The 57,671-nt window shown below is 74.7% G+C and carries 50 protein-coding genes (2 of these 50 cut by a window edge); 31 read left to right on the top strand and 19 right to left on the bottom strand.

Translation table 11 applies throughout. The annotated features are described in order from the left end of the window. From AB3388_RS12950 to AB3388_RS12935, 4 genes are all read left to right on the top strand, one after another. On the top strand, positions 1-154 hold the 3' end of the coding sequence (locus AB3388_RS12950; protein ID WP_495411179.1) for an ATP-binding protein. It extends 266 nt beyond the left edge of the window; 154 of the gene's 420 nt are visible here — the last part of the coding sequence; the start codon falls outside the window, past its left edge; the stop codon is at positions 152-154. A gap of 407 nt (positions 155-561) precedes the next feature. Next, the gene (locus AB3388_RS12945) at positions 562-1,242 is read left to right on the top strand and encodes a histidine phosphatase family protein (RefSeq protein ID WP_495411178.1); all 681 of its coding nucleotides are present in this window, start codon (positions 562-564) and stop codon (positions 1,240-1,242) included. Positions 1,243-1,687: 445 nt separating this feature from the next. After that, entirely contained in the window at positions 1,688-2,251 is a 564-nt protein-coding gene (locus AB3388_RS12940) for a dihydrofolate reductase family protein (RefSeq protein ID WP_495411177.1), read from the top strand. Positions 2,252-2,396: 145 nt separating this feature from the next. Beyond that, the gene (locus tag AB3388_RS12935) at positions 2,397-3,182 is read left to right on the top strand and encodes an SDR family NAD(P)-dependent oxidoreductase (protein WP_495411176.1); all 786 of its coding nucleotides are present in this window, start codon (positions 2,397-2,399) and stop codon (positions 3,180-3,182) included. 4 nt (positions 3,183-3,186) lie between these two features. Here AB3388_RS12935 and AB3388_RS12930 read toward each other — a convergent pair whose 3' ends face one another. Continuing rightward, the gene (locus AB3388_RS12930) at positions 3,187-5,832 is read right to left on the bottom strand and encodes a CHAT domain-containing protein (protein ID WP_495411175.1); all 2,646 of its coding nucleotides are present in this window, start codon (positions 5,830-5,832) and stop codon (positions 3,187-3,189) included. Positions 5,833-5,951: 119 nt separating this feature from the next. Here AB3388_RS12930 and AB3388_RS12925 point away from each other — a divergent pair, with 119 nt between their 5' ends. The 4 genes from AB3388_RS12925 to AB3388_RS12910 all read left to right on the top strand — a co-directional run bounded on the left by AB3388_RS12925 (position 5,952) and on the right by AB3388_RS12910 (position 9,125). Continuing rightward, a complete protein-coding gene (locus tag AB3388_RS12925; RefSeq protein WP_495411174.1) occupies positions 5,952-7,175 on the top strand; it encodes a S8 family peptidase in 1,224 nt (407 codons plus the stop codon). Continuing rightward, complete coding sequence (locus AB3388_RS12920; protein ID WP_495411173.1) at positions 7,172-7,816, top strand: RNA polymerase sigma factor; 645 nt, start codon at positions 7,172-7,174, stop codon at positions 7,814-7,816. The genes AB3388_RS12925 and AB3388_RS12920 overlap by 4 nt, the downstream gene beginning before the upstream one ends. Continuing rightward, positions 7,813-8,268 (top strand): hypothetical protein, encoded by a 456-nt coding sequence (locus AB3388_RS12915; RefSeq protein ID WP_495411172.1) that lies wholly within the window; start codon positions 7,813-7,815, stop codon positions 8,266-8,268. The genes AB3388_RS12920 and AB3388_RS12915 overlap by 4 nt, the downstream gene beginning before the upstream one ends. A 170-nt stretch (positions 8,269-8,438) precedes the next feature. Then, entirely contained in the window at positions 8,439-9,125 is a 687-nt protein-coding gene (locus AB3388_RS12910) for a GNAT family N-acetyltransferase (protein ID WP_495411171.1), read from the top strand. Here the strand turns inward: AB3388_RS12910 and AB3388_RS12905 are convergent. Genes AB3388_RS12905 through yidD form a run of 3 tightly spaced genes read right to left on the bottom strand, consistent with a single transcriptional unit; the run spans position 9,093 to position 10,510 of the window. Beyond that, on the bottom strand, positions 9,093-9,470 hold the full coding sequence (locus AB3388_RS12905) for a ClpX C4-type zinc finger protein (RefSeq protein ID WP_495411170.1): 378 nt from the start codon (positions 9,468-9,470) through the stop codon (positions 9,093-9,095). The two genes, AB3388_RS12910 and AB3388_RS12905, sit on opposite strands and share 33 nt — an antisense overlap. A gap of 58 nt (positions 9,471-9,528) precedes the next feature. Further along, positions 9,529-9,969: an alternative ribosome rescue aminoacyl-tRNA hydrolase ArfB gene (gene arfB, locus AB3388_RS12900; RefSeq protein WP_495411169.1), complete on the bottom strand. Its 441-nt coding sequence runs from the start codon at positions 9,967-9,969 to the stop codon at positions 9,529-9,531. Positions 9,970-10,006: 37 nt separating this feature from the next. Then, positions 10,007-10,510 (bottom strand): membrane protein insertion efficiency factor YidD, encoded by a 504-nt coding sequence (gene yidD, locus AB3388_RS12895; RefSeq protein WP_495411168.1) that lies wholly within the window; start codon positions 10,508-10,510, stop codon positions 10,007-10,009. Positions 10,511-10,563: 53 nt separating this feature from the next. Here yidD and mmuM point away from each other — a divergent pair, with 53 nt between their 5' ends. After that, complete coding sequence (gene mmuM / locus AB3388_RS12890; protein WP_495411167.1) at positions 10,564-11,496, top strand: homocysteine S-methyltransferase; 933 nt, start codon at positions 10,564-10,566, stop codon at positions 11,494-11,496. A gap of 29 nt (positions 11,497-11,525) precedes the next feature. Here mmuM and AB3388_RS12885 read toward each other — a convergent pair whose 3' ends face one another. Continuing rightward, entirely contained in the window at positions 11,526-12,317 is a 792-nt protein-coding gene (locus tag AB3388_RS12885) for an SDR family oxidoreductase (protein WP_495411166.1), read from the bottom strand. Positions 12,318-12,816: 499 nt separating this feature from the next. On the opposite strand from AB3388_RS12885, the gene AB3388_RS12880 reads away from it, so the two are divergent. Then, positions 12,817-15,363: a DEAD/DEAH box helicase gene (locus tag AB3388_RS12880; protein ID WP_495411165.1), complete on the top strand. Its 2,547-nt coding sequence runs from the start codon at positions 12,817-12,819 to the stop codon at positions 15,361-15,363. A gap of 9 nt (positions 15,364-15,372) precedes the next feature. Here AB3388_RS12880 and AB3388_RS12875 read toward each other — a convergent pair whose 3' ends face one another. Further along, complete coding sequence (locus AB3388_RS12875) at positions 15,373-16,419, bottom strand: cation diffusion facilitator family transporter (RefSeq protein ID WP_495411164.1); 1,047 nt, start codon at positions 16,417-16,419, stop codon at positions 15,373-15,375. Then, positions 16,412-16,801, bottom strand: a complete 390-nt coding sequence (locus AB3388_RS12870; protein ID WP_495411163.1) for an ArsR/SmtB family transcription factor — start codon at positions 16,799-16,801, stop codon at positions 16,412-16,414. Before AB3388_RS12870 ends, AB3388_RS12875 begins: the two co-directional genes overlap by 8 nt. A 154-nt stretch (positions 16,802-16,955) precedes the next feature. Here AB3388_RS12870 and AB3388_RS12865 point away from each other — a divergent pair, with 154 nt between their 5' ends. The 4 genes from AB3388_RS12865 (at position 16,956) to AB3388_RS12850 (ending at position 20,319) form a co-directional block, all read left to right on the top strand. Continuing rightward, on the top strand, positions 16,956-18,386 hold the full coding sequence (locus AB3388_RS12865) for a gluzincin family metallopeptidase (protein WP_495411162.1): 1,431 nt from the start codon (positions 16,956-16,958) through the stop codon (positions 18,384-18,386). Positions 18,387-18,507: 121 nt separating this feature from the next. Beyond that, positions 18,508-18,726: a hypothetical protein gene (locus AB3388_RS12860; protein WP_495411161.1), complete on the top strand. Its 219-nt coding sequence runs from the start codon at positions 18,508-18,510 to the stop codon at positions 18,724-18,726. An 8-nt stretch (positions 18,727-18,734) separates the two neighbouring features. After that, positions 18,735-19,484, top strand: a complete 750-nt coding sequence (locus tag AB3388_RS12855; RefSeq protein WP_495411160.1) for a CbtA family protein — start codon at positions 18,735-18,737, stop codon at positions 19,482-19,484. A 67-nt stretch (positions 19,485-19,551) separates the two neighbouring features. Next, entirely contained in the window at positions 19,552-20,319 is a 768-nt protein-coding gene (locus AB3388_RS12850) for a sulfite exporter TauE/SafE family protein (protein WP_495411159.1), read from the top strand. A gap of 6 nt (positions 20,320-20,325) precedes the next feature. Here AB3388_RS12850 and AB3388_RS12845 read toward each other — a convergent pair whose 3' ends face one another. Then, complete coding sequence (locus AB3388_RS12845; RefSeq protein ID WP_495411158.1) at positions 20,326-20,862, bottom strand: hypothetical protein; 537 nt, start codon at positions 20,860-20,862, stop codon at positions 20,326-20,328. A 683-nt stretch (positions 20,863-21,545) separates the two neighbouring features. Between AB3388_RS12845 and sbnA the strand changes: the two genes are divergently transcribed. From sbnA to AB3388_RS12815, 6 genes are read left to right on the top strand one after another with little or no spacing between them, the layout of a single operon-like run. Next, positions 21,546-22,562 (top strand): 2,3-diaminopropionate biosynthesis protein SbnA, encoded by a 1,017-nt coding sequence (sbnA, locus tag AB3388_RS12840; protein ID WP_495411157.1) that lies wholly within the window; start codon positions 21,546-21,548, stop codon positions 22,560-22,562. Further along, a complete protein-coding gene (locus AB3388_RS12835) occupies positions 22,559-25,732 on the top strand; it encodes a Pls/PosA family non-ribosomal peptide synthetase (RefSeq protein WP_495411156.1) in 3,174 nt (1,057 codons plus the stop codon). The genes sbnA and AB3388_RS12835 overlap by 4 nt, the downstream gene beginning before the upstream one ends. A gap of 13 nt (positions 25,733-25,745) precedes the next feature. Beyond that, positions 25,746-28,214 (top strand): non-ribosomal peptide synthetase, encoded by a 2,469-nt coding sequence (locus AB3388_RS12830; RefSeq protein WP_495411155.1) that lies wholly within the window; start codon positions 25,746-25,748, stop codon positions 28,212-28,214. Between the two features lie 3 nt (positions 28,215-28,217). After that, complete coding sequence (locus AB3388_RS12825) at positions 28,218-29,189, top strand: TauD/TfdA family dioxygenase (RefSeq protein ID WP_495411154.1); 972 nt, start codon at positions 28,218-28,220, stop codon at positions 29,187-29,189. Further along, on the top strand, positions 29,186-30,211 hold the full coding sequence (gene sbnB / locus AB3388_RS12820; protein ID WP_495411153.1) for a 2,3-diaminopropionate biosynthesis protein SbnB: 1,026 nt from the start codon (positions 29,186-29,188) through the stop codon (positions 30,209-30,211). Before AB3388_RS12825 ends, sbnB begins: the two co-directional genes overlap by 4 nt. Then, complete coding sequence (locus tag AB3388_RS12815) at positions 30,208-30,993, top strand: 4'-phosphopantetheinyl transferase family protein (protein WP_495411152.1); 786 nt, start codon at positions 30,208-30,210, stop codon at positions 30,991-30,993. The genes sbnB and AB3388_RS12815 overlap by 4 nt, the downstream gene beginning before the upstream one ends. On the opposite strand, the gene AB3388_RS12810 is transcribed toward AB3388_RS12815, so the two are convergent. From AB3388_RS12810 to AB3388_RS12800, 3 genes are all read right to left on the bottom strand, one after another. After that, the gene (locus tag AB3388_RS12810; RefSeq protein ID WP_495411151.1) at positions 30,945-32,615 is read right to left on the bottom strand and encodes an alpha-amylase family protein; all 1,671 of its coding nucleotides are present in this window, start codon (positions 32,613-32,615) and stop codon (positions 30,945-30,947) included. The two genes, AB3388_RS12815 and AB3388_RS12810, sit on opposite strands and share 49 nt — an antisense overlap. Beyond that, positions 32,612-33,601 carry a TIGR03885 family FMN-dependent LLM class oxidoreductase gene (locus AB3388_RS12805; protein WP_495411150.1) on the bottom strand — a complete coding sequence of 330 codons (990 nt, stop codon included), beginning with the start codon at positions 33,599-33,601 and terminating at the stop codon, positions 32,612-32,614. Before AB3388_RS12805 ends, AB3388_RS12810 begins: the two co-directional genes overlap by 4 nt. 102 nt (positions 33,602-33,703) lie before the next feature. Continuing rightward, positions 33,704-35,239, bottom strand: a complete 1,536-nt coding sequence (locus AB3388_RS12800) for a putative bifunctional diguanylate cyclase/phosphodiesterase (protein WP_495411149.1) — start codon at positions 35,237-35,239, stop codon at positions 33,704-33,706. A 429-nt stretch (positions 35,240-35,668) separates the two neighbouring features. Here AB3388_RS12800 and malQ point away from each other — a divergent pair, with 429 nt between their 5' ends. Genes malQ through AB3388_RS12785 form a run of 3 tightly spaced genes read left to right on the top strand, consistent with a single transcriptional unit; the run spans position 35,669 to position 38,062 of the window. Continuing rightward, a complete protein-coding gene (gene malQ, locus AB3388_RS12795) occupies positions 35,669-37,492 on the top strand; it encodes a 4-alpha-glucanotransferase (RefSeq protein ID WP_495411148.1) in 1,824 nt (607 codons plus the stop codon). A 41-nt stretch (positions 37,493-37,533) separates the two neighbouring features. After that, complete coding sequence (locus tag AB3388_RS12790) at positions 37,534-37,830, top strand: hypothetical protein (protein WP_495411147.1); 297 nt, start codon at positions 37,534-37,536, stop codon at positions 37,828-37,830. Between the two features lie 31 nt (positions 37,831-37,861). Then, a complete protein-coding gene (locus tag AB3388_RS12785) occupies positions 37,862-38,062 on the top strand; it encodes a hypothetical protein (RefSeq protein WP_495411146.1) in 201 nt (66 codons plus the stop codon). Positions 38,063-38,093: 31 nt separating this feature from the next. Here the strand turns inward: AB3388_RS12785 and AB3388_RS12780 are convergent, their stop codons facing one another. Next, complete coding sequence (locus AB3388_RS12780; RefSeq protein WP_495411145.1) at positions 38,094-39,332, bottom strand: MFS transporter; 1,239 nt, start codon at positions 39,330-39,332, stop codon at positions 38,094-38,096. An 88-nt stretch (positions 39,333-39,420) separates the two neighbouring features. Here AB3388_RS12780 and AB3388_RS12775 point away from each other — a divergent pair, with 88 nt between their 5' ends. Beyond that, positions 39,421-40,173 carry a DUF998 domain-containing protein gene (locus AB3388_RS12775; protein ID WP_495411144.1) on the top strand — a complete coding sequence of 251 codons (753 nt, stop codon included), beginning with the start codon at positions 39,421-39,423 and terminating at the stop codon, positions 40,171-40,173. Here the strand turns inward: AB3388_RS12775 and AB3388_RS12770 are convergent, their stop codons facing one another. After that, positions 40,174-41,184: an Acg family FMN-binding oxidoreductase gene (locus AB3388_RS12770; protein ID WP_495411143.1), complete on the bottom strand. Its 1,011-nt coding sequence runs from the start codon at positions 41,182-41,184 to the stop codon at positions 40,174-40,176. A 60-nt stretch (positions 41,185-41,244) separates the two neighbouring features. Here AB3388_RS12770 and AB3388_RS12765 point away from each other — a divergent pair, with 60 nt between their 5' ends. Continuing rightward, on the top strand, positions 41,245-41,697 hold the full coding sequence (locus AB3388_RS12765) for a pyridoxamine 5'-phosphate oxidase family protein (protein WP_495411142.1): 453 nt from the start codon (positions 41,245-41,247) through the stop codon (positions 41,695-41,697). Here the strand turns inward: AB3388_RS12765 and AB3388_RS12760 are convergent. The 3 genes from AB3388_RS12760 to AB3388_RS12750 form a co-directional block, all read right to left on the bottom strand. Further along, positions 41,692-42,882: an amidohydrolase family protein gene (locus tag AB3388_RS12760; RefSeq protein WP_495411141.1), complete on the bottom strand. Its 1,191-nt coding sequence runs from the start codon at positions 42,880-42,882 to the stop codon at positions 41,692-41,694. The genes AB3388_RS12765 and AB3388_RS12760 overlap by 6 nt on opposite strands. 17 nt (positions 42,883-42,899) lie before the next feature. Then, complete coding sequence (locus tag AB3388_RS12755; RefSeq protein ID WP_495411140.1) at positions 42,900-43,817, bottom strand: DMT family transporter; 918 nt, start codon at positions 43,815-43,817, stop codon at positions 42,900-42,902. A gap of 102 nt (positions 43,818-43,919) precedes the next feature. After that, entirely contained in the window at positions 43,920-44,666 is a 747-nt protein-coding gene (locus AB3388_RS12750; protein WP_495411139.1) for an SDR family oxidoreductase, read from the bottom strand. Between the two features lie 422 nt (positions 44,667-45,088). On the opposite strand from AB3388_RS12750, the gene AB3388_RS12745 reads away from it, so the two are divergent. The 5 genes from AB3388_RS12745 (at position 45,089) to AB3388_RS12725 (ending at position 51,840) form a co-directional block, all read left to right on the top strand. Continuing rightward, positions 45,089-46,015: a YhjD/YihY/BrkB family envelope integrity protein gene (locus tag AB3388_RS12745; protein ID WP_495411138.1), complete on the top strand. Its 927-nt coding sequence runs from the start codon at positions 45,089-45,091 to the stop codon at positions 46,013-46,015. 89 nt (positions 46,016-46,104) lie between these two features. Next, positions 46,105-46,575, top strand: coding sequence for a VOC family protein (locus tag AB3388_RS12740; RefSeq protein WP_495411137.1), 471 nt, complete (start codon positions 46,105-46,107; stop codon positions 46,573-46,575). A 128-nt stretch (positions 46,576-46,703) separates the two neighbouring features. After that, on the top strand, positions 46,704-46,910 hold the full coding sequence (locus tag AB3388_RS12735; protein WP_495411136.1) for a hypothetical protein: 207 nt from the start codon (positions 46,704-46,706) through the stop codon (positions 46,908-46,910). Between the two features lie 137 nt (positions 46,911-47,047). Beyond that, entirely contained in the window at positions 47,048-48,568 is a 1,521-nt protein-coding gene (locus AB3388_RS12730) for a helix-turn-helix domain-containing protein (protein ID WP_495411135.1), read from the top strand. Positions 48,569-48,591: 23 nt separating this feature from the next. After that, complete coding sequence (locus AB3388_RS12725) at positions 48,592-51,840, top strand: ATP-binding protein (protein WP_495411134.1); 3,249 nt, start codon at positions 48,592-48,594, stop codon at positions 51,838-51,840. Positions 51,841-51,847: 7 nt separating this feature from the next. Here AB3388_RS12725 and AB3388_RS12720 read toward each other — a convergent pair whose 3' ends face one another. The 3 genes from AB3388_RS12720 to AB3388_RS12710 are packed head-to-tail and all read right to left on the bottom strand — an operon-like array spanning position 51,848 to position 57,436. Then, positions 51,848-53,194, bottom strand: a complete 1,347-nt coding sequence (locus AB3388_RS12720; protein WP_495411133.1) for a sensor histidine kinase — start codon at positions 53,192-53,194, stop codon at positions 51,848-51,850. Continuing rightward, positions 53,191-54,831: an FAD-dependent oxidoreductase gene (locus tag AB3388_RS12715; RefSeq protein ID WP_495411132.1), complete on the bottom strand. Its 1,641-nt coding sequence runs from the start codon at positions 54,829-54,831 to the stop codon at positions 53,191-53,193. Before AB3388_RS12715 ends, AB3388_RS12720 begins: the two co-directional genes overlap by 4 nt. Further along, a complete protein-coding gene (locus AB3388_RS12710) occupies positions 54,800-57,436 on the bottom strand; it encodes an ATP-binding protein (protein ID WP_495411131.1) in 2,637 nt (878 codons plus the stop codon). Before AB3388_RS12710 ends, AB3388_RS12715 begins: the two co-directional genes overlap by 32 nt. Positions 57,437-57,576: 140 nt before the next feature. Between AB3388_RS12710 and AB3388_RS12705 the strand changes: the two genes are divergently transcribed. Then, positions 57,577-57,671, top strand: partial view of a GNAT family N-acetyltransferase gene (locus AB3388_RS12705; RefSeq protein WP_495411130.1) — the 5' end (the start) only. It continues 637 nt past the right edge of the window; the window shows 95 of its 732 coding nt (coding positions 1-95); it begins with the start codon at positions 57,577-57,579; the stop codon falls past the right edge of the window.

Raw genomic sequence — 57,671 nt, 5'->3', positions numbered from 1 at the left:
CGTCGTCCAGGACTCCGGACAATGGCGGCCGCCGAGGTCCCCGTCCGCCCGGGGCCGCGGCCTGGCGCTCATGACGGCTCTGGCCGACACCACGGTCACCCCGGGTTCCGGCGGAACCACGGTGACCATCCGGAGCCGCTCCGCCGATCGCTGAACCGATGGCCAGGAGGGGTCTGCCTCGACCGGGCGAGATGTCTCCAAGGGCGGCCTATGAGACAGCCGAACGGTGGGCGCTCAGGCCGGGTTCGAGAGCGTGAAACCCGGCCTCAGCGCACACCGTTGCCCCGCAGGAGGGTGCGCTGACCGGGAAATCCTCCGTGGCCCTGAGTGGGCCGCTGGGGGGCGCCCCGCCCGACGGCCGCCAGGCGCCTTTGGGGACGCTCGTCTGAGGCGACGCTGATCTCTGCGGCCAGGCCGTCAAGGGCCTCTGGGAACGAAGGCGCCGATTCTCCGCGAGGAGGCAGTAACCCGTTCATGGGGCGAACCGGTTCGAGCCCGGCATTCGGCGTGGCCGCCCTTCCTGACCGCCACGCACTGGGTTCCCTTGGCTAGCGTGCCGTCATGGGGGTCCTTCTGCTGGTCCGTCATGGGCAGGCATCGATCGACGCAGTGAACTATGACCAGCTTTCGGCGGTCGGCCGGCGCCAGGCCCGGGCGGTGGGGGAACGGCTGGCCCACGCCGATCTGTCAGTGGAGTGCATCGTGTGCGGGACATCGGCCCGGCAACGGGACACCGCCGGGGAGCTCATGGCCGCGCTCGGCTTTCCGGAAGCGGAGCTGCGATCAGATGCGCGACTGGACGAGTTCGACCACGTCAGCCTGTTGGCCGCCCATCCCGTTGCGCGGACGGGTGTAGCGCGGCCCGCAGGGACCGAACCTGGGGTGCCTGCGGCGCTGGATGAGGCAATCGCACGGTGGATCGGGGCCGACCAGGACGACCGGTCCGAAAACGAGGTGGCCTATCCGGAGAGTCATGCCTCCTTCGTCGCCCGGGCGGTCGATGCAGTGCGGGCGCTGACCGAGGCGCCCGGGACCAGCCTGGCGGTGACGTCCGCTGGCGTCATCGCCGCCGTGTGCGCCGTGGCGCTGGGCTTGCCCGCCCAGCGGTGGCCCTCGCTTGCGGGGCGGATGGTCAACTCCAGCGTCACGAGAATGGCCAGTACAGACGCAGGAGCCGTCTTGATGACCTTCAACGACTACGCCCATCTCGAGCATGACCGCACGCTGATCACTTACCGCTGAGCACAGCCGTGACTTGCTGCGCGCGGCTCGCCAGATGCCGATAGCCGATGGGCACGCAGGCCTGCGGGTGGGTGTCTCCGAGTGGGCCGCTGTGGGCGACTCGATGACTCCACCGACCGGCGGGCCCAGGGCTATTCCTTCCGCGCGCCGAGAATCGCGGTCTCGTGGCATCCCGGGCCGGGTAGCCACGAGAGCGCGCATCTCGGCGGGGGGTCTCCGAGTCGTCCACAGACTGCTTCCGCTTCACGCGGGCCAGGGCCCAGAGCTAGGGCCGTCGCGAGGGAGGCGCGACGTCGCCGTCCCGGCCGGTACACAAGGGGTTCACTTCCGTACGCACCACCGCTTGGCGTGGTGGCGGACCGGCCCCCGGTGTGGTCTGACCGATGATTCTTCCGCGCCGTGTCGGTCTGTACGCCGAGTGCCGGCTCACGGGAAGGCTGACGCCATGCGGACACTGACCTTTGGCATGAACCTGAGCCTGGACGGCTACATCGCGGCGCCCGGCGACGACCTCGGCTGGAGCGTGCCGAGCGACGAGCTGTTCCAGTGGTGGTCCGACCGCGTGGGCGCGACGGGCCTGGCGCTGTACGGGCGCAAACTGTGGGAGACGATGAGCTCCCACTGGCCGACCGCCGACCAGCAGCCTGGCGTCACACCGGCGCAGATCGAGTTCGCCCACCGCTGGCGGGACATGCCGAAGGCGGTGTTCTCCTCGACGACCAGCGCGGTCGACTGGAACGCCCGCCTGGTCACCGGCGACGCCGTCACCGAGATCACCCGGCTCAAGGCCGAGGATGGCGGTCCCATGGACATCGGCGGCGCCACCCTCGCCGCAGTGGCCATGCGGGCCGGGCTGGTCGACGAGTACGCGATCGTCACCCACCCGGTCCTGGTGGGCGGAGGCAAGCCGTTCTTCACGGCCCTGGACAACTGGGTGAACCTGAACCTGGTGGAGACCCGGACGTTTCCCGACGGCGTGCTCCTGACCAGGTACGAGGTCAGGCGCTGAGTACCCCGACCTCGGATCGGCCCGGGTATCGGGCCGCACACGGAGGTCAACGGTCTCCGCGGGCGTCCTCGAGCGTGCCGCTGAGAGACACACGGGGCGACGGCGCTGCCGAATCGGACGGGGACGGTCGGGGTAGGCCGTCCGCATGACGACCCCCAAGCCCCTTGCCCTGGTGACCGGCGCGTCCAGCGGGATCGGCCTCGAACTGGCCCGCCAGTTCGGCGAGAACGGCTTCGACCTCGTCGTCGCGGCCGAGGACGCCGAGCTGAGCTCCGCCGCCGCCGAGCTGCGCACCACCGGCGCGGAGGTCCAGCCGGTCCAGGTCGACCTGCGCACCCCGGACGGCGTCGCGCAGCTCTACGCCGCCGCCACCTCGCTCGGCCGCCCGCTGGCCGCCGCCGCCCTCAACGCCGGGGTCGGCCGCGGCGGGGCGTTCCTCGACATCGACCTGGCCGACGAGCAGGAGATCATCGACCTCAACATCACCTCGACGGTGCACCTGGCCAAGCTGGTGCTGCGCGACATGGCCGCCCGCGACGAGGGCCGGGTGCTGATCACCAGCTCGATCGCCTCGACGATGCCCGGCTCCTTCCAGGCGGTCTACAACGCGTCGAAATCGTTCCTGCAGTCCTTCGCCGAGGCGCTGCAGGAGGAGCTCAAGGACAGCGCGGTCACGATCACCTCGCTGATGCCCGGCCCGACGGAGACCGAGTTCTTCGAGCGGGCCGACATGCTCGACACCACGGTCGGCCAGAGCAGGAAGGACGACGCGGCCCAGGTGGCCGAGCAGGGCTTCGAGGCGCTGATGAATGGCGAGCGGAAGCTGGTCGCCGGCTCGCTGAAGACCAAGGCGCAGGGCCTGGCCAACAAGGTGCTGCCCGACTCGCTGAAGGCCAAGGCGCACCGGCAGATGGCCGAGCCGGAGGACTGAGGGCTCAGAAGCCGGCGCCGAGGCAGACCAGGCTCGCCGCCGCGGCCGCCGCGCGGTCCTCCCCGTCGAGCTGCTCCCGGGTCCGCACGAGCGCGTCGGCCGCGGGGACACCCTCGGCGACCAGGCGGTGGAAGGCCACCATGATCGCCTCGGTCTCCTCGTCCGGCACCGGCAGCATGGGCGCGACCAGCTGGGCGGTGCCGCCGGCCAGGAACACCGCGCCCAGCCCGAGCAGCTCGTCCCCGGCGCAGACCACCGACCGCGCGCTGTCGCACGCGGCGAGCACGACGGTGTGCGGCGCCCGGTCCAGCCGCTCCACGTCGTGGGCCAGCAGCGGCCCGTCGGCGAGCAGGACGTCGGAGAACAGCGGGTTGTCCGCGGCCAGGCGACCGTGCGCGGCCAGGTGCACCAGCGACGCGCCCTCCATCGCGCCGAGCACGCGCCGCACCGTGGCCTCCGGCGGCAGCAGCGCCTCGGCGCCGTGCACGGCCGCGACGGCGCGCACCTCGCCGACCGCACCCGGCAGAGAAGGACCGGCCGCGACGACGACCGGGGCGCCGGGGTCCACCGGCCGGCTGCGGGCGGCGTGCCACATGGTCGCGGACGGCGCCACCGCGAGCGGGCGCCGCGCGCACGAGGGCAGCACCGCCCACGGCAGGCACTGCAGCGCCCCGGTCGGCACGATCACCAGCGGCCGGTCACCCAGCTCGGGCAGCCGGCCCAGGAGGTGCTCGTCGAGGCGGGCGGCCGCGGCGCGCAGCAGCGCCGCGGCGGCGGCGGTGCCGGCCGCGTCGACGGAGGGGCGTAGCAGCCGCCGCAGCGCGTGCAGGACGCGGTCGACCTGCCCCTCGACGTCCGCCGCCCGGCCGAGGGTGTGCAGCCGGGTGCGGCCGTCGACGACGGTGACCGCGGAGAGCACGCCGTCTCGGGCGAACAGCTCGACCACCGCCGCGCCGCCGAGCCGCTCCGCGAGGTCCGGCACCGGCACCGGCGCGGGCAGCCGTCCCACGCCGCGGCGGTCGAGCCGGCGGACGGCGTCCCGCACCCGGCGCTCGAGGACGGTCTGCTCGCGCCGGAGCTCCTCGATCTCGGCCCCGGGGGTGCCGGCGCTGTGCAGCTCGTTGATCTGCAGCACGATGGCCCGCAGCTGGGCCAGCGCCTGCGCGACCTCCGGCTCGTCGGGCGGGCGCACCGGCCGCTGCAGCAGCAGGTCGGTCGCCTTGCCCCGCTCCACCCACTCGAAGACCTGCCGCGGCGTGCCGTCGTCCAGTGCCAGGCGCAGGCCGAGCTCCACCAGCTCGCTGCGGTGCCCGGCCGCGTGCGCCCGCACGTCGGTGGCCCCGAGGACGGCGCGGTGCTCGTCGAGGATCCGCAGTCCGGCGCGGATGGCCGAAGTCGCCGCGCGCCGGTGGCCCGCGTCCGCCCGCAGCCGCGCCTCGGCGAACCAGGCGCGGGCGCGCAGGGTGGCCGGCCCCGTCCGGCGGGTCGCCGCGGCAGCGCGCAGGTGCCCGGCCGCCTCCTCCCAGCGGCCGCGCTCGCGCAGCAGCGTGGCGGCGAGCAGCCGGGCCTCCATCGCGGCGGCGGGCCAGCGGACGGCGGCGAGCGTCCGCACCGCCTCCCCCGCCGCCCGGACCCCGGCCGCCGGCACCCCGCCTGCGCACATCTGCGCCCGCAGCACGCTGAGCCGGGCCAGCGCCGCCCACTCCGCCCGCTGCTGCCGGGTGAACTCACCCACCGCCCGTCGTGCGTGCGGCAGCGCGCCGGCGGCGTCGCCCTCCAGCAGCGCGCTCTGCGCGAGGACCAGCCGCACCTGCGGCAGCTTGATGCTCCGGCGCTCGCGCTCGTACTCGGCGATCGAGGCCTCCGCGGTCTCCCGGGCCTCGGAGACCAGCCGGACGGAGAGCAGCAGCTCGCTGCGGTCCTTGAGCAGCTCCCCGAGCTGCGCGCCGTGGACCCGGATGCGCTCCTCGGCGCGGGCCGAGTAGTCCAGCGCGGCCGGGACGTCGCCGCGCAGCCCGAGGACGAAGGCCAGGTTGGCCTGCGCGAACCCCACCGAGAGCGGCAGGTCCAGGCGCTCGGCGAGCTCCTCGGCGCAGCGCAGGTCGTCCTCGGCGCCGGCGAACTCGTGGCGGTAGGCCCGGGCCAGGCCGCGGTTCCACACCACCCGGTAGCTCCACAGCAGGTCCCCGGCGTCCTCCAGGACCGGCAGGGCGGCCTCGTAGTCGCGCAGCGCGTCGGCGTGCCGGCCCATGTCGAGCAGGATCGTGCCCCGCTGGGTCTGCGCCCGGGCGGCGCCGGCGCCGGAGAGCTCGGCCAGCGCCCGGTCGATCTCGGCCAGCGCCTGACGGGGCCGGCCCCGCTCGGCCAGGGCGTAGGCCAGCGTCGTCCGCGCCTCGCCGGCGATCTCCGGCCGGCCGGCGGCGAGCGCGAGCTCCACGGCCCGGCGCAGGTGCACCAGGGCGCGGTCGAGGTCGCCGCGGTGACGCAGCGCCAGCCCCCAGGCTCGCTCGGCCACGGCGCGCGCCGCCCCGTCGCCGTCCCGCGCCGCGAGCCGGACCACGGCGCGCGCCCGGGCGGCAGCCTCTGCCGGAACGGCCTCGGCCAGCCGCAGCGCCTCGTGCGCCAGCTCGAGCGTCGTCCCCTCCCCCACGACGTCCCACCCTGCCTGTCACCAGCCTCTTGTCAACGGATTACGCCACCCACGAATCTGAGGGCCGCCGTCGCCCTCCTTCTGACGAACGGCAGCTTTCCGAGCGACGGGAGAGATCCATGGGCAGCGACGCGGACGACCGGTCCATCGTGGTGGCCAGCGAGCACGTGCGGATGGTGCTCGACCTGCTGGGCGACGGGGCCAGGGCGGAGAGATCGGACGACCGGCTCGGCCTGACCCTGGTCGCGCTGGACGACGTCGAGGCGCTGGCCCGGCGGGTCGGCGGCCCCGCCGAGGGGGGCAAGCCGCGCAGCGCCCTGGACCGGCTGCTCGCGGGGCTGCGCGCGACCACCGAGGACCGCTACAGCGGGTGGGCGCCGACGATCGGCAAGAACCGGATCATGACCGGCGTCCAGTTCAAGCCCTACAGCAACGCCGGCGGGTTCACCCGGCCCACGAAGCCCGACGCCGTGCCCGAGGCGTTCCCGTCGCTGGCCCGCAACCACCCCCGGGTGCGGGTGGGCATCCTCGACACCCGGCTCGAGCCGCACTCCCGCCTCGGCGGGCGCTGCCTCACCGACCCCGACGCGCTGGCCCGGCCCGAGCCCGGCCAGGAGCGGCAGTGGTGGGAGGGGCACGCCACTTTCATCGCGGGCATCGTCCTCAAGCTGGCGCCGGCCGCCGACCTCGACGTCCGTACCGCGCTGACGCCGGGTCCGAAGCCGACCGACGGCTGGAGCATGACGCTGTGGTCGCTGGCCGAGCGGCTGGCCGACTACCGAGACTCCGGGGTCGAGGTGCTCAACCTCTCGCTGGGCTGCTCGACCGACGACGGCAAGAGCCCGATGGTGCTCGAGCGCGCCATCAGCCAGCTCACGCCCGACATGGCGGTCATCGCCGCGGCCGGCAACCACGGCAGCCCGAAGCCGGGTGGCGAGCAGCGCGAGAAGCAGGGGCTGCCCGCGCGCTCCGCGCCGCTGTTCCCGGCCGCGCTCGACGGCGTGCTGGCGGTCGGGGCGGTCGACTCGGCCGGGCGCAGCGCCCCGTTCAACCCGGTCGACGGCTCGGACCCGTCCCGCCCGGCCCCCTGGATCGACGTCTTCGCCCCCGGCGTGGAGATCACCAGCACCTACCTCGACGAGGCCGGCGACCAGAAGGTCAAGGTGCCCTACGAGGACGACCCGGAGAAGTTCGAGACGATGTCGTTCGGCGGCTGGGCCAACTGGTCGGGGACGTCGTTCGCCGCCGCGCACGTCACCGGCCTGGTGGCCGCCCGGATCGCCGAGGGCCGCACCCCGCAGGAGGCTGTGGAGGCGGTTCGCGGCGAGCTGCCGCGGCCGTGAGCGCCGTCGTGGGCGGCCCGCCCACCGACGACGACCCAGGAGGAGCCCCCATGCCGGACGAGGCGCCGATCGGCGAGCTGTTCCTGCGCGCCCGCTTCGGCGACCAGCCGGCCTGGGAGGAGCTGGTGGAGCGGCTGGCGCCGCTGCTGTGGTCGGTGTGCCGGCGCTACCGGCTCTCCGAGGCCGACGCCTCCGACGTCGCGCAGAGCGTCTGGCTGCGGCTGCTCGAGCGGCTGGGCCAGATCAACGAGCCGGCCGCGCTGCCCGGGTGGCTGGCCCGGACGACGGAGCGGGAGTGCCTGCGCGTGCTCGACGTCGCCAAGCGGCGCAAGAACCGGGAGACGGCCATCGACGACGACGTCGCCGGAGGTCCCGGGCCGCCGTCGGCCGTGGAGCTGCTCGAGTCGGCGGAGCGCAACGCGGCCGTCCGGGCCGGGTTCGCCGAGCTGTCGCGCCGCTGCCAGGAGCTGCTCCGGCTGCTGCTGCACGATCCGCCGCTGCCCTACGTGGAGATCGGGCGGCGCCTCGGCACGCCGGTCGGCGGGCTCGGGCCGACGCGGGCGCGGTGTCTGGAGAAGCTGCGGCGGAGCGTGCACGTGACCGCGTTCCTCTCCCCGCAGCTCGACGGGGGAAGGCTGTGAGGGCGGTGCCGGAGGACTGGTGGACCGACGACGACGACCTGCTCGCCGTCCTCGGGGAGGCGCTGCGCGAGGAGGACGACGTCCCGCCGCGGGTGATCGAGATGGGCAAGGGGATCTTCGCCCTGTACTCGCTCGAGTCCGACCTCGCCGCGCTCGCCGCGGAGCCCTCGGGTGCCCTCGCCGGGCTGCGCGGCGCGCGGGAACGGGAGCTCACGTTCGCGACGGGCGCCGTGACGATCCACGTGCAGGTCACCGGTCGCCAGGTGTCCGGGCAGGTCACGCCGCCCCAGGCGGGCGAGATCGACCTGCATCCGCGGGGCGGCCGGCCGCGGCAGGCCGAGGTCGACGAGCTGGGCTGGTTCACCATCACCCCGGCGCCGGGGGCGGAGTTCCGGCTGCTGTTCCTCGGCGCCTCGGGCGACCGCGCGGTCACCGACTGGATCGAGGCCTGAGGGCCGCGGGGGTCTGGAGTCCCGTCCCGACGGCGGGGTCACGGCCGTCGGGACGGGAGCGGGCCGGGGGCCGGCGAGCGGCACCCCGTCACGCTCCAGGAGCGCGGAGGGGACGGCGGTGATACATGCCGGCCGCACCGGCGCGCCGGCACGCGTGGTCGAATGCACCGGTGACCGACCGGCGCCCGACCGTCCGCCGGATCGAGGACCCGCCGCCGCCCCCGCGCCCCGCCGTCCAGACGGCGGAGCAGCGCGACATCCCGCGGATCGCCGCGACGCTGACCCTCGCCCTCGGCGACTCGCGGGAGACGCGGTGGAGGCTGCCGGACGACGGGCGGATGCAGCGGCTGACCCGGCTGCACGAGCTCTCGGCCGGGCACCGCGCGGTCGCCACCGGCACGGCGTGGGTCACCGACGACGTCGGCGCGGTCGCGGCCTGGGTGCCGCCCGCCGAGGCGCCGGGCACCCGCCCGCTGCCGGACGACGTCCGCGCCGCGCTGGCGCGCGAGCTGCCGCACCTGTCCGCCGACCGGTGGCCGGCGGTGCGCGCGACCGACGAGCGGGTGGCGGCGGAACGCCCGGCCGGGCCGCACTGGTGGCTGGCGCACCTGGGCACCCGGCCGACCGCGCGACGGCAGGGCGCGGCGACGGCGCTGGTCGAGGCCGGGCTCGCCCGGGTCGACGACAGCGGCCTCCCCGCGGCGACCGCGGTGTTCGCGTGGGCGCAGGTCGCGTTCCTGCGCCGGTTCGGTTTCACGGTCGCCGCGACGCTGCGCACCGCGGACGACGAGCTGCCGCTGTGGGTGCTGGTGCGCGAGCCGGCGTCAGTCGCCGGGGGCGAACCGCTCCCACGCTGACTGGCGGCTCATGCCGAGCGCCTCGCCGATCTGCGCCCAGGTCCCGCCGAGCGAGCGCGCCCGCTGCACCCAGGCGTGCAGGTTCTGCTCCGCCTGCGCCCCGGCCGCGGCGACCTTGGGCAGCCCGCCGAGCACGTCCTCCAGCGACGTCGCCTGCTCCCACGGCGCAACGGGCGCGGGCCGGGACGGGCCCTGCCCGACGATCCGCTCCGTGTCCGCGATGACCTGGCTGCACAGCGCCACGCACTCGTCGCAGATGAAGACGCCCGGGCCGGCCACCAGCCGGGTGACCTCGGTGTTGTTCTTGCCGCAGAACGAGCAGCTGGCGATGATCGTGGTACCCATCGACCCTCCCCTGTCAGGCGTCTCCTGACACGGTTGTCAGGCTATACCTGACGGCGGCTCAGTCCCAGCGGGACCGCGACCGCTTGAGCTCGCCCCGCTGCTTCTTCGCCTGGATGCGCCGTTCCTGGCTGCCCTTCGTCGGCTTGGTGCGCCGGCGGGCGGCCGGCGGTGGGGCAAGCGCGGCGCGCAGCACGGCGGCCAGCCGGTCGCGCGCGGCCTGCCGGTTGCGCAGCTGCTGGCGGTGCTCGCTCGCGGCGATGGTCAGGACGCCGCCCACGAGCCGGGCGCCGAGCCGCTCGGTCAGCCGCTGCCGCTGCGCGTCGGTGAGCCCGGGCAGGTCGGGGACGTGCACCGACAGCTCCACCCGCGAGTCGGCGGTGTTGACGCCCTGCCCGCCGGGTCCGGACGACCGGGAGAAGCGCCAGCTCAGCGCCGCCGCCGGGACGACGACCCGGTCGGTGACGGCGAGGTCGCCGGTGGCGTCGTCGGAAGCGGGCACGCCGTCCAGTCTGGCCGACGCCGGGACGCCGCCCTGCTCAGGCCGCCATCGGCACCGGGTCCGCGCCCCCGGTCGCACCGGGGCGGCAGCGCAGCAGCCGGCGCAGCGTCAGCCATCCGCCGCGGCGGGCGCCGTGGGTCCGGATCGCCTCGATGCCGTAGGCCGAGCAGGTCGGCGTGAAGCGGCAGCACGGCGGCCGGCGCGGGCTGATCTCCCGCTGGTAGACGCCGATCGCGGCGACCATGCGCTCGGCGAGGGAACCGCCCGGTGCCCCCCGCCGCGACACCCGCCGCAGCGTGGCCGGGGCGACCAGCAGGGCGTCGACGCCGCAGCCGAGCAACTCGGCCAGGCAGCAGCCGGTCTCGAGGAGGAACAGGTCGCGCAGGCACGACCCCCCGCCGCCGCCGCGGCGGTACCCGTATCCGGGCGGCGGTCCGTAGCCCGGCGGCGGTCCGTAGCCGCGGCCCCAGCCGGGGCCGTACCCGGGCGGTCCGTACCGCGGACGGCGACGGCGCGGGCCCGTGCCCCAGACGAAGACCATGCCCCGATCCTGCGGGAGCGCGGGGCCATCCGCAGGGCGGAGGATGCGGAGCCGTGACCGAACGTCCGAGCCTGGCCGAGGCCCTGGCGGCCGGGCCGGTCGTGCTCGACGGCGGCCTGGCGACCGAGCTGGAGCGGCGCGGGCACGACCTGGGCTCGGCGCTGTGGTCGGCCCGGCTGCTGCGCGACGACCCCGCCGCGATCGCCGCCGTGCACGCCGCGTACGCCGAGGCCGGCGCGCAGGTGGTGACGACGGCCGGCTACCAGGCGACCTTCGAGGGGTTCGCCCGCGCCGGCCTGGACGCACCGACGACTCGGCGGCTGCTGGAGCGCTCCGTCGCCCTGGCCCGGGAGGGCGCGCCGGAGGCCTGGGTGGCCGGCTCGGTCGGGCCGTTCGGCGCGATGCTGGCCGACGGGTCGGAGTACACCGGCGCGTACGCCGACGAGCTGGGCGTCGGGGCGCTGCGCCGCTTCCACCGCCCGCGCATGCAGGTCCTCGCGGAGGCCGGCGCGGACGTGCTCGCCTGCGAGACCGTGCCGGCGGCCGCCGAGGCCGAGGCGCTGCTGGCCGAGGCGACCTCGCGGGGCGTCCCGGTCTGGCTGTCGCTGACCACGGTGGTGGACGGCGACGGCGTCGTCCGCACCCGCCGCGGGGAGCCGGCCACCGACGTCCTCGCGATGGCCGCCGGCGTCGGCGAGGTCGTGGCGGTCGGCGTCAACTGCACCGACCCGTCCGGTGTCCTGGCCGCGGTCGAGGCGGCGGCGCCGTCGGGGAAGCCGGTCGTCGTCTACCCGAACAGCGGCGAGGGGTGGGACGCCGCGGGCCGGCGGTGGACCGGCGCGCCGGCACCGGCCGCGGACGACGTCCCCGCGTGGGTGGCCGCCGGCGCGCGGCTGGTCGGCGGCTGCTGCCGCACCGGCCCCGACCGCATCCGCGAGATCGCCGCCGTCCTCACCGGCGCTCGACAACGCGGTTCATCGCGATGAAGCACGCGTGCTTTGTCGCGATCAAGCACCTAGAGGATCGGCTTGCCGCCGGTGACGGCGATGCGGGCGCCGGAGATGTAGCTGGCCTCGTCGCTCGCCAGCAGCACGTAGACCGGCGCCAGCTCGGCCGGCTGCCCGGCGCGGCCCAGCGGCACCTGCTCGCCGAAGCTCTCCACCTTCTCCTCCGGCATCGTCGACGGGATCAGCGGCGTCCAGATCGGGCCCGGGGCGACGCTGTTGGCCCGGATGCCCTTCTCGGCCAGCATCTGGGCGAGGCTGGCGGTGAAGTTCGCGATGCCGGCCTTGGTCATCGCGTAGGGCGCCAGCTGCGGGCTGGGCATGTCGGAGTTCACCGACGAGGAGTTGATGATCGACCCGCCCGGCGGCATGTGCGGGACGGCGTCCTTGCAGAGGATGAACATCGCCGTGAGGTTGGTGGCCAGCGTGTGGTCCCACTCCTCGTCGGGGATCTCGTCCAGCGACTCGTGGGTCATCTGGAAGGCGGCGTTGTTCACGAGGACGTCGACCTTGCCGAACGCCTCGACCGCCTTCGGGACGATCGTCTTCGCGTGCGCCCGGTCGGAGAGGTCACCGGGCACGAGCACGCATGTGCGGCCGGCCTCCTCCACGTAGCGGGCGGTGTCCTGCGCGTCCTCGTGCTCGTCGAGGTAGGAGATGAGGACGTCGGCCCCCTCGCGGGCGAAGGCGATGGCGACCGCCCGGCCGATGCCGCTGTCGCCGCCGGTGATGACGGCGGACTTGCCGGTCAGCTTCCCGGAGCCGCGGTAGCTCTCCTCGCCGTGGTCGGGCTTCGGGGTCATCTCCCCCAGCGTGCCGGGCGGGGTCTGCTGCTGTGCGGGCTGGGACTCGGGACGCGGTGACGACATGCGCCGCGCCTACCCGCACGCCGCCGTCGCAGAACCCGCCCCGGAAGGCCCCCGGACACGCTTCTGGGGTCGAACTCGTGCTCCCGGGGTCCGGCAGGACCCGTGGAGCACGAGTTCGACCCCAGAAGAGGATCGACCCTCGGTTCAGGCCGTGCGGTGGAGCGACTGCTCAGCGGGAGCGGCGATCGGCAGGCTCCAGCGCATCTCCAGGCGACGGCGGCCGTCACCGTCCACGACGGGCACCCACCGGCACTCCGGACATTCGTTCACGCGCATCGATGCGCCACCTCCCGTTCACCTTCCGTTCATCTCGTGAACCTTATCGGTTCATCCGATGCGGATCTGGCACGTTCGTTACCGGATCGTGATCGTCCGGGTCAGCCCGGGCGTCGGCGTGGGAAGCCGCGAGGCGTCAGGCACGCTGGTGTCCACGATGACCGACACAGTCGCCCCTCCCCTGCTCGACGATGCCGCCGACCTGACCGGTCTGCGGGCCCTCGGCGACGACCCCGACGAGCTGTTCGCGAGGTTCGCCGCCTGGGCCGACGCCGGCGGCACGACGCTCTACCCGGCGCAGGAGGAGGCGCTGATCGAGCTGGTCAGCGGCGCCAACGTCGTCCTGGCGACGCCGACCGGGTCGGGCAAGTCGCTGGTCGCCACCGGCGCCCAGTACGCGGCACTGGCGGCCGGACGGCGCAGCTTCTACACCGCGCCGATCAAGGCGCTGGTCAGCGAGAAGTTCTTCGCCCTCTGCGGGGTCTTCGGCGCCGAGAACGTCGGCATGCTCACCGGCGACGCCGCGGTCAACCACGACGCACCGATCATCGCCTGCACCGCCGAGGTGCTGGCCAACATCGCGCTGCGCGAGGGCGACACCGCCGGCATCGGGCTGGTCGTCATGGACGAGTTCCACTTCTACGGCGACCCCGACCGCGGCTGGGCCTGGCAGGTACCGCTGCTCGAGCTGCCGACGGCGCAGTTCCTGCTCATGTCGGCCACGCTCGGCGACACGGAGAGGCTGCGCGAGGACCTGACCCGCCGCACCGGCCGGCCCACCGCGCTGGTCGCGCACGCCGAGCGCCCGGTGCCGCTGCACCACTACTACGCGACGACGCCGATGCACGAGACGATCGGCGAACTGCTCGACACCCGCCAGGCACCGATCTACGTCGTCCACTTCACCCAGGCCTCCGCGCTGGAGCGGGCGCAGGCGCTGATGAGCGTCAACGTGTGCACCAAGGAGGAGAAGGCCGCGATCGCCGAGATGATCGGCGGGTTCCGGTTCTCCTCGGCGTTCGGCGCCACCCTGTCCCGGCTGGTCCGCCACGGCATCGGCGTCCACCACGCCGGGATGCTGCCCAAGTACCGGCGGCTGGTCGAGCAGCTGGCCCAGGCCGGGCTGCTCAAGGTCATCTGTGGCACCGACACCCTCGGCGTCGGCATCAACGTGCCGATCCGCACCGTCGTGTTCTCGGCGCTGTCCAAGTACGACGGCACCCGCATGCGGCTGCTCACCGCCCGCGAGTTCCACCAGATCGCCGGCCGCGCCGGCCGCGCGGGCTACGACACCGCCGGCACCGTCGTCGTCCAGGCGCCCGAGCACGAGGTGGAGAACCTCAAGCAGTTCGCCAAGGTCGCCGACGACCCGAAGAAGCGCCGCAAGCTGGTGCGCAAGAAGGCGCCCGAGGGCATGGTGCCGTGGTCCGAGGCGACGATGAAGCGGCTGGTGGACGCCGACCCCGAGCCGCTGACCAGCCACTTCCACGTCACGACCGGGATGATCCTCAACGTGGTCGCCCGCCCCGGCGACCCGGTCGCGGCCATGCGGCACCTGCTCACCGACAACCACGAGCCGCGCAAGCGGCAGCTGCGGCTGGTCCGCGAGGCGATCGGCATCGCCCGCTCGCTGCTGCAGGCCGGCGTCCTGGTCCGGCTCGACGAGCCGGAGCCCGACGGACGGCGCTACCGGCTCACCGTCGACCTGCCGCCGGACTTCGCGCTCAACCAGGAGCTGTCCACCTTCGCCCTCGCCGCGATCGAGCTGCTCGACCCGGCGTCGGACACCTACCCGCTGGACGTCGTCAGCGTCGTCGAGGCCACCCTCGACGACCCGCGGCAGGTCATCGCCGCGCAGCTGTCCAAGGCCAGGGCCGAGGCCGTGGCGCAGATGAAGGCCGAGGGGATCGAGTACGAGGAGCGCATGGAGCTGCTCGAGGAGGTCAGCTACCCCAAGCCGCTGGCCGAGCTGCTCGAGCACGCCTTCGACGTCTACGCGCGGTCCAACCCGTGGGCCCGCGACGCGCACCTCTCCCCCAAGGCGGTCGTCCGCGAGATGTGGGAGCGGGCGATGACCTTCCGCGAGTACGTCTCCACCTACGGGCTGACCCGCTCCGAGGGCGCCGTCCTGCGCTACCTCTCCGACGCGTTCAAGGCGCTGCGCTCCGGCGTCCCCGCCGCCGCGCGCACCGACGAGGTGACCGACCTCGTCGAGTGGCTCGGCGAGCTGGTGCGGCAGGTGGACTCGAGCCTGCTCGACGAGTGGGAGCAGCTGACCAACCCGGACGACGGCCCGGTCGCGGAGGTCGCCGTGCCGGCCCGGCCGCGGCCGCTGACCGGGAACGAGCGGGCGTTCACCGCGATGGTGCGCAACGCGCTGTTCCACCGGGTGCAGCTGTGGGCACGCCGCCGCTGGTACGACCTCGGCGAGCTGGACAAGGACGCCGGGTGGGACGCCGAGCGCTGGGGCGAGGTCGTGCAGGCCTACTTCGCCGAGCACGACGAGGTGGGCACCGGCGCCGACGCCCGCGGCCCGGCGCTGTTGATCTGGGACAAGCAGCCCGGCGTCTGGCGCGTCCGGCAGATCCTCGACGACCCGGCCGGCGACCACGACTGGGGCCTGGACGTCGAGGTCGACCTCGACGCCTCCGACGAGGAGGGGCACGCGGTCCTCCGGCTCGTCGACGCCGGCCGCAAGGACTGACGCGGGAGGTCAGTGCACGGTGGCGCCGTGCCGGGAGGCCGGGTAGGCGTGGATGACGGCGCTGCGCAACCGGGGCACGTCGTGGGTCAGCCGGTGCTCGGCCTCGTGCGCGAGGGCGTGCGCGTCCGTGACGCTCACGCCGCCGTCGATCTCCAGGTCCGCCTCGGCGTGCAGGGCGTGCCCGATCCAGCGCATCCGGACCGCGCGCACGCCGGTCACCCCCGGCGTGGCCCGCAGGGTCGCCTCCGCCCGGTCCACCAGCCCCGGGTCGACGGCGTCCATCAGCCGCCGGTAGACGTCGCGGGCCGCCGTGCGGAGCACCGCGAGGATCGCCACGGTGATCACGAGGCCGACGATCGGGTCCGCGAGCGGGAACCCGGCCGCGACGCCCCCAGCCCCGGCGAGGACCGCCAGCGAGGTCAGCCCGTCGGTGCGGGCGTGCAGCCCGTCGGCGACCAGCGCCGCCGACCCGATCGACCGCCCCACCCGGATGCGGTAGACGGCGACCAGCTCGTTGCCGGCGAAGCCGATCAGCCCGGCCAGCGCCACCCAGCCGACGTGCTCCACCGGCGCAGGCTCGAGCAGGCGGCGGACGCTCTCCACCGCGGCTACCACCGCGGAGGCGGCGATCACCGCCAGGATGAACAACCCGGCGAGGTCCTCGGCACGCCCATAGCCATAGGTGTAGCGGCGGTTGGCGGCCCGGCGGCCGACGACGAACGCGATCCACAAGGGGACGGCGGTCAGCGCGTCGGCGACGTTGTGGACGGTGTCCGCAAGCAGCGCCACCGAACCGCTCACCAGGACCACCAGTAGCTGCAGGGCCGCCGTGACCCCCAGTGCGACCAGGCTGGTCTTCACCGCCCGGATACCGCGCGCGGAGGACTCCAGCGCCGAGTCGACCGAGTCGGCTGCATCGTGGCTGTGCGGGTGGAACAGGCCGGCCACCCAGCCGCGCAGACCACCGGGGTGGTCGTGGTCGTGGTCGTGGTCGTGGTCGTGGCCGTGCTCGTCACCGTGGGCGTGGCGGTGCTCGTGGTGGGTGTGGTCAGCCACCGTCGGCCTCCCGCTGCAGCGGAACCAGGCCGGCGTCGCGCAGGTGGTGACCGGGCACCCCCGGGCCGGCGTGCTCGGCGTTGTGGATCGCGTCGGTCACCAGCTGCCCGATGTGCTCGTTCTCGAGCCGGTAGAACACCTGGATGCCCTCGCGGCGGGTCGCGACCATGCGGGTCATCCGCAGCTTGGCCAGGTGCTGGGAGACCGACGCCGGGGTCTTGCCGACCTCGGCGGCCAGCTCGTTGACCGACAGCTCCCGGCCGATGAGCGCCCACAGGACTCGCACCCGGGTGCCGTCGGCCAGCATCCGGAAGGCCTCGACGGCCAGAGCGATCTGGTCGTCCGACGGGATCCGCCGATGCGACTCGCCATCTGCGCGCATGCGCAGATGATAGAACGCTGCCGGAATCCTCAGCTGATTCACAGGTTGCGAGACCTGTACGTCCGTCATGGCGCTGCATAGATTCCCTGGTCAGCGGGCGGTCACGGGAGATCCTCCGGGTGGGTCCGGCCGGCCCCGCAGGTTGGCAGGGGCCATGCGCGACGCGCTCGTCGCCTTCTCGACCGCGCGCCGCTGGGCGCTGGCCGGCGGGGCGGTCCTCCTGCTCGCCGGCTGCACCTCCTCGGCCGAGGACCGGGAGACCGCGGGCCCCGCTCCGTCGTGCCCGGCCGGCCGCGCGCAGCCCGATCCGGACCGGCCGGTCATCGACCTGGACTTCCGGCTCGACGACGACCTGCGCACGGTGACCGGCACGGAGACGGTGACGTTCACGCCGGACCTGCCCGTCGACGAGATGTGGTTCCGGCTGATCCCGAACGCGCCCCAGTCCGCACCGAACCGGCTGAGCGTGGACGACGTCCGCGGGGACGACGTCGGCGGCGGCCGCTACGTCGCCGACGGGGCCGCTGCCGGCAGCCCCGGCGGGCTCTACCGGGTGGACCTGCGCGACCCGGTGGACGTGGGCGACTCGGTGCAGGTGGAGCTGGACTTCACGCTGCGGCTCACCACCCGGGAGACGCCGGCGGGGTTCGACCGGTTCGGCGTCCGGGACGACGTCACCTGGTGGGCCAGCGGCTTCCCGATCCTCACGTGGGAGCCGGGTGTCGGGTGGGCGCGCGATCCGTTCGTCCAGATCAGCGCCGAGACGACCGCGGCCACGGTGGCCGACACGACCATCCGCGTCTCGGCGCCCGAGGACCTCGTCGTCCTGATGACCGGCGCTCAGGAGGAGCCCGCGGCGGCGTCCGGCGGACGACGGGTCTGGCAGTCGCACGAGCCGGTGTCCCGCGACGTCAACGTGGCGGCCGGCCGGTTCGACACCGCGACCGCGACGACCGGCGACACTACGGTCACCGTCGGCGCACTGCCGGACTCCGACGAGTCGGCGGACGACCTGGCCGCGGACACCGTCCAGGCGATCCGGCTGCTGGAGGAGCGCTTCGGGGACTTCCCGTATCCCACGCTCACCGTCCCCCTCGTGGCCGACCACGGCGGCGGCGAGGAGTACTCCTCGTCGATCCTCATGGGGGGCGACGGCTTCGGCCTGCTGGTGCACGAGGTCGCGCACATGTGGTTCTTCGGCATGGTCGGCGACTCGCAGTACCGCGACCCCTGGCTCGACGAGGCCTTCGCGACCTACGCCGAGTCGGTCGCCGACGACGACGGGCACCGGGGCGACCTGGAGGACGGCGGCGACGTCGCCGGGACGATGAGCGACTTCGCCGACCAGAACGACTACGAGAACCGCGTCTACTCGAAGGGCGCGGCGGCCTTGTCGGCCGCGCGGGAGGCGGCCGGCCCGGCGGCGTTCGACGAGGCCATCCGCTGCTACGTGGACACCCAGGCGTGGACCATCGCCCGCCCGCAGGACCTCGCCCGGGCCCTCGCGGGGCTCCCGAAGGCGCTGGACGTGCTGGTCGAGGCCGGAGCGCTGAACCGCAAGGACGTCGAGGCCGCCGGCGACTGAGGGTCCTACGACGGACGTCCTATGCAGGTCGGACTGGCCTGTTCCGTTCCCCGGTGTCATGGTTGAAAACGGCACAGCTGCTCGCCGCAATTGCACGGGGCTTGCGCGAAAGCGACCGACGATGACCTCAGCACGCCACGTGCCCACCCGGCATGCCTCCGCAGACGTGCGGCCGGCACGGATCGCCGTCCCGGTGTGGGCGTGGCCGATCCTCCTGTACGGGCTCGCCGCGCTGTTCCTGATCCTCGAGGACAACGGCGCGGTGCTGCTCTCCGCGGCCGGCACCGTGCACGAGTTCTTCCACGACGCACGGCACGCCTTCGGCGTGCCCTGCCACTGAGCCGCGCGATGTCCACGACGACGCGACCGCGCCCCGCGGCCGCCGATCTCACCTTTCCCACGCTCCTCGGGCGGCTGGCGCTGGCCGGGCTGATCGCCGGGCTCCTGGCCGGCGGGTGGCTGCTCCTGGTCACCGAGCGGGCCCTGGCGCCCGCCATCGCCGTGCAGGCCGCCCGCCCGGCGACGCCGGCGCACGAGGACGTCTTCAGCCGCGGCACCCAGGTCTTCGGCGGCGTGCTCGGCACGGTGCTGGCCGGCGTGCTCGTCGGACTCGTCTTCGCCGTGGTCTACGGCCTGGTCCGCCACCGGCTCCCGGGTCGCACCGACTCCGCGCGCGTGGGCCTGCTCGCCGCGATCGGCTTCGGCATCGTCGGCCTGCTGCCGATGGTCACGCTCCCGGCCAACCCGCCGGGCGTCGGCAACCCGGACACCGTCTCCACGCGGACCGCCATCTACCTCGGCGTCCTGCTGTGCGGCGTCGTCGCCACGATGCTGGTCGCCGCACTGGTCAGCCTGCTGCGCCACCGCGGCGTGGCCGCCGCCCCGAGCGCGGCCGCCGCAGCGGCCCTGGGCCTCGCCCTGATCGCCCTGCTCGTGCTCCTCGTCCCCGACAACCCCGACGCGATCCCGGACGACATCACGGCGTCGATCGTGTGGGACTTCCGGCTCGCGACCCTGGGCCAGCAGGCCGTGCTGTGGCTCGGCCTGGGTCTGGCCGGCGGCTGGCTGCTCGACCGGGCGACCGCCGAACGGCCCTGAGCCCGGGCCCTCCCCCACCGCCGCCGGCGTGTGACAACCTCGACCCGATGACCGTGGTAGCCGTCGGGTGAGCCCCCTCGAGTTCGTCCTGCTCGTGCTCGCCGGGATCGGGGCCGGGCTGACCGGCAGCATCGCCGGCCTGGCCTCGCTGATCAGCTATCCCGCGTTGCTGTCCGTCGGGATCCCGCCGGTGACCGCCAACGTGACCAACACCGTCGCGTTGGTGCTCAACAGCGTCGGCTCGGTCAGCGCCTCACGGCCAGAGCTCACCGGCCAGGGCCGGCGGCTGCGCCGGTTCGCGGTGGCCGCCGTCCTGGGGGGCGTGGCGGGCATGGCCCTGCTGCTGCTCACGCCGTCCGAGGCCTTCGAGCGGATCGTGCCCTGGCTCATCGGCAGCGCGTCGCTGCTGCTGCTCGTGCAGCGCCCGCCCGGCGAACTCGCCGCCGAGGCCGCGACTCATCCGCACCCGAGGGGCGACTCGCGGTGGCTGGTGGCGGGGACGTTCGCCATCGCCGTCTACGGCGGCTACTTCGGCGCCGCCGCCGGCGTGATGATGCTGGCGATGTACCTGTTCGGCACCGGCGAGGGACTGCCGGTGGCCAACGCGCTGAAGAACGTCGTCCTCGGGTGCGCGAACGCCACCGCCGCCGTCGGCTACGTGTTCCTGACCTCGATCGCCTGGTCCGCGGCGCTGCCGCTGGCCATCGGGCTGTTCCTCGGCGGCCGGGTCGGCCCGCGCGTGGTGCGCCGGGCGCCGCAGTCGCTGCTGCGGCGGGTGATCGCGCTGGCCGGGATCGGGCTGGCGGTCAAGCTCGGCTACGACGCCTACGCGTAGCCGTCCTCAGCCGCGGGCGACGTAGGCGGCGAGGAAGAGCACGAAGCCGCTGACCAGGAGCAGCAGCCGCGCAGGCGTCAGACCGTTGAGCAGCTCGGCGGTCACCCCGACCGACGCCGGGCGGACGGCGGCCTCGCGGACGCCGCGGCGGACCAGCCGGACCTCGTCGGCCAGCAGCGGACCGGCCGCGCCGAGCAGGCCCATGCCGATGACCAACAGCACCAGTGAGAGCCGCTCCCGGAAGCCGTCGGCCTGGCCGGCCAGGAGCAGCACGGCGACCAGCCCGAGCGCGGCGCCGAGCAGCGCGCCGGCGACCGGCGCCCACGGGCCCATGCGGGTCACCGGCCCGCCGCGCCGCGGACGCACGACCGGGCGGGCGGTCACCGGTGCGGTCGGGTGCGACGGGGCCGGGTCAGCGGTCGCCTCCGGCGCGGCGACCGCGACCTCCTCGAGCGGCGCGGCCCCCGGCGCGGTGCCGGCGGTCGGCTCGGGTTGCTCCGCGGCCGGAGCACCTCCGGCCGAAGGCACGTCGGATTCAGTCATCACTCACCTCATCCGTCACGCTAGGCCCGCGGGACGACGGACCCCGGCAACCCGCCCGGCGATCCGCGATCCGCCGGCGGGATCGGCGTCGTATGCCAGACGTGCACAGTCGTCGGCCGGAGGCCCCGCGGCGCCGGCAAAAAGCGCTGGTCGTGGCCGTGACCGTCCGTCGCGCTCCGATGGCGTCACGTCCGCACGCGCGTAGCACTAGGGGAACTGCCCCGTTCCGGTGTTTCCGGCCCCCTTGACCCTGCCCGTGCTCGGTGCCACTTTCCGCGCCGTCGGTGGCCGCAGTCGGGTCATCGGCGGCGGGACCGCAACGGTCCCGCCGGCAGGGGAACGGGGAAAATCGGGTGAACCCTTCGACGCAAGCCGCTCGTGATCTCGGACATGGGGGCGACGAGCGGGGCCGCACCGCTGCACCCCGCACCCACGCCCGGTACTCCGTCGTACCAGTTCGCTCCCTACCCGTGTGCGACCCCCTCCTGCCATCGACGCGCCGTGCCGCCTCGCCACCGCGACACCTCGGCCCATCTCGGCCGGCGCTTCGCCACCCTGAGCAGACAGGAACACGACGATGACCGCGATCAACGCCGATCGGTCCATCCCTGTCCGTCGCGACGCCGGGTCGCACCGGCCCCGTGACGGCAGATCCGCTCCGGCCGTCCCCTGAGGAGGCCGTCGTGTCGGTCATCTCCACGCCGCAGGCGTTCAACGAGGAAGACCTCTACGTCGACCTGCGGACCGTCTTCGGGCACCAGCTCTTCCTCAAGTGCGAAGGGTTCAACTTCGCCGGGTCCATCAAGCTCAAGGCCGCGACCGAGATGGTCGAGGCCGCCGAGCGCGACGGGGTCCTCCACGAGGACTCGGTCCTCATCGAGTCGTCCTCGGGCAACCTCGGCGTGGCCATCGCGATGCTGGCGGCGAGCAAGGGCTACCGGTTCCTCTGCGTCACCGACTCGCGCTGCAACCTGTCCACCCGCCGGCTGATGGAGGCCCTGGGCAGCCAGGTGCACGTCGTCACCGAGCCGGCCGACGTCGGCGGGTTCCTGGGCGCGCGGATCCAGTACGTCGAGCGGCTGTGCGCCTCCGACGACCGGTACGTGTGGCTCAACCAGTACACGAACCCGGGCAACTGGCTGGCGCACTACCGCCGGACGGCACCGGCGATCGCCCGCGCCTTCCCCCGGCTGGACGTGCTCTTCGTCGGGGCCGGGACCACCGGCACGCTGATGGGCTGCGCCCGCTGGTTCCGCGAGTGGCACCGGCCGGTGCGGGTGATCGCCGTCGACGCCGTCGGGTCGGTGACCTTCGGCGGGCCGCCCGGCCGCCGGATGATCCCGGGCCTGGGCACCAGCGTGCGGCCGGCGCTGCTCGACGAGTCGTTCATCGACGAGGTGGTCACCGTCGAGGAGGCCGACACCGTCCGCGCCTGCCACCGGCTGGCCCGGCACGGCTTCCTGTTCGGCGGCTCCACCGGCACGGTGGTGAGCGGGGCGATGGGCTGGCTGGCCCGCAACGACGGCTGCGACCTCACCGCGGTCGCGATCGCCCCCGACCTCGGCGAGCGCTACCTCGACACGGTGTACCAGTCCAGCTGGGTCGAGGACCTCTACGGCGCCGAGGTGCTGGCGGCGGGCCGGGTCGACCGCAGGCGGCAGAACGGCCGCACCCGCGCCAGCGACACGTTGGTCCGATGAGCGCGGACATCGACGCGGGTCCCGTGGCCCGCACGAGCCGGCTGCCGTCCACGCCCACCGAACGCGCCCTCGCGGAGGTGCTCGCCGGCGTCCTGAAGGTCGAGGGCGTCGGGGTCGACCAGAACTTCTTCGACGACCTCGGCGCCGACTCGATGGTGATGACCCGGTTCTGCGCCCGCGTGCGCAAGCGGGACGACCTGCCGTCGGTGGCGATCACCGACGTCTACCGGCACCCGACGCTGGCGAGCCTGGCGACGGCCCTGGTCGGCACGACGGCCACCCCGGTCGAGCACGCGTTCGCCGAGGTGCTGGCCGGGGTGCTGCAAGTCGAGCAGGTCAGCGTCGAGGCGCACTTCTTCGACGACCTGGGCGCCGACTCCATGGTCATGACCCGCTTCTGCGCCCGCGTGCGCAAGCGGGACGGGCTGCCCTCGGTCGCCATCACCGACGTCTACCGGCACCCGACCATCCGGGACCTGGCCACCGCGCTGGTCGCTCCCGGGCCGACGCGCGTCGAGGCCGGGTTCGCCCAGGTGCTGGCCGAGGTCCTGACGGTGGACCGGGTCGAGCCCGACCAGAACTTCTTCGACGACCTCGGCGCCGACTCGATGGTGATGACCCGGTTCTGTGCCCGGGTCCGCAAGCACCCCGCCCTGCCGGCGGTGGCCATCACCGACGTCTACCGGCACCCGACGATCGCCGCGTTGGCGAGCGCGCTCGACCCCGCGACGGACGAGGGACGCCCGGCGGTGACCGAGGACGCCCCTCCGGCGGTCGAGGTGGTTCCCCGGACCAGGAGGGCCGAGTACGTCCTGTGCGGCGCCGTGCAGCTGCTGATGTTCCTGATCTACGTGTATCTCGGCGCGGTCATCGTGGACACCGGGTACACGTGGATCGCGGCGAGCCCGGGGTGGCTGGACATGTACCTGCGGGCGGTGGCGTTCGGTGGCCTGTCCCTGGTCCTCCTCTCCGTGCTGCCGATCGTGGTCAAGTGGACGCTCATCGGCCGGTGGCGACCGGTGGAGATCCGGATCTGGAGCCTGGCCTACCTCCGCTTCTGGATCGTCAAGACCCTGGTCCGCTCCAATCCGCTGCTGCTGTTCGCCGGCGAGCGGGGGCAGACCAGCGGCTGCTCCCCGCTCTACGTGCTCTACCTGCGGGCGCTCGGGGCGAGGATCGGCCGCGGCGTGGCCATCTACTCCCGGAACGTGCCGGTGTGCACCGACCTGCTGACCATCGGCGACAACACGGTCATCCGGAAGGACTGCTTCTTCAACGGCTACTCGGCCCACACCGGCGTGATCACGCCGGGTCCGATCACGCTCGGCCGCGACGTGCTCGTCGGCGAGGCGACGCAGCTCGACATCGACACCGCGATGGGCGACGGCGCCCAGCTCGGCCACGCCTCGGCGCTGCTGGCCGGGCAGACGGTGCCCGCCGGCGAGAGCTGGCACGGCGTCCCGGCGCAGCGGGCGGACGTCGACTACCGGCGGATCCCGCCCACCGAGCTGAGCTCCCTGCGGCGGGCCGTCTACGTCGTCGGGCAGCTGGCCACGGTGCTGTTCCTCTACGTGCCGACCGCCGTGGCCGGCGCGGGTCTGCTGCTCGCCGGCTTCCCCGCGCTCAACCGGATGCTGGGCTCCGCGAGCATGGACCTGGCGAGCTGGGACCTCTACCGCGACGCCCTGATCGCCTCCGCGGTCCTCTTCTTCGGCGCCGTCCTGATCGGGTTGCTCGTCGTCGGCACCGTCCCCCGGCTGCTGAACCTGCTCATGAAGCCGGGCAAGGTCTACCGCCTGTACGGGTTCCACTACGGGGTCCACCGGACCATCGGGCGCCTGACGAACATGAAGTTCTTCACGAACCTGTTCGGGGACAGCTCCTACATCATCCCGTATCTGCGGTGGATCGGATACGACCTCTCCAGCGTCGAGCAGACCGGCTCGAACTTCGGCACGGTGCTCAAGCACGAGACCCCGTTCCACGCGTCGGTCGGCCGGGGCACGATGGTCGCCGACGGGCTGTCGATCATGAACGCGGAGTTCTCCGGTACGTCCTTCCGCGTCTCCCCCGTGGCCATCGGCGCGCACAACTTCCTCGGCAACGGCATCGCCTACCCCCCGGCGGGCCGGACCGGGGAGAACTGCCTGCTGGCCACGAAGCTCCTGGTGCCGGTCGAGGGCGAGGTCCGGACGGGCGTCGGGCTGCTGGGCTCGCCTGCCTTCGACATCCCGCGCACGGTCCTCCGGGACCGCCGGCTCGGCCCGAGGACCGAGGCGGAGTTCCGGCGGAAGCTGCACGTCAAGAACATGTACAACCTGCGCAGCATGGTCTGGTTCCTGCTCGCGCGGTGGGGCGAGGTCTTCGGTCTCACGGTCGTGGCCATGGGGGCGGCGGACCTCTACCAGCGCACCGGTTCGGAGTTCGTCGTCCACGCGCAGATCTTCGTGACGACGCTGTTCATCTTCGCCTACAGCGTCCTGATGGAGTGCGGCGTCAGGAAGTTCCGGCGGCTGACCCCCCAGTACTGCTCCATCTACGACCCGTACTTCCGGTGGCACGAGCGCTTCTGGAAGTTCGTGCTCCCGGGGATCGACAAGATGCTCGTCGGCACGCCGTACAAGAACGTCCTCAACCGCCTGCTGGGGGCGCGGATCGGCCGGATGGTCTACGACGACGGCGCCGGCATGCCGGAGCGCAGCCTCGTCACCGTCGGCGACCACTGCACGCTCAACGAGGACAGCCACATCCAGAGCCACTCGCAGGAGGACGGCGCCTTCAAGTCCGACCACATCCTGATCGGCGCCGGCGTCACGGTCGGGGCCGGCGCGTTCGTGCACTACGGCGTGGACGTGGGCGACGGCGCGGTGATCGGCCCCGCCGCCTTCCTCATGAAGGGCGAGGAGGTTCCCGCCGGGGCGCGCTGGGCCGGCAACCCGGCCCGGGAGCTGCGGCCCTCGGAGATCGCGACCGCGACCCCGGCACCGCTACCCACCCCTGCCCGCGCCGCCCTGAACGGGGCGATCCCGAGCGGGGCCGTCCTGAACGGGGCCGTGCACGGAGCCGTCCTCAACGGGACGGCAGTCAACGGGACGGCGGTGAACGGAGCGCAGAAGGTCCACGGCCGGCACCGCGCCCCCACCGGCCGCCACGCGGCGCCGACCCGGTGAGAGGACTTTCCCGATGACCGTGCTCGCCGAGACCGACCGCGAGTTCTGGCGTGAAGTGCTGCTCGCCGGGGGACGAACCGCGATCCCCCGGTGGACGCTCGAGCCGGCGCCGGGGGTCGCGCGCTGCCGCACCCCCGTCCCGGAGCACGAGCTCGCCGCCGTGGACCGGCTCGCGGCGGAGCTGGACGTGCCGCCGTCCGCGGTGCTGCTGGCCGTGCACGCGCGGGTGCTCGCCGCGCTGGCCGGGGAGGACGACGTCGTCGCCGGGCACCGCGCCGGCGCCGGCCGCGCCCCCCTCCCCTGCCGGGTGGCCACGGCCGCAGGCTCCTGGCGGGGGCTGGTCCGCGAGTGCGCGCGGGCCGAGGCGTCCCTGCGGGCGCACGCCGAGTTCCCGGTCGAGGACCTGCGCCGCGAGCTCGGCGTGCCGGCGCAGTTCGAGACGGTGGTCGACCCCGGCGGGCTGGGCGGTGACCTTCCGGAGGACGCCGTCCTGCAGCTGGAGTTCGGGCAGGACGGCGGCGGCCCGGTGCTGGCGCTGACCTACCGGACCGACGCGATCGACTCCGCCTACGCCGACCGGATCGCCGGCTACCACCTGACCGCGCTGGCCCAGCTGGTCGCCGACCCGGACGCCGACCCGCGGCAGCAGTGGCTGCTGTCGGCCGACGAGCTGGCCTTCCAGTTCGACTGGCTGGCCGGCCCCCGGCGGGAGCTGCCCGAGCTCCGGGCGCACCAGCTGTTCGAGCAGCGGGTCCGCGCGCACCCGGACGCCGTGGCCGCCGTCCACCGCGACCGGCAGCTGACCTACGGCGAGCTGAACGCGCGGGCCAACCGCATCGGCCGCGCGCTGGCCGCGCGGGGGCTCGGCGCGGAGGCGGTCGTCGCGGTGGTGACCGAGCGCAACCTCGACTGGCCGGCCTGCGTGCTCGGCATCTGGAAGGCCGGCTGCGCGTACCTGCCGCTCGAGCCGCAGTTCCCGGCCGGCCGGCTGGCCGCCGCGCTGGGCCGGTCGGAGTGCCGGCTGGTGCTCACCGACGGCGGCGCGAGCGCCGGGCTGGACGAGGCGCTGACCGGCCTGCCCGGCGTCGAGCGGCTGACCGTCGCGGCGGCGGTCGGCGAGGGCCACCCGGACGGCGACCTCGACGTGCCCGTCGCGCCGGACCAGCTCGCCTACATCTACTTCACCTCCGGATCCACCGGGGAGCCCAAGGGCGCGATGTGCGAGCACGCCGGCATGCTCAACCACCTGCTGGCCAAGATCGACGACCTGGGCATCGCCGAGGGGCAGGTGGTCGCCCAGGTCGCGCCGCAGTGCTTCGACATCTCGCTGTGGCAGCTGGTCAGCGCGCTGCTGGTCGGCGGCCGCACGCTGCTGGTCGAGCAGGAGGTCATCCTCGACGTCGAGCGGTTCGTCGACACGCTCACCGAGGGCCGGGTCGCGGTGCTGCAGGTGGTGCCCTCCTACCTCGAGGTCGTCCTCTCCTACCTCGAGCAGCACCCCCGCCCGCTGCCGGACCTGCGGATCGTCTCGGTCACCGGCGAGGCGGTGAAGAAGGGGCTCGTGCAGCGCTGGTTCGCCACCGCGCCGGACCGCCCGCTGGTCAACGCCTACGGCCTCACCGAGACCTCGGACGACACCAACCACGCGGTGCTGACCCGCCCGCCGGACGGCGACGGGGTGCCGGTGGGCCCGCCGATCGCCAACGTGCACGTCGACGTCCTCGACGAGCACGACCACCCGGTGCCCCTCGGCGCGACCGGGCTGATCGTCTTCTCCGGCATCTGCGTCGGCCGCGGGTACGTCAACGACCCCGAGCGCACCGCGGCGCTCTTCGGCCCCGACCCGAACCGCTCCGGGCAGCGGATCTGCCGGTCGGGCGACTACGGCCGCTGGCTGCCCGACGGGACGCTCGACGTCCTCGGCCGGCGGGACAACCAGGTGAAGATCCGCGGCTTCCGGATCGAGATCGGCGAGATCGAGAACGCGCTGCTGCGGGTGCCCGGCGTCCGCGACGGCTGCGTCGTCGTCGCCGAGCGGCCCGACCGCAGCCGGCACCTGGTGGCCTTCTGCTCCGGGCCGGAGCCGGTGGACGTCGACGCGCTCCGCGACCGGCTGGCGCAGACCCTGCCCGACTACATGCTCCCGGCGGTCGTCGCCTGGCGGGCGACGCTGCCGCTGACCGGCAACGGCAAGATCGACCGCAAGGCGCTGACCGCGCAGGCCGCCGACCTCGAGCCCACGCAGACCCGGTCGGCCGCGCCCCGCACCGACGCCGAGCGCCGGGTGGCCGCCGCCTGGGCGGCGATCCTCGGCATTCCCGAGGAGCGGATCGGCCGCCAGGACTCCTTCTTCGACCTCGGCGGCACCTCGCTGTCGGGGGTGAAGCTCGCGGTCGCGCTGGACCGCGCGGTCTCCCTCAAGGACATCGTCCGAACCCCCGTGTTGGCCGACCTGGCCGAGCTCCTCGCCGGAAGGACCTGACCGATGCTCCCCACCCTGCCCGACCTGGCCCTGGCGCCCGGCCGGCCGCCGCTGCTCCGGGCCGAACCCGCGGGCGGGGCGGTCGGCTGGGCGGCCGAGCACCGCGCCGCGCTGCGCGCCGTCGTCGCCGAGCACGGCGCCGTCCTGATCCGCGGCCTCGGCCTGCGCGACGCGGACGAGGTGGGCGCCGTCTTCCGGCAGCTGGCCGACGCGCTGATGCCCGAGCGCGAGGCCTTCGCCCCCCGGCAGGTGCTCGCCGACGGCGTCCACTCCTCGACGAAGTGGCCGCCCGGCCAGCCGATGTGCATGCACCACGAGCTCAGCTACCGGCTCGAGGTGCCGAGCCTGCTGCTGTTCGCCTGCCTCCTCGCCCCGGCCAACGGCGGCGCGACCGCCCTCGCCGACGGCCCGACCGTGCTCGACGCGCTGCCCTCCGATCTGGTCGACCGGTTCGAGCGGGAGGGCTGGCTGCTGGTCCGCACCTACAACGACGAGATCGGCGCGCCGTGGGCCGAGGCGTTCGGCACCGACGACCGGGCCGCCGTGGAGGACTACTGCCGCGCCGAGGGCATCGAGTTCGAGTGGCAGGACGACGGCGGGCTGCGCACCCGGCAGCGGCGGGCGGCCGTGATCGAGGTCAACGGTCGGCGCACCTGGTTCAACCAGGTCGCCTTCCTCAACGAGTGGACGCTGGACCCCGACGTCCGCGAGTACCTCGTCGACGTCTACGGCGCCGACGCGCTGCCGTTCACCACCCGGTTCGGGGACGGCGAGCCGATCGGCGAGGACGTCGTCACGCTGCTCAACGAGGTCTACGACGCGCACACCGTCCGCGAGCCCTGGCAGGCCGGCGACCTGATGCTGGTCGACAACCTGCGCACCGCGCACAACCGGGAGCCCTACGCCGGCGAGCGGCAGGTGCTGGTCGGGCTCGGAGACCCGGTGCGCCTCTCGGGCACGGAGGTGGGCCGATGACCGCCGTCCCGCCGTTCGCGGTCGTCCCCGGCGCCCAGGTGCAGGCGGTCCTGGCCGGCCGGGAGAAGGAGCTCGTCGAGCTGGTCGAGGCCACCTACCGGCTGCACGGCGCCGGCGACTCGGTGAACCCGCCGTCGTACTTCCTGCGCTTCCCGGACCGACCGACCGCGCGGATCATCGCGCTGCCGGCCTCGATCGGCGGGCAGGTGCGGGTCGACGGGCTGAAGTGGATCTCCAGCTTCCCGGAGAACGTGGCGGCCGGCGTGCCGCGCGCCTCGGCGGTGCTGATCCTCAACGACCACGACACCGGCTACCCGTTCGCCTGCCTGGAGAGCTCGGTGATCAGCGCGACCCGGACCGCGGCGTCGGCGGCCGCGGCGGCCGACTGGCTGACCCGCAGCCGGCGGCGCCCGACGCGCGTCGGGTTCGTCGGAGTCGGGCTGATCGCCCGTTACATCCACGGCTTCCTGGCCGGAACGGGCTGGGCGTTCGACGAGATCGGCGTGCACGACCTCTCGGCGGAGAGCGCGGCGGGGTTCCGCGGCTACCTCGAGCAGTCGGGCACCGCGGCGGCGGTCACCGTGCACGAGAGCGCCGAGTCATTGATCCGCGGCAGCGACCTGGTCGTCTTCGCCACGGTCGCCGGGTCGCCGCACGTGCACGACCGCTCGTGGTTCGACCACGCGCCCGTTGTCCTGCACGTCTCGCTGCGCGACCTGGCGCCGGAGATCCTGCTCGACGCGGTCAACCTGGTGGACGACGTCGAGCACTGCCTCAAGGCGCAGACCTCGCCGCACCTGGCCGAGCAGCTCACCGGCGGCCGCGACTTCCTCGCCGGCACCCTGGACGACGTCATGTCCGGGCGGGTGGCCGTCCCGGCGGACCGGACGGTGATCTTCTCCCCCTTCGGGCTCGGCGTGCTCGACCTGGCGGTCGGCAAGTTCGTCTACGACCGGGTGGCCCGCGCCGGCGACCTGCACGTGGTCGAGGACTTCTTCTCCGAGCTGCGCCGGTACGGGTGAGCACCTCTCCGGACACCGCCGTCCCCGCGCTGCCTCCTGGGGTCTGCCAGGTCTGGTGGGCCCGCACGTCCGACGTGCGCCCGGAGCACGACCTCCTGCTGGCCCCCGAGGACGTGGCGCGGCGCGCGCGGTTCGTGCAGGACGCCGACCGGCGGCGGGCGACGGCGGCCCTCGCCGTCCTGCGGACGGTGCTCGGTATCCACCTCGAGCGGCCGCCGACCGCCCTGGAGATCGACCGCCGCTGCCGGTCGTGCGGCGGCGACCACGGCAAGCCGTGGCTGCCCGCCGCGCCCGACGTGCACTTCTCGGTGTCGCACTCGGGCAGCTGCGTGGCCGTCGCGATCCACCGGGGCGCCGCGGTGGGCGTCGACGTGGAGAAGGTGGAGCGCTTCGAGGAGGCCGAGCCGGCGGCCCTCGCCGAGGACGTGCTCGCGCCCGAGGAGCTGGCCGAGCTGGCCCGCTACCCGGCCGAGGAGCGCTCGCTCGCCTTCACCACCTACTGGAGCCGCAAGGAGGCGGTGCTCAAGGCGACCGGGGACGGCGTCACCGCGTCGCTGGCCGCCCTCGTCGTCACCCCGCCGTCGGAGCCGCCCGGGGTGCTGCGCTGGACCGGCGCGGCGGTGTCGCTGCACGCGCTGCACGCGCCGGCCGACCACGTCGCCGCGCTCGCCGTCGTCGGCGGCCCGCCGGGGCGCATCGACGAGCTCGACGCGCGGCAGCTGCTCGGCAGCGGTCAGAGCAGCCGGCGGCTGCCCTCGGCGACCACGCGCAGCCACCGGTAGCCGTAGCCCTCCAGCGCGAGTTCCACGGTGCCCTTGTCGGTCACGGGTGTGCTGCACTCCTGCAGCAGGTCCTCCAGGCGGTGCCTGCTGTCGCAGCCCTCCAGGGTCAGCGGCACCGTCTGCGGTTCCGAGCCCAGGTTGTGGACGGCGACCATCGCGCCGTCCTCCCAGCGGCACCGGTGGGCGAGCACCGCGGGGTGCGGCTGGTCGAGCACCTCGAATCCGCCCCAGCCCAGCTCCGGGCACTCCCGGTAGCGGCGGATGAGCAGCTTCATGAACGACAGCAGCGACTCGGGGTCGCGGCGCTGGCCGGCCACGTTGACGAACTCGGGCCCGTACCCGCCGGTGGTCAGCGGCCGGCGCAGGATGCGTGGCGGCGCCTGGGAGAAGCCGCCGTTGGGGCCATCGGTCCACTGCATCGGCGTCCGCACCGCCATGCGGCCCTCGAGTTCGGGGTTCTCCCCCATCCCGATCTCCTCGCCGTAGAAGAGCACCGGGGTGCCGGGCAGCGAGAACAGCAGGCTGTGGACCATCCGGATCCGCCGCGGGTCGCCGTCCAGCATCGGCGCGAGCCGGCGCCGCAGCCCGCGGCCGTAGACCTGCATCGACGGCTCCGGCCCGAACGCGGCGAAGACCTCGGCGCGCTCCTCGTCGGTGAGCTTGTCCAGGGTCAGCTCGTCGTGGTTGCGCACGAACGTGGCCCACTGGTTGTCCGGCGAGACCTCGGGCCGGTCGAGCAGCGCCGTCGCCAGCGGTCCGGCGTCCTTGCGGGCCAGCGACAGGTACAGCGCCTGCATGGCGAGGAAGTCGAACTGCATGGTGAGCTCGTCGCCCTCGGGTCCCCCGAAGAACAGCGCCTGCTGGTCGTGCGGCAGGTTGACCTCGCCGAGGATCACTCCCCCGTGCACCCGCCGGCCCAGGAACGCCCGCAGCGCCCTCATGAACTCGTGCGGGTCCGGGAAGTCCTGCTGATCGCCGCCGACGGTGTCGAGGAAGAACGGGACGGCGTCCATGCGGAAGCCGGAGAGCCCCATCTGCAGCCAGAAGCCCATGACCTTGGCGACCTCGTCGCGCACCCGGGGGTTGGTCACGTCGAGGTCGGGCTGCTCCTTGTAGAAGTGGTGCAGGTACCACTCCCCGGTCGGCTCGTTGAACTCCCAGATGCTGTTCTCCGCGTCCGGGAACACCACCTGGTCGCTGGTGTCCGGCGGCTCGTCGGTGCGCCACACGTAGAAGTCGTGGAACGGGGCGTCCTTGCTCCGCCGGGCCGAGCGGAACCACGGGTGCCGGATCGAGGTGTGGTTGACGACGAGGTCGGCGATCACCCGGATCCCCCGGTCGTTCGCCGTCCTGATCACCTCGACCAGGTCGCCGTGCGTGCCCAGCCGCGGGTCGACGCCGTAGAAGTCGGTGATGTCGTAGCCGTCGTCGCGGTCGCCGGTCGGGTAGAAGGGCATCAGCCACAGGCAGGTGATGCCGAGGTCGTGCAGGTAGTCCAGCCGCTGCGCGAGCCCCGTGAAGTCGCCCATCCCGTCGTCGTTCCAGTCCATGAACGTCTGGACGTCGAGGCAGTAGACGACCGCGGTCTTCCACCAGAGATCCGAGGTGTCGGTGATCCTCACTGGAGCGCCACCGCCTGCTGTGGGGTGTCGACGTCGAGCTGCGGCAGCACGTGCTCGCCGAACGCGTCGAGGAAGCCGCGCTGCTCGACGCCGACGTGGTGCAGGTAGACCGCGTCGAAGCCGAGCTCCTGGTACTCGGCGATCCACTCCGCGTGCTGCCCGAGGTCGCCGGAGACCCGCACCACCTCCGCGATGTGCTCCGGGCGGACGTGCGCGGTGACCTGGTCGAACGCCTGGGGGTTGTCGAGGTCCCAGGCCAGGGGCGGCCCCACGGCGCCGCTGCGCCACTGCTCGAAGGCGATCGCGAGCGCCCGCTCCTCGTCGGGGTCGTAGGACAGGTGCACCTGCAGGGCGGCGGTGCCGCGGCCGCCGGCGTCGCGGTAGGCGGCGAGCACCTCGCGGAGCTTGTCGTGCGGCTGGTTGAGGGTGACCAGCCCGTCGGCCCACTCGGCTCCGGCGCGCGCGGTCTCGACGGAGACCGCGGGCGCGATCAGCTGCGGCAGGTGCTCGGGCAGGGTCCACAGCCGGGCGTGGTCGACGGTGACCAGTCCCTCGTGGGTGACCTCCTCTCCGGTCAGCAGCGCGCGGATCACCTCGACGCACTCGCGCAGCCGGGCGTCGCGGACCTCCTTGCGCGGCCACCGGTCGCCGGTGATGTGCTCGTTCATCGCCTCGCCGCTGCCGAGCGCCACCCAGAAGCGGCCGGGGAACATCGCGTCGAGGGTCGCGATGGCCTGCGCGATGATCGCCGGGTGGTAGCGCTGGCCGGGCGCGTTCACCGCGCCGAACGGCAGCGTCGTCGTCGCCAGGGCCGCGCCGAGCCACGACCAGGCGAAGCCCGAGTGCCGCTGAGCGGGGTTCCACGGCGCGAAGTGGTCGGAGCACATCGCCGCGGTGAACCCCACCTGCTCGGCGTGCCGGACCGCGTCCAGCAGCGCGGCCGGGTGGACCTGCTCGTGCGAGGCGTGGAAGCCGATCACGCTCATACGGCCTGCCTACCGGGTCCGCCGCCTCCCCGCAGGCTGCGGTGCGCCGCGCAACCACCTGGCGGGCCGGGCGCGGGGCCATTCGCGCCACTTTCGCCCCTGTCAGGCGGGGGCGGTGGCGCCCTCGTCGGCCTGGCCGAGCAGCAGCAGCCCGGCGTCGGTGTGCTCGAGCGGCGCGGCGAACAGGTAGCCCTGCGCCAGGCCCGCTCCCCCGTCGCGCAGGTGGGTGCGCTGCAGCTCCTCCTCGATGCCCTCGGCGACGATCTCCAGGTCGAGGGTGCGGCCGAGGTTGATCAGGCCGCGCAGGATCGCCGGCATCGCCTCCTTGTCGTCGATGGTGCTGACGAAGGAGCGGTCGATCTTGAGGATGTCGACGGCGAACTGGCGCAGGTGCGACAGCGACGAGTAGCCGGTGCCGAAGTCGTCGAGGGCCAGCTTCACCCCGAGCGAGCGCAGTTCCTTCAGCCGCGCGGCGGCCAGCGCAGGGTCGCGCACCAGCACCGACTCGGTGAGCTCGAGGACCAGCGCCGACGGCGGCAGGCCGCTGTCCGCCAGCGCCTCGCGCACCTGCCGGACGAGGTCCGGCGACCCGAGCTGGGACGGCGAGACGTTGACCGCCATCGACAGCCCGACCTCGGGGTGCTGCCGCTGCCAGCCGGCCGCGGACGCGCACGCCTGGCGCAGCACCCAGGCGCCGATGTCGGCGATCAGGCCGATGTCCTCGGCGACCGGCAGGAAGCGCTCGGGCAGGACGACGCCGAGCGACGGGTGGTCCCAGCGCAGCAGCGCCTCGAAGCCGACGACCCGCTCGCTCTCCAGGTCCACCACCGGCTGGTAGACCAGCCGGAACTGCCCGTCGGGCAGCGCGGACCACAGGTCCTTCTCCAGCTGGAGCCGCTCGGCGGCGGCCGAGCGCATCTGCGGGTTGAAGACGACGAACCGGCCCCGGCCGGCGCCCTTGGCCCAGTACATGGCGTTGTCGGCGTCGCGCAGGAGCGAGCTGCCGGTGCAGCCGACATCGCCGGTGGCGATGCCGATGCTGGCGCTCACGTGCACCCGCGCGGTGCCGAGGTCGAGCGGCTCGCGCAGCTCGGCGAGCACCCGCTCGGCGATGCGGACGGCCTCCTCGGCCCCGTGCGTGTCCTCGACCAGGATCGCGAACTCGTCGCCGCCGAGCCGGGCGAGGGTGTCCTCGGTGCGGACGGCGCCGGTGAGGATCGCGGCCACCTCGCGGATCAGCGCGTCGCCCATCGCGTGGCCGAGGCTGTCGTTGACGTTCTTGAAGCCGTCGAGGTCGAGGAAGACGACGGAGACGTCGGTGTCGCTGCGGGCGATGCGGCGCAGCGCCTGCTCGAGCCGGTCGGTGAACAGCGCGCGGTTGGCCAGCCCGGTCAGCCCGTCGTGGAAGGCCAGGTGCGCCAGCTCGTGCTCGGTGCGCTGCCGGCGGACCCGCTGGCGCACGTCGGCGGCCAGCGCGGCCGCGACGACGGCGGCGACGGCGAGCAGCGCGTGCGCGCCGGCTCCGTCCGCGAGCGGCTGGGTGCCGACGAGCGCGGCCGCCAGCGCGGCGAAGAGCAGCGCCGGGCGGTACCCGGCGCCGGCCGGGCGGGCGTCGTGCGCAGGAAGCTGGTCGTTCACGCTGGGCCTTCCTTCGGGGGCGTGACGACTTTGGCTTCGGCGGGTCCGGACCGGGAATCGAGCCCGCCCGCGCGCCGGCCCCCCGAAGGAGTGAGGTCTCGATCCGGCCACGTGGTCTCCGCCGCGAGCCGCGGACCAGGGCGGACGGCGGACACTGCGCCGACCACGCCGTCCGAGGAGAAGCCGTGCGCCGGCCCCCGGCTCGTCAGCCTCTCCCCGGACCGGGGCGCCGCGTCGAACACGACCGAGCTGACGGTCGAGTGGCGGCCCGGCGGCGCGACCAGCGCCCGGACTGACCGCGGGAGCGCAGCTCGCCGGCCAGCGGGCGCAACACGGCCGGGCCCAGCAGGGGCGGGTGCACGAGCAGCAACGACGGCATGTCGCCATCCTCACCCGCATGGCTCGGCCGGGACGGGGCAAGGTGCGGGCATGACGCCGACGACCGACGAGTGGGGCATCGACGCCACCTGGGTGGACGCCAACGACGAGGAGCACGAGGTCGCCCCGGCGACGATCGAGCGGCTGCGCGAGGTGATCGGCACGCCGCCGGCCGACCTCGAGGACACCGCGCCGATCGTGGCCCGGCCCGGTGACGTGCTCGAGGTCGACGAGGCCGAGGTCGACTGCGAGGACGGGCAGACCCGGCACATCGACGGCGAGCTGCCCGAGGACTTCCCGCTCGGGTACCACCGGCTGCGCACCCCCGACGGCCGGGAGCGGCGGCTGATCGTCTCCCCCGGCCGCTGCTGGCTGCCCGACCGGCGCACCTGGGGGTGGGCCGTCCAGCTCTACGCCGCCCGCAGCCGGGACAGCTGGGGCATCGGCGACCTCGGCGACCTGCGTGCGCTGCGCGACATGGCCACGGACCAGGGCGCGGGCTTCCTGCTGATCAACCCGCTGCACGCCGTCGCCCCGACCACCCCGCAGGAGTCCAGCCCGTACCTGCCGGCCACCCGCCGGTTCCGCAACCCGCTCTACCTCCGGGTGCCCGAGGTCCCCGGCGCCGACCGGGTGGACCTCGGGGACGGCGCCGACCTCAACGACGCCGAGCACATCGACCGCGACGCGATCTGGGCCCGCAAGCGCGAGGTGCTGCGCCGCGTCTTCGACGCCGCCGGCTCCGACGACCCCGCCTTCCCGGCCTGGTGGTGGCACCAGGGCCAGCCGATGCAGGACTGGGGCACCTGGTGCGCGCTCGCCGACGAGCACGGCCCCGACTGGCACACCTGGCCCGAGCGGCTGCGCGACCCGCGCGGCGAGGCGGTGCGCGAGTTCTCCTCCGCCCACGAGAAGGACGTCGCCTTCCACGTCTGGCTGCAGTGGTGCCTGTCCCGTCAGCTGGACGCGGCCGCGTCGGGGCTGACCGTCCTGCAGGACCTGCCGATCGGCGTGGCCGGCGGCGGCGCGGACGCCTGGACCTGGCAGGACGTGCTCGCGCAGGGCGCCAGCGTCGGCGCGCCGCCGGACGCCTTCAACGCCCAGGGCCAGGACTGGGGCTCTCCCCCGCTGATCCCGTGGCGGCTGCGCGCGGCGGACTACGAGCCGTTCATCCAGTCCATCCGCGCCACCATGGCCGGCGCGGGCGGCCTCCGGATCGACCACGTCATGGGCCTGTTCCGCCTCTGGTGGGTGCCGGCCGACGGCGGCGCCGTCGACGGCGCCTACGTCCGCTACCCGGCCGAGGACCTGCTCGACATCGTCGCGCTGGAGAGCGCCCGCGCGCAGGCGCTGGTCGTCGGCGAGGACCTCGGCACCGTCGAGGAGGGCGTCCGCGAGGCGCTCGCCGAGCACGGCATCCTCTCCTACCGGCTGCTGTGGTTCGAGGAGGACGACCCCGCCGAGTGGCCGGCCGCCGCCATGGCCGCGGTCAGCACGCACGACCTGCCGACCGTCGCCGGCCTCTGGACCGGGGAGGACGTCGAGGAGCAGCGCGAGCGCGGCACCGGCTCGGACGAGGAGCTGGAGGCCGGCCGCACGGGGCTGCTGGCCAAGCTCACGGGGGTCCGGAAGAACGCCGGCCCCGAGACCGCCGTCCGGCGGGCCTACGAGCGGCTGGCGACCGCGCCGTGCCTGCTGCTGTCGGCCACCCTGGAGGACGCCGTCGGCGAGCGCCGGCGGCCCAACATGCCCGGCACCACCGACCGGCCCAACTGGTCCCTGCCGCTGCCGGTCCGCATCGAGGACCTGCCCGAGCACCCGCTGCTGAAGGACGTCGCCCGCACGCTGGCCGAGGGCGCGGCACGCCGGGGGTGAGCCGTCGAACGGATGTTCGACGGACGTGCCACACTTCGGTCGTGGCGGGCGGGATGTACCGGGGTCGGTCGGGTCGCTCCCTCGGGGAGCGGGCGGCCGACTCCGGCGTCCGCCCCGACTCGCCGCCACCCGCCGCGCCGCCGCGGGAGGACACGGAGGGCCGGCACTGCTGGGTCCGCGACCCGCCCGACGCCCCCGGCACCTGGCCCGGGCTGCTCATCGAGTGGCGCCGAAGGGACGGCGGGTGGCAGGGGCGGGTGGCCTACACCGTCGTCGGCCCGCACGGCCCGGCGCTGGTCGAGACGTGGCTGCCCGCGGCCCGGCTGGAGCCGCGTTAGCTGCGTCGCCGCGCGGGCTATGGCTGGGGGCATGACCACACCCGATCGACCGACGCTCGACGACGTCATGGAGACCACCGAGTCGGCCCCGCCCGACCACAGCCAGCACGGCAAGGGCTACGACCGGCCCAACGACGACGAGCTGGAGCACCGCACCGAGCACGAGCGGCAGATGGTCGGCTCCGACGACGCCGACCCGGCGGGCGCCGACGAGCACTCCGCAACGGATTGAGGACGCCGCTGCAGGCCGACCTGGCCCCGCGTCAGGTCGCCTGCAGCGCCCGCGTCCGGCCGAGGACGACGCTCAGCACGAGGGTGCCGGCGACGAGGCTCCCCGTGAGCAGCGCGACGGCGGGCCACCCGGCGGCGTCCCAGGCCCGGCCGGCGAGCGTGCCGCCCACCGATGAGCCGACGTAGTACCAGAACGAGTAGAGCGAGGCCGCCTGGCCCACCGCCCGGCCACCCGCGGCGGCACGGACCGCCACCCAGCCGCTGGCCACGCTGTGCGCGGCGAAGAAGCCGACCGTGAGCACGCACAGCCCGGCGACGAACACCGCCAGCGGCTCGGCGAGGGTCAGCGCGACCCCGCCGCCCATGATGGCGACCGCGACCGGCACCACCGGCCGCCGGCCGACCCGCCCGGCGAGCTCCCCGGCGGCCGCCGACGACGCCGACCCGAGCAGGTAGGCGACGAAGACCAGCCCCGCGACCGCCGGCGAGAGCGCGTACGGCGGGGTCTCCAGCCGGAAGGTCGCGGCGTTGTAGGCGGCCACGAACCCGCCCATGAGCAGCGCCGCGACCCCGTAGAGGCCGAGCAGCACCGGATCGGTGAACGCGTCGCCGAGCTGGCGCAGCAGCGGGCGGTCCCGCGGAACCGGCCGGAACCGGCGCGACGGCGGCAGCAGCAGCCGGACGGCGACGGCGCACGCCACCCCGAGCGCGGCGACGCCGGCCAGCGCCGTCCGCCAGCCACCGACCTCGACGAGCAGCCCGCCGAGCAGCCGCCCGGTCAGCCCGCCGATCGCGTTGCCGCTGACGAACAGCCCGACCGCCCGCGCGCCGACCGAGGGGTGCAGCTCCTCGCGCAGGTAGGCGACGGCCACGGCGGGCAGCCCGGCCAGCGCGAAGCCCTGCAGAGCGCGCAGCACGAGCAGCACCGGCCAGGACGGCGACGCGACGAGCAGCACGCCGAGCAGGGCGGAGGCGGCCAGGCCGGCGTGCAGGATCCCGGTCCGGCCCCGCCGGTCCGAGAGCGGGCCGAGCACCAGCAATCCGATGGCGAGCCCGGCGGTCGCGCAGGAGACCGACAGTGTCGCCGCGGCCGACGAGACGCCGAACGAGCGGGCCAGCTCGGGCAGCAGCACCTGCGTGTCGTAGAGCATCGCGAAGACCGCGACGCCGGCCAGGAAGATCGCCAGCGAGGCCCGGCGGAAGCCCCGCTCGCCGGCCCGATGCCCCTCGGAGAGCGCCTCGGCCTGCGCCGTCCCCACGCCGCTCCGCACTCCCCCATCGTCCTCCCCGCCCCGGAGCGGGTTGGCTGGGGCCGTGCCCCGCGCCGGTGCGGGTGACCGCGCGGGCCGTCCTGGGACCATGGGGCCCGTGACCGCGAACCGGCTCCGCAACGGGGCGCTCCTCTGGCTGCTGACCCTCCAGTTCTTCGCCGTGGAGACCGTCGCCCAGCTGCAGTGGCCCGGCTCGTACTCCCGCGCGGACGACGTCATCAGCGACCTGGGCACCGCGGTCTCGCCCGCGCACCTGGCCATGAACGCCTCGTTCGTCCTCCAGGGGGTGCTGATCCTCGGCGGCGCGCTGCTCCTGCGGCCGGCGCTGCGCGGGAGGGCGGCGGTCGTGGCGGAGGTGCTGCTGGGCATCGCGGCCCTCGGCGTCCTGCTGGTCGGCGTCTTCCCCTCCGACGGCAACAGCACGCTGCACGCCGTCGGCGCGGTCGCGCACCTGCTCGGCGGCGGGCTCGGGCTGATCGCCCTCGCCTACGCCGTCCGCCCCCGGTCGGAGGCCCTCGGGACGACGCTCGCCGTCCTCGGCCTGCTCGGCACCGCGCTGACGATCTTCTTCCTCGACGACATCACCGAGTGGCTCGGCCGGGGCGGCACCGAGCGCGGCGCCGCCTACGTGATCCCGATCGGGCTGGCCCTCGCCGGCGCCGTCCTGTGGCGGCTCGGCGCGGACGGCGACGAGCGGCGGGCCCGCCGCGACGAGGAGCGCGCGGCGCGGGCCGAGCAGGCCGCCCAGCGGGACGCGGCGCTCGAGGCGGCCGCGGGGGACGACGCCGAGGAGCCCGAGGACCCGTGGGCGCCGTCGGTGCGGGAGAAGCGCGACCGCTGATCAGCCGGCCGGCTCGACCCGCAGCACGTCGGCGACCGGCCGCCGCCCGCTGGCCGGCGGGGTGAGGCCGGCCGGCGGGTAGCCCATGCGCAGCAGCATCTGCGGATAGCCGATCAGCGAGAGCCGCTGCCGCAGCCGGGTCCGGGCCACCGGCCAGTCCAGCGCCTGGGTCAGCGGCGAGGCCACCAGCCCCTCCGCGGTGGCGAGCAGCAGCACGTGGCCGAGCGCCTGGCCGGCCTGCAGCCACGCCGCGCGGTCGTCGCTCTCGGTGCCGAACAGGACGACGGTCGGCCGCTCCACCTCCGGCGGCGGGGCGTCCGGGTCGCCGCCGGCGCGGAACAGCCGCTGCTCGCGGGAGCTGACCGCGAAGTCGCGCACCAGCCAGTTCGACGGCCGGTCCCGCGGGTCGCCCTCCGGGACCGCCTCCACCGGCACGCCGTCGACGGCGCCCGGGTCGGTGCGCATCCAGCTCTCCAGCTCCTTGAGGTACTCGGGCTCGCGCTGCTCCATCTCCTCGGCCTGGGAGAGCAGGAAGACGGTGGCCACCTCCTCCTCGGAGCGGGTGATCGACTTGACCCACAGCCCGTACGCGCCGGCCACGCGCTGCATCCGGTCGAGGACCTCGGTGGGCACGGCCCGCGGCTCGAAGGCGGCGCGCACGGTGTGCCGGCGCTCGATGGCCTCGGCCAGGGCGCGGTCGTCGTCCGTGGCCTCGCGCGGGCCGGTCACCCGGATGCTCGCCAGGTGGTCGGAGTCGGCCGGGTCGGGCAGCAACTCGACCGCTGCCTCGGCGCCGGCCGCGCGCAGCGCGACGACGGCGAAGGCGACCGCGATCCCGCAGCTGATCACCTGCTGGCGGCCGGTGGGGTCGAGCACCGGCAGCGCCCGCGCCCGGTCGTAGAAGACGTCGAGCCGATCGGGGACGGCGGCGAAGCGCCACGGCTGGGTGTTGTGGATGGACGGAGCCCGCGTCGCGGCGGTGACGATCTGCGCCCAGTCGATGTCCTGCACGGCCCCAGCCTCTCCCAACGCCCGGCTGCGCACCACGCCGCGTCTGACGAGGATGGGGCCATGACCAGTGCTGCCGGCTCGCTGGACGTGATCCCCGTCGACGAGTGCTACGAGCTGCTCGCCGCCCAGGAGGTGGGCCGAATCGGGGTCAACGCCGAGCACTTCCCGCTGATCATCCCGGTCAACTACGGCATGGACGGGCGCACGATCGTCATCCGTACGCATCCGGGCACCACGCTGTCGGCGGCGTCGCACGCCAACGTCACCTTCGAGGTGGACGAGATCGACCGGCGCGCGCGCACCGGCTGGAGCGTGCTGGTCCGCGGGCTGGCCGAGGAGGTCGGGCCCGAGCACCGGGCCGGGCTGGTCGAGCGCACGCACGCCACCGGCGTCCAGCCGTGGGCGCCGGGTGAGCACGGCAACTGGCTGCGGATCATCCCGCAGGAGATCAGCGGCCGGCGGATCGTCCCCGGGCAGCTGCCGTGGGGCGTCGACGACCGCGCGTACCTATAGGACCTCCCCGGCCCGGACGACGACCCGCGGCGGGGCGTGGCGGGCGAGGAGGTCGACGGTGCGCGCGGCGTCGTGCACCAGGAGGTCGGCCGGGGCGCCCACCCGCAGCCGGTACGACGGGAGCCCGAGCACCCGCGCGGCCGACGTCGTCACCAGGTCGACGAGCACCTCCAGCTGCTGCGCCGAGCGCAGGTCGAGCAGGTGCGCGGCCAGGAAGGCGACCTCGAGCAGGTTGTGCCGGCCGAACGGGTAGTAGGCGTCCTCGATGTCGTCCTGGCCGAGCGCGACCGCGACGCCCGCGGCCAGCGCCCGCTCGACCGGCAGCGCGACCGACCCGGTGTGCGGATCGCTGACCAGCCCCAGCCCGGCCCGGCGGACCAGCGCGAGGACGGCGGCCAGCCGGTCGGCGTCGTAGTGCCCGAGGGCGCGGGCGTGGCAGGCGACGCCGCGCCCGGTGAGGCCGTGGCGCAGCATCGCCTCGGCGAGCATCCGGGTGGTCTCGTACCGCGGGTCGGGGGCGTCGTCGGTGAGCATCGCGACCGGCAGCCCGCGGCGGGCGGCCAGCGCGCAGGCCCACTCGACGTGCCGCTCCTGGTCGTCCGGCGACTCCTCGATCCACGGGATGCCGCCGACGACGTCCGCGCCGAGGTCCAGCGCCTGCTCCACGAGGCCGGCCGCGCCCGGATCGCGCAGCACACCGTCCTGGGGGAAGGCGACCACCCGGACGTCGACCCGGCCGGCGAACTCCGGCTTCGCGGCGAGCACGGCCTCGACCCCGATCAGCCCGGCGGCGGTGTCGACGTCGGCGAAGGCCTGCACGTGCAGCACGCCGTGGCGCAGCCCGTCGGTGAGCGCCTGCCGGATGTTGGGCAGCAGCCGCTCGACCGTGTAGTGCCGCTTCACCGCGCTGGCCAGGTCGATGGCGGCCGCCGACTCCGCCATGCCGCCGACGGTGTAGGCCCGCAGCGCCTCGTCGCCGATGAGCGGCAGCGTTCGGACCTTGTCCAGGTGCAGGTGCGCATCGACGAACGGCTCGGTGACCAGGCCGCCGTCCGCCGGGACGACGCCCGCGCCGTCCGGGACCGGCCGCTCGCCGGCCGGGACGATCGCGCGCACCGTGCCCCCGTCGCACTGGACGTCGACGACGTCCCCGCTGCGAAGCCGCGCCTCGGTCACCACGAGCACAACGGCATCCTGGCAGCTCAGGCGGCGGTGCCGGCCTCCTGCGGCGCCGGGACCGGCGGCCGCACCCGGCCCCTGCGTCGGGACAGCGCGACCCCGACGAGGCACACCGCTCCCCCGACGAACGCCAGCGCCGGCGGCACCTCGTCGAGCAGCAGCCAGCCGAGCAGGATGACCAGCGGCGGCACCAGGTAGGTGGTGACGCCGAGCTTGCCGGCGTCCATCCGCGCGAGGGCGTAGGCCCAGGTGCTGAACGCCAGCGCCGTCGGGACGACGCCGAGGTAGACCATGCCGGCGATCGACGACCCGGAGGCGCCGGCGAGGTCGGTGACCAGGGCGCCGGCCCAGGGCAGGCAGCACACCGCGCCGATGGCGCAGGCGGTGGCGGTCACCTGCAGGCCGGGCAGCCGGCGCAGCAGCGGCTTCTGCGCGACGACGCCCATCGCGTAGGTCAGCGCGGCGACCACGCAGAGCACGACGCCGAGCAGGTCCGCCTCGGCGCTGCGGGTGGCCAGGCCGATGAGGACGACGCCGGCGAAGGCCACCGCGATGCCGGCGACCAGCCAGCGCGGGAAGCCCTCGCCGAGGAAGAGCCCGGCGAACACCGCGATGAGGATCGGGCCGATGTTGACCAGCATCGCCGTCGTCCCGGCGTCGAGGTGGTGCTCGGCGGCGTTCAGGGCGACGTTGTAGACGCCGAACCAGCCGACGCCGCAGATGGCCAGCAGGCCCCACTCCCGGCCGGTCGGGCGCACCCAGCCGCGGCGGGCCAGCAGCACCCCGAGGACGGCGGTGCCGACCAGCAGCCGGCCCAGCGCCAGGGCACCCGGCGAGAGGTCGTCGCGCACGCCGCGGATGCCGATGAAGGCCGACGCCCAGGCGAAGATCGTGACGGCGACGGCCACCAGGACGGGGACGGGGCGGGAGGTGGTGCGCACGTCCGCCGACCCTAGGTCGGCGGTCCGACGCTTCTCCGGCGGATTCCGGACACGGACGCCGACGTGGCGGTCGGCCTGCGGGGGTTGGCAGGAACCGCGCGGTCAGCCCTGCAGGTGCTCGGCGTAGGTGCGCCGGCCGCGCTCGCCGGAGGTGGGCAACGAGGCGCCGTCCCGGATCGCGGCGCTGAGCTTGCCGGGGATCGGGGTGGCGACCACGTGCGTGCTCGGCTCCCGGGCGGCCGCCCAGGCCCGCGCCAGATCGGCGGCCGAGAGGTCCTCGGGACCGCCGTACTCGACCACTCCCCCGGTCGGCGCGCGGCCGACGACGTCCACGATGTGCGCGGCCACCTCGCCGGTGTCCACCGGCTGCACGCGCCAGCCCATGGGGACCGGCAGGACGGGACCGCGGCGGGCGGTGGCGAGCAGGTGGTCGACGAACTCGTGGAACTGGGTGACCCGCAGCAGCGTCACCGGCAGGCCGGAGGCCAGCAGGATCTGCTCGGCGGCGAACTTCGCGCGGTAGTAGCCGTACGGGATCGTGTCGACGCCGACGATCGAGACGTGGACCAGTTGCCGGAGCCGGTCGCGGTCGACCGCCTGGACCAGCCGGCGGGTGCCGGCCACGTCGATCTGCCAGGGGTCGCCCTGCGGATCGGTGGCCGCGTGGACGATCACCTCCGCGCCGGCGAGCGCCTGCGGCAGGTCGCGGCCGGTGGCCAGGTCACCGCGGACGCCGCCGGGGCCGGCACCCCGCCGGGACATCTGCTTCACGGTGTGGCCGGCGTCCTGCAGGGGGCCGGCCAGCCGCCGTCCGAGCCGTCCGGTTGCTCCGGTCACGAGAACGTCCACGTGCCGCAGTCTGGCCGGACCGACCGCCGCCGCGCACCCTTGCCGGCATCGTGTCGCCGCGGTCTGCGGATCGTCGGCCCTGCTCAGGTACAAGATCACCTCGGGTCCAGCGGTGTCTCAGCGCGCGGGAGGCACCGCTGGACCGGAGGTGATCATGAACCCGGTGCGAGAACGAGCCCCGTCGGTCGATGCCCCGGAGGGGTGGCGCCGGAGCTGCGATCTCCGACGAGGGGTCATCTCCGCGGGGTGAGGGCCGGAGGGTGCCCGACACACGACGCTGGGCGGCCAGGCGGCGAAGGGTTAGGCGCATGGACACAGGGCCGTCGGCAGCGTCCGGGGGAACCGGGCCGCCGCCCACGAACCCCGGCGACCGGCCGGGGCTTCGTCGGTTCAACGACGCAACGGAGCGGTTCACCGCTCGCGTGGCGCAGACCAAGGGGCGCATCGACGCCTCGCGGGTCGGTCACGTGCAGCGCCGGTTCGTGAAGGCGGATCTGGCGAACCAGGCGATGATCCTCGCCGCCCTCGCCCTGTCGCTGCTGCTGCCGGTGCTGGTGACCCTGGCGGCGCTGGTGCCGCTCGGGGCGGCGAACTCGCTGCCGGCCGTGGCCGGAGCCCGCCTGGACCTGAGCCCCCAGGCCGTCGCGGACCTGCAGCGTCTGTTCCCCAGCCGGGACGCGGTCCGCGGCGCCTCCACCGTGTTCGGCAGCCTCTTCACGCTGCTGTCGGCCTACGCCTGGCCCACGGCGCTCCAGCGCGGCTACGAGATCGCCTGGGGGGTGACCTCGCAGGGCTGGCGGGGACTGTGGCGCCCGCTGGTGTGGCTGATCGCCTTCGTGACCGCCGGCGCACTCCTGCTCGTCCTGCCGCGGACGGGGCTGGCCGCCCCCTGGCGGACGATCCTGCTCCTCGTCCTCTGGACGCCGATCATCTTCGTCTGGAGCTGGTGGACGCAGCACTTCCTGCTCCGGGGCGCCGTGGGGTGGCGGCAGCTGGTTCCGGGCGCCGTCGCCATGACCGTCGGACTGATCGCACTGCGCGCCTTCGCGGCCGTCTGGCTCTCGACCGCGATCAGCTACAACTTCGCGCGCTACGGCCCCCTGGGCATCGTCTTCATGCTGCTGACCTGGCTCACCGTCCTGAGCATCGTCATGCTGGGCGGCCCCGTCCTCGGGGCGGCGCTGCACGAGCGCCGCGTGCAGGAGGCAGCCGCACAGGAGGCGGCCGCGCGGAAACCGGCGGACGGCACCGATCTCCTCGCCGGACTCCGTGAGAAGGCCGCGCTGGTGATACCCCCGCCACGCGCCCGGGACGCGGAACACCCGGCCGAGAGCTCGGACGAGAAGTGAGGTGGTCCGGGCCCTTCGGCCGATGAGTTCCGCCGGACGGGCCGGTCTACCGGGACGTACGCCATCGAGCCACCGAGTGGAGACCCGCCATGACCAGTCCCGCACACGCCGGCCGCATGCTGTTCGTGACCATGCCCGTCGCGGACGTCGAGCGCAGCAAGGCGTTCTTCGCGAAGCTCGGGTTCAGCTACAACCCCGACATGAGCGACGAGTCCGGCGCCTGCATGCCGGTCGGCGAGCAGGCCTTCGTGATGCTGGCCAGCCGGGGGAGGTTCGCGGAGCTCTCCCCGTTGCCGATCGCCGACCCCACCACACACGCGTTGGCGCTCTACTGCTTCAGCGTGGCCTCCCGCGACGAGGTCGATGCGGTCAGCGCCGCCGCGCTGGCGGCGGGCGGCACCCAGGCGGATGACGCCGAGGACTTCGGCTTCATGTACTCGCGCAGCTTCTTCGACCTCGACGGCCACGGCTGGCAGGTCATGTGGATGGACCCGATGGCGGCACAGCAGGGCCCGGAGGCGTTCGCGGCCTCGGCGCAGGACGCCGACGCCCCGGCCTGACCGCCTGAGCCGACGCCCCCTGGGGAGACGGGGGTAGCCGTCGACTCCTGCGACGGCCGTGACGAACGGTTCCCGACCGTCCGGCGGTGGTCCCCGTCACGCCGCCGGCGCGTGCCTACCGTCCCCGCATGGCCCTGAACCACGCCGCCTCCGGCTCCTGCGACCCCGCCCGCGTCCGCCATCTGCACCTGGTCGCCGCGGCCCGCGCCAACGCCGTCCAGCCCGCGACCGCCCAGCAGGTCGCCGACATCGTCCGCGTCACCGTGGACGACGAGGTGGACACGACCACCTTCCGCGCGATCGTCACGGACGTGTCGGCCGACGTTCTGCGCTGACACGCCGGAGGATCGCCCGACGGGACAGGTCCGTCACAGCGTGGCGCGCCGCTCGCATCTCACCTGCGAGATAGCGTTGACCGGTGACGGTGACCGACCTTCTTCCCACCACCGCCGGAGCTGAAGAAGACAGCGCCATGCGGCGGATCGGCATCCTCGTCCGCGACGCCCGACGGCACCGTGGACTCACGCAGCTCCAGCTCGCCGAGCGCCTCGGCACGAGCCAGAGCGCCGTCGCCCGCATCGAGCAGGGCGGCCAGAACCTCACCCTCGAGCTGCTCGGCCGGCTCTCGGCAGCACTGGACAGCGAACTGATCAGCCTCGGCCCCAGCACCCCGGCGGGTCCCGCCCACCTGCGCGTCACCGGTGGGCGGAACCTCCGGGGTGCGGTGACGGTGAAGTCGTCGAAGAACGCCGCGGTGGCGCTGCTGTGCGCCGCGCTGCTCAACCGCGGCCGGACGACGCTGCGCAACGTCGCCCGCATCGTCGAGGTCGACCGCATCCTCGACGTGCTGCGCTCGATCGGCGTCGAGGCCACCTGGGACGTCACCGGGCGCGACCTCACCCTCGTCGTCCCCGAGCGACTGGACCTGGCCGGGATCGACGCCGACGCCGCCCGCCGCACCCGCAGCATCATCATGTTCCTCGGCCCGCTGCTGCACCGGGCGCAGACCTTCCAGCTGCCCTACGCGGGCGGCTGCGACCTCGGCACCCGCACCGTCGAGCCGCACATGATCGCGCTACGCCCCTTCGGCCTGCAGGTCGAGGCGCGCAGCGGCGAGTACCACGCCACCGTCGCGCCGCCCGCCGCCCGCCACCGGACCATCGTGCTGACCGAGCGCGGCGACACGGTCACCGAGAACGCCCTGCTCGCCGCCGCCCGCGCCGACGGGACGACGACCATCCGCAACGCCAGCTCCAACTACATGGTCCAGGACCTCTGCCTGTACCTGCAGCTGCTCGGCGTGGCCATCGAGGGCCTCGGGACGACGACGCTGGTGGTGCAGGGCCGCCCGGTGCTCGACGCCGACGTCGACTACACGATCAGCGAGGACCCGGTGGAGGCGATGAGCCTGCTCACCGCCGGCATCGTCACCGACTCCGAGCTGACCGTCCGGCGGGCTCCGGTGGAGTTCCTGGAGATCGAGCTCGCCGTCCTGGCCGAGATGGGCCTGCGGATCGAGCGGCCCCCCGACTACCTGGCCGACAACGGGCACACCCGGCTGGCCGACCTCACCATCCGGCCGTCGACGCTCCGGGCGCCGATCGACAAGATCCACCCGATGCCGTTCCCGGGCCTCAACATCGACAACCTGCCGTTCTTCGCGGTGATCGCCGCGCACGCGGCCGGCGAGACGCTGATCCACGACTGGGTCTACGACAACCGGGCGATCCACCTCTCCGACCTCACCCGGCTCGGCGCGAACGTCCGGCTGCTCGACCCGCACCGCGTGCTCGTCACCGGGCCCACCCGCTGGTCGAGCGCCGAGGTGGTCTGCCCGCCGGCGCTGCGGCCCGCGGTGTGCATCCTGCTCGGGATGCTGGCGGCCAAGGGCACGAGCGTGCTGCGCAACGTCGACATCATCGCCCGCGGCTACGAGCACCTCTACGAGCGGCTGGTCGAGATGGGCGCCGACATCGAGGTCTTCCACGACTGACGGTCCGCCGCGACGATGAGGGCGTGACCGACCTCGCCAGCTCCGCCGAGACGAGGCTCTCGCGCCTGCTCGAACGGCTGCTCACCGCCGCGGAGGCGTCGCTGGCCGCGGGTGACCTCGAGCCGGCGCGGACCACGGCCGAGGAGGTCCGCGCCGTCGATCCCGACAACCGGCGGGCCGCCTCGATCCTGCGGCGGGTGGCCGGCCGCCAGCTCGGGCCGTCCGGCGAGCGGGCGCTGATGACGCTCGTGTTCGCCGACCTGGTCGGCTCCACGACGCTGTCCGAGCGGGTGGAGCCCGAGCAGCTGCGCGACCTCTACGCCGTCTACCGCGCGGCGGCCCGGGAGGCGGTGAACCGCTACAGCGGCTCGGTGATGCACTACGCCGGCGACGGCATCCTCGCCGGCTTCGGCTATCCCGAGCCGCACGAGGACGACGCCCGGCGGGCCGTGCTCGCCGCGCTGGACCTGGTGACGGCGATCCGCGACGCCCGCGGCGAGCTGGAGCGCCGCTTCGGCGTGACCGCTCAGGTGCGGGTCGGGATCCACACCGGCCGGGTGGTGGTCACCGACCTCAGCGACGACAGCTCCGTCGCCGAACGCGACTCGATCGTCGGGCTGGTGCCCAACCTCGCCGCCCGCATCCAGTCCGAGGCCGACCCCGGCATGGTGGTGATCAGCGACGTCACCCGGCAGCTGGTGGACGCCGACTTCTTCCTCCACTCGGTCGGCGAGCGGCAGCTGAAGGGGATCAGCCGCCCGGTCGAGGTCTTCACCGTCGAGCGCCCCCGCTACGCCGCGGCGCGCTTCCAGTCCGACCGCTACCGCAAGGCCGGCCTGGTCGGCCGCGACGCGCCCCGGGACCGGCTGCTCTCGGCGTGGCAGGCCGTCCGCGCGGACGACGGAGCCGCCGCGAGCGCCTTCCTCGTCGTCGGCGAGGCCGGCATCGGCAAGTCCCGGCTGGTGGCCGAGCTCCTGGACCGGGTCGAGGCCAGCGGCGGCCGGGTGGTCGGCGTCGCGTGCCTGCCCTACTACGCCAACGTCTCGCTGTGGCCGGTCACCCGGCTGCTCGAGCGCGGCGTCGCCCGGGCCGGCCAGGAGGGCGACCGGCTCGGCTGGCTGGTGCGCACGCTCCGCGCGGTCGGGCTCGATCCCGCGCGGATGGTCCCCTTCCTCGGCCCGCTGCTCGCCATCCCGCCGAGCGCCGAGTACCCGGCGCCGGAGCTGGACCCGGGAGCCTTCCTCGACGAGACCATCAACCGGCTGGTCGACTGGCTGGCCGCCGTCGCCGAGGCGACACCGTGCCTGTTCGCCGTCGAGGACCTGCACTGGGCCGACCCCTCGACCCTCGGCCTGCTCGGCCGGATCGCCGAGCGGCTGCCGCCCCGCCTGCTCGCCGTGGCGACCACCCGCGAGGACGCGATGATCGTGTGGCGCGAGCAGGTGTGCGTGCTCACCCTGGACCGGCTCGACGGCCCGGCCGCCTCCCGGCTCGTCGACAACCTGGCCGCCGGCAAGACCCTGACGGCGGACCAGCGGGCCACGATCATCGAGCACGCCGAGGGCATCCCGCTGTTCGTCGAGGAGCTGACCCGCTCGAGCCTGGACGCGCAGCGCACCGAGCCGATCCCGCTGCGCCTCCAGGAGCTGCTCACCTGGCGGCTCAAGGTTCCCGGGGTCGACCTCCGCGTGGTGCAGGTCGCGGCGACCATCGGCCCGACCTTCGACCCCGCCACCGTCGCGGCGGTCGTCGGCGACGAGCAGGTCGTGACCGACCAGCTGGCGGTCCTGACCGAGGCGGGCATCGTCGAGCCGGTCGGCCTGAGCCTCGGCACCTACCGCTTCCGGCACGCCCTGATGCGCGACGCGGCCTACGAGACCCAGGTCCTCGACGTCCGCCGGCGCACGCACGCCCGGGTGGCCGACGTCCTGACCGAGCACGCGGCCGAGCCGGCGCTCATCGCCCAGCACCTGGACCTGGCCGGGCAGGCCGACCACGCCGCCGGGCTCTACCTCGTCGCGGCCCAGCTCGAACAGGGGCGTGGCGCGCACGCCGAGGCCACGCGGCTGGTCTCCCGCGCGCTCGAGCTGCTCGAGTCGATGCCCGAGTCCGACGACCGCGACCTCAACGAGCTCGTCGCGCGGATGCTGCGCGGCCTGTCCGTCATCTCGATGCACGGCTACGCGGCGCCCGTCGTCCGGTCGGACTACCGGCGCGCCGAGCAGCTCGCCACGCGGCTCGGGCGCCCGGAGGTGGTGTCGGCGCTGATCGCGCTGTGGGGCTACTGGCTGGTGAGCGGCGCCCTCGCGACCGCCCGCGGCGTGGTCGGCCGGCTCACCGCCATGGTCCAGCAGCCCGCCTTCGCCGCGTTCGCCCCGGAGGTGGAGGCCTGCGCCGGCTACAGCGACTTCCACCAGGGCCGCCTCCCGTCGGCGGCAGCGCACCTGGAACGCGCGATGGCCGGCTTCGCCGCCCGGCCGGCCGGCCAGACCGTCACCCCGGTCTGGTCGCTGCCCCAGGACCCGGTGGCCGCCTCGGCCGCGGCGCTGGCGTGCGTGAGCACCGCCCGCGCCGAACCCGACGCCGGGCACTGGGAGCGCGAGGCCCTGCGGCGGGCCGAGGAGATCGGGTTCCCGCGCGGCCCGATCAGCACGGCGCTGGTCAAGACCTACACGTCGTGGAACCGCCGCTTCGTCGGGGACGACGACGCCGCCCGGCGGCTGGGCGCCGAGGTCGCGGCCATCGGCGAGGAGTACGGCTCCGCGTTCTGGTCGACGCTCGGCGACGCCTACGTCTCGGTCGGCACGCCCGGCAGCGAGGAGGACCGCGCGCACCTCGAACACGCCATCGCCACGCTGCGGCTCATGGGCCAGGAGTCCTTCGCGGCCGCCAACCTCGCCTACCTCGCCCGCCTGGAGGCGGCCGCCGGCGAGGCCGACCGGGCCGACGAGCACCTCGCCGAGGCCTTCGACGTGGTGCTGCGCACCGGCGAGGACCTGCACCTGCCCGAGCTGCACCGCCAGCGGGCCCAGGCCACGCTGGCCCGCGGCGGGGACGGCGAGCGGGTCATCGCCGATCTCACCCAGGCCATGCGGACGGCGAAGTGGCAGGGCGCGCGGCTGTGCCGCCTGCGGGCCGCCCTCGACCTCGCCCGGCTCCCCGTCGCCACCCGGCCCGAGCGCTGGCGGACCCTGCTCGGCGAGGCCCGCGCGGACCTGCCGCCCGGGGTCAGCACCCCCGAGACGACCGCCGCGGACGAGCTGCTGCGCTGAGGCGCGCTCAGCGGCGCCGGGGCAGGACGACGCGGGCGCGGGTGACGCCGTCCTCGGAGGTCAGCGTGAGCCGCCCCCGGTGCTTCTGGGCGACGACCGCCAGCGACGTCGCCAGGCCCAGGCCGGTGCCCTGGCCGACCGGCTTGGTGGTGAAGAAGGCGTCGAACGCCCGCGCGAGGATCTCCGGCGGCACGGTGTGGCCGGTGTTCTCGACGTCCACGACGACCTCGTCGTCCGCACCCCTGGTCCGCACCGTGACCGTGCCGTCGGGGTCGACCGCGGCGAGGGCGTTGTCGAGCAGGTTGGTCCACACCAGCGCCAGGTCGGCGGGCCAGCCCTGCACGGTCTGCGGCTGCGGGTCGAGGTCGCGGACGACCCGCACACCGGGGGGCACCTTGTGGCGCAGCAGGACCAGGGCCTGCTCGAGGCTGGCGTGGATGTCGACGTCGGTGAGCGACTGGTCCGAGGAGTAGGCCAGCGGGCGGACGCCGGTGACGATCCGGGAGAGCTGCTCGGCGCCGGCGGAGACCTCGTCGAGGAGGGCGTTGATCTCCGCGGCCCGGGCCAGCCCGCGGACGGCGGGGCCGCGCCGGTCCGGCGCCAGCCCGGGCAGCGCGTCGGCGAGGGCGGCCGGGGCGACGCCGAGGCGCATCAGCTCCGGCGCGACCTCCCAGCTCCGTTCGACCCCGGCGCCGGCGAGGACGTCGTCCAGCGCCCGCTCGGCGTCGGCGCGGGCCAGCGGGTCCTCCGGCACCGGCACCGCGCCGACCAGCGGCTGCAGCTCCTCACCGGGGCCGCCGGCGTCCGCGAGCAGGGTCCGCAGCCGGGCGGCGCCGCGCTGCACGGCGCTCGCGGGGTTGTTCAGCTCGTGCAGCAGCCCCGCGGACAGCGCGCCGAGCGCGGCCATCCGCTCGTGCTGGCGCACCAGCCCCTCCTCGCGGTCCAGCCGCCGGGTGGCGGCCAGGAGCAGCGCCCGGGCCGAGGCCGGGTGGGTGAACAGCTGATCGAGGGCCTCGGCACCGATCCGCTGGACCACGCTGCGGGTGCGGGCCCGCACGGTCGCCGAGCGGGGACGGCGGTGCGCGATGCCCAGCTCCCCCAGCAGCTCGCCGGGACCGCAGACGTTGAGCAGCACGCGCGAGCCGCCGACGACCCGGCTGACCTCGAGCTCCCCCTCCAGGACTACGTACATGGCCTCCGGCGGCGAGCCCTCGGCCATCAGCACCTCGCCGGGCGCGAGCTCGACCGTGCGGCTGGTCCCGGCGAGGACGGCGAGGTCCTCCTCGGGCAGCTCGCCGAACAGCCGCGAGCCGCGCAGCGCCGCCGCGACGTCCCGGCCGGGCGCGAGCGTCACTGCGCGCCCAGCCGCTGGTGGGCGAACCGGACCGCCATCGCGCCCTCCCCCACCGCGGCGGCGATCCGCATGCCGGCCCCGTGCCGGACGTCCCCGGCCGCGAACACCCCCGGGACGGAGGTCTCCAGCGGCAGCGGCGGCACCTCCAGCGGCCAGTCCGGCGGCGCGGTGCCCAGGTCGATGCCGGTGAGCACGAACCCGCGCTCGTCGCGGCGCACCACGCCGTCGAGCCACTCCGTGCGCGGCGCCTGCCCGATGAAGACGAACAGGGCGTCGGCCGCCACCTCCCGCTCGTCGGTGCCCGACCGCAGCCGCAGCCCCTCCAGCCGCCGCGTCCCCAGCGCGCCGGCCACCTCGGTGCGGTGCTCGACGGTGATCTTCTCCGAGGCGGCCAGCCGGTCGATCAGGTAGCGCGACATGGTGGCGGCCAGGTCCGCGCCCCGGATGAGCAGCGTCACCGAGGCGGCGAACTGGGAGAGGAACAGCGCCGCCTGCCCGGCCGAGTTGCCGCCGCCCACCACGAACACCCGCCCGCCCTCGTGGTCGACGCCCTCGGCCCGGCCCGCGCCGTAGTACACGCCGAGCCCGGTGAGCCCCGCGGCGCCGGGGACGTCGAGCGTCCGGTACTTCACGCCGGTGGCGACCAGCAGGGTCGACGCGCTGACCTCGCTGCCGTCGTCCAGCTTGACGACGGTGTACGGGTCGACGCGCCGCACGCCCACCACCTCGGCCGGCACCAGCAGCTCGGCGCCGAACCGGATGGCCTGCTCCCGGGCGCGCAGCGTCAGGTCGGCGCCCGACAGACCCACCGGGAAGCCGAGGTAGTTCTCGATCTTGCTGCTCGTGCCGGCCTGCCCGCCGGGCGCGTTGCACTCCAGGATCAGCGTCGACAGGCCCTCCGAGGCGCCGTAGACGCCGGCGGCCAGCCCGGCCGGGCCGGCGCCGACCACCACGAGGTCGTAGGCCGCGCGCTCGGCCCGCGCCCGCAGCCCGATCCGGGCCGCCACCTCGTGCAGGTCGGGGTGGACGACGACCTCGCCGTCGTCCAGCACGAGCGCGGGCAGCGCGCCGGCGTCGATCCCCGCGACCTCGAGCAGCTCCCGCGCCGCGGCGTCGGTCTCGATGTCCAGCCAGCGGTAGGGCACGAGGTTGCGGGCCAGGAACTCCCGGACCTCGTGGCTGTCCAGCGACCACCGGTCGCCGACCACGCGCAGGTTCGCGACCGGCGGCGGGGGCCGCCAGGTCTGCAGCAGGTCGTCGAGCACCGGGTAGAGCCGGTCCTCCGGCGGATCCCACGGCTTGAGCAGGTAGTGCTGCACGTCGGCGTCGTTGATCGCCTTGATCGCGGCGTCGGTGTCCGCGTAGGCGGTCAGCAGCACCCGCCGGGCGTCCGGGTAGAGCTTGCGCGCGGCGGACAGCAGCTCCACGCCGCTCATCCCGGGCATGCGCTGGTCGACCAGCATCAGGGCGACCGGGTCCTCGCGCAGCCGCAGCCGGCGCAGCAGGTCGAGGGCCTGCTCGCCGGAGGAGGCCGTGTAGATCTGGTAGCGCTCGCTGTAGCGCGCCCGGAGGTCCCGCTCGACGGCGGACAGCACCGGGCCGTCGTCATCGACGGCCAGGAGAGCCGGCTTGCTCATGACGCCTCCTCCACGTGCGGTGGCCCGCCCGGCGGGCGTCCCCGTCGGGGCCGGACCGGGAGCGGTCGGCGAGGTCCTCCGCAGCCTCGACCACGGCCAGGCCGGCGTCCAGGGCTCCCCACGGGCCCGCGGCCGCGCCGGCGGCCCGTTCCCGCGGCTCGTCGTCCTCACCGAGCGCGGCGCGGATCTCCCCGGCCAGCCGGTCGACCTGCGGGCGCAGCAGCGGCCACGCCGCGAGGCCGAGGGCCGCGCGGGCGGCGGCCGCGGCGCCGGCGAGGCGGGCGGCGGCGCGGGGCACCCCGAGGGCGAGGACGAGCCCGGCCAGGCCGTCGAGGCAGTTGGCCAGGCCCTCCTGGTCCCGGATCCGCCGGTGCAGGTCCGCGGACTCGGCGAGCCGCTCCCGCGCGGTGGTCGGGTCGCCCGCGCGGACGGCGTCGAGCCCCAGCCGGTCCAGCACGGTCGCGACGAGGTGCTCGTCGCCGCTGTCCCGGGCCAGGTGCAGCGCCTCCTCGTGGGCGCGGACGGCGGCCGCCGGATCGCCGGCGAGCAGCTCGGCGTCCCCCCGCGGGACCAGGGCGTAGGCGACCGACCAGGTGTCGCCGCCGCGCCGCAACGCGGTGACCGCCTCGGCCAGCAGCTCGCCCAGTCCGGGATCGTCCGGCGGGCGGGTGGCGGCCAGGCCGACGAGGCCGTGCCCGAGCAGCGCCGGGTCGTCCCGGCAGCGGGCCCCGCCCACGACGGCGGTCAGCAGCGGTGCGGCCTCGGCGGTCGCGCCGCGGGCGACCCGGGCGAGGCCGCGGGCCAGCTCCAGCCGCGCCGCCTCCTCCGGTGGCAGCGCCGCCGCCGACTGCAGCCGGGCGGTCCGCTCGGCGACGTCGGCCAGGGGGACGACGAGCCCGGCCGACCACCACCAGCGGACCAGCGGCCCGCCGATCCGCAGCACCAGGTCGGCGCGGTCGTGCTCGACGGCCCACTCCAGGGCGGCCAGCAGGTCCGCGGTCTCGGCCTCCAGCCGGGCCCGCCAGCGGGTGTGGTCCGGGCCGAGCAGGCCGGCCCCGGCCGACGGGCTCACGCGGGCCAGGTGCTCGGCCAGCCGCGCCCGGATCCGGTCCTCCTCGCCGCGGTCGCGCAGCCGCTGCGCGGCGAACACGCGGACCAGCTCGAGCATCCGGAAGCGGGGCTCCCCCTCGCCGGTGTCGGTCGCCGTCACCAGGCTGTGCCCGACCAGGGCGGCCAGGGTCTCCACGACGTCGAGGTCGCCGTCGACCGCGCCGATGGCCTCGGCGGTGTCCAGCGTGGCGCCGCCGCCGCACACCGAGAGCCGCGCGAGCAGCGCGCGTTCCGGCTCGGTCAGCAGATCGTGGCTCCAGGCGATGGTCGCGTGCAGGGTGCGCTGGCGCTCCGGGGCGTCCAGGTCGGGATCGCGCAGCTCCAGGACCGCGTCCAGCGCGGTGTTCAGCCGGCGGAGCAGCTGCGCCGGCGGCAGGGTCTGCACCCGCGCGGCCGCCAGCTCCACCGCCAGCGGCAGGCCGTCGAGCCGCCGGACCACCTCGGCCACCGCGGGGGCGCTGCCCTCGGTCACGGTGAACGACGGGTCGGCCCGGCGGGCCCGGGCGGAGAACAGCTGCACGGCCGGGGCCGCGGTCACCGCCTCGTGCCGCGACTCCCCCGCCGCCGGGACCCCGAGCGGGCCGAGCGGCACGTCCTGCTCGCCGCGCAGCCCGAGCACGCGGCGGCTGGTGACCAGCACCTGGATCCTCGGGCACCGGCTCAGCAGGCGGCCCAGCAGCGGCGCGGCCTCGGCCACCTGCTCGGCGTTGTCGACGACGAGCAGCACCCGCTGGCCGGCCAGCCGGTCGGCCACCAGGTCCACGACCGACCGCGACCCCTCGGGCGGGACGCCCACCGCCGTGGCCACCGCCCGCGGCACCTCGTCCGGGTCGCGGACGGCGGACAGGTCCACCCACCAGACCGCGTCGCGCTCGGCGAGCAGCTCCTCCCCCGCGGCCAGCGCCAGCCGGGTCTTGCCGGTGCCGCCGGGCCCGGTCAGCGTGACCAGCCGGACGGCCGGGTCGCGCAGCAGGCCGGTCACCAGCGCGAGCTCCTCGCGGCGGTCGACGAGCGGGGCGGCCGGGGTGGGCAGCCACCCCGGCGCCAGGCCGGCGGGCGGCCGGGGGGCGGCGAACCGCTCCGAGAGCAGCACGGCCAGGTCGTCGGACACCAGCTCGCCGAGCTGGGCCGGGTCGTCGTAGAAGGTCGTGGAGACGTCGCCCTCGCCCTGCATGCGGTCGATCAGCCGCTGCAGGCGCGGCTCGCGGTCGGGCGCCGTCCGGCGGACGTAGAGCAGCCGGGGCAGGCCGGCCGAGAGGTCGTACTCGTCCTCCAGGCCGGAGATCTCCATCCCCGGTCCGATCCAGCCGTAGTGCTCGCCGTAGATCCCGACGAAGACGTCGCTCTGCGCGAGGTAGGAGCGGTACAGGTCCCGCGGTGGGTGGGTGCGGGCCCCCAGCTCGAACAGGACCGGGATGAGCCGCAGCCGGGTCACCGCCTCGCGGACGGCGAGCCGCTCCGCGGCCAGCTCGATCATGGTCGAGGAGATGAACACACGCAGTCGCTGATCCGGGGTCGGGATCGACCGAGCGCTCTCGGGCGGCGGTCCGACCACCGGCGCACCTCCCGCGGGACACGGCGTGGTGCCCGAGGAGTCTACGGAGACGGGACCGGCCCGGATACCCTTTCGCGGCGATGCGCGAGGTCGACGCGGCGGAGGTGGCGGGCTTCTTCGCGCCCGAGCGCCCGGGCCCGCTGATCGCGCCGCACATCCTCACCAGCGGCGTCGG

Source organism: Geodermatophilus sp. SMS 5-13 (assembly GCF_059428245.1).
This window is presented reverse-complemented; position numbering and strand designations above follow the sequence as displayed.

Excerpts from the sequence above, each read along its gene's own strand:
- AB3388_RS12945 (WP_495411178.1), top strand. The coding sequence starts at position 562 with ATGGGGGTCCTTCTGCTGGTCCGTCATGGGCAGGCATCGATCGACGCA.
- AB3388_RS12940 (WP_495411177.1), top strand. The coding sequence starts at position 1,688 with ATGCGGACACTGACCTTTGGCATGAACCTGAGCCTGGACGGCTACATC.
- AB3388_RS12935 (WP_495411176.1), top strand. The coding sequence starts at position 2,397 with ATGACGACCCCCAAGCCCCTTGCCCTGGTGACCGGCGCGTCCAGCGGG.
- AB3388_RS12925 (WP_495411174.1), top strand. The coding sequence starts at position 5,952 with ATGGGCAGCGACGCGGACGACCGGTCCATCGTGGTGGCCAGCGAGCAC.
- AB3388_RS12905 (WP_495411170.1), bottom strand. The coding sequence starts at position 9,470 with ATGGGTACCACGATCATCGCCAGCTGCTCGTTCTGCGGCAAGAACAAC.
- yidD (WP_495411168.1), bottom strand. The coding sequence starts at position 10,510 with ATGGTCTTCGTCTGGGGCACGGGCCCGCGCCGTCGCCGTCCGCGGTAC.
- AB3388_RS12885 (WP_495411166.1), bottom strand. The coding sequence starts at position 12,317 with ATGACCCCGAAGCCCGACCACGGCGAGGAGAGCTACCGCGGCTCCGGG.
- AB3388_RS12880 (WP_495411165.1), top strand. The coding sequence starts at position 12,817 with ATGACCGACACAGTCGCCCCTCCCCTGCTCGACGATGCCGCCGACCTG.
- AB3388_RS12870 (WP_495411163.1), bottom strand. The coding sequence starts at position 16,801 with ATGCGCGCAGATGGCGAGTCGCATCGGCGGATCCCGTCGGACGACCAG.
- AB3388_RS12865 (WP_495411162.1), top strand. The coding sequence starts at position 16,956 with ATGCGCGACGCGCTCGTCGCCTTCTCGACCGCGCGCCGCTGGGCGCTG.
- AB3388_RS12860 (WP_495411161.1), top strand. The coding sequence starts at position 18,508 with ATGACCTCAGCACGCCACGTGCCCACCCGGCATGCCTCCGCAGACGTG.
- AB3388_RS12855 (WP_495411160.1), top strand. The coding sequence starts at position 18,735 with ATGTCCACGACGACGCGACCGCGCCCCGCGGCCGCCGATCTCACCTTT.
- AB3388_RS12845 (WP_495411158.1), bottom strand. The coding sequence starts at position 20,862 with ATGACTGAATCCGACGTGCCTTCGGCCGGAGGTGCTCCGGCCGCGGAG.
- AB3388_RS12835 (WP_495411156.1), top strand. The coding sequence starts at position 22,559 with ATGAGCGCGGACATCGACGCGGGTCCCGTGGCCCGCACGAGCCGGCTG.
- AB3388_RS12830 (WP_495411155.1), top strand. The coding sequence starts at position 25,746 with ATGACCGTGCTCGCCGAGACCGACCGCGAGTTCTGGCGTGAAGTGCTG.
- AB3388_RS12825 (WP_495411154.1), top strand. The coding sequence starts at position 28,218 with ATGCTCCCCACCCTGCCCGACCTGGCCCTGGCGCCCGGCCGGCCGCCG.
- sbnB (WP_495411153.1), top strand. The coding sequence starts at position 29,186 with ATGACCGCCGTCCCGCCGTTCGCGGTCGTCCCCGGCGCCCAGGTGCAG.
- AB3388_RS12805 (WP_495411150.1), bottom strand. The coding sequence starts at position 33,601 with ATGAGCGTGATCGGCTTCCACGCCTCGCACGAGCAGGTCCACCCGGCC.
- malQ (WP_495411148.1), top strand. The coding sequence starts at position 35,669 with ATGACGCCGACGACCGACGAGTGGGGCATCGACGCCACCTGGGTGGAC.
- AB3388_RS12785 (WP_495411146.1), top strand. The coding sequence starts at position 37,862 with ATGACCACACCCGATCGACCGACGCTCGACGACGTCATGGAGACCACC.
- AB3388_RS12775 (WP_495411144.1), top strand. The coding sequence starts at position 39,421 with ATGGGGCCCGTGACCGCGAACCGGCTCCGCAACGGGGCGCTCCTCTGG.
- AB3388_RS12765 (WP_495411142.1), top strand. The coding sequence starts at position 41,245 with ATGACCAGTGCTGCCGGCTCGCTGGACGTGATCCCCGTCGACGAGTGC.
- AB3388_RS12740 (WP_495411137.1), top strand. The coding sequence starts at position 46,105 with ATGACCAGTCCCGCACACGCCGGCCGCATGCTGTTCGTGACCATGCCC.
- AB3388_RS12735 (WP_495411136.1), top strand. The coding sequence starts at position 46,704 with ATGGCCCTGAACCACGCCGCCTCCGGCTCCTGCGACCCCGCCCGCGTC.
- AB3388_RS12730 (WP_495411135.1), top strand. The coding sequence starts at position 47,048 with ATGCGGCGGATCGGCATCCTCGTCCGCGACGCCCGACGGCACCGTGGA.
- AB3388_RS12715 (WP_495411132.1), bottom strand. The coding sequence starts at position 54,831 with ATGAGCAAGCCGGCTCTCCTGGCCGTCGATGACGACGGCCCGGTGCTG.